Genomic DNA, 57,671 nt, shown 5'->3' on the forward strand with positions numbered 1-57,671 from the left:
CTCTGGCAGCAGGGCGCAGGCGTGGCAGGCCGCGCGATTGAGGTTGCCGAAGCCCTGGCCGGCGTGCTCGGCGCAGAGGGGGTCTGCGGAGCACCAGGCGGCTGCTTCGGTCATCCGCAGCAGGGTCTCGGCGAGGCGCGGCGGTTCACCCTGTTGCACGAGCCCGCCGAGGGTGCCTTCGGCGTCTCCCGCCGCGGTGTAGATGAGGATGCCGTACTGATCCTGTTCGGGACGTCCGTAGACACGTTCGCGCAGGCTGGCCGTCGTGTAGCCGGATTCGAAGGAGAGCTGGCGGATCAGCAGGTGGGCGAGGGTGTGCAGGAGGACGAAGCGCGGGGAGAGACATTCCCCGGTCAGTGCCTGGAGCCGGTCCTTCTGGAAGGAGCGGTCGAAGTCCGCGCGGATTCCCGCCACGCGCCGACGCACCTCTGTTCCACCTTCCCACGCGGTGAGTTCCTCCTTGTCGAGGGTGAGGAGGATGCCTTCGCCGAAGACCTCCACTGCCGGAAGCCATTTGAGGCGCCGAGCGGTGTCGGCGGGGACCAGGCCCGCGTCCGGGGAGACCCGGCTGAAACCGGACAAGGCGCGCACCTCGCGCAGCCGGTCGGCGAGGACGATTCTTCCTATGCGGCGGTGCAGGGCCGCCCAAGGTTCGGCCGTCTCTTGATCGAGCCCAAGGGTTGTCTCGCGCAGTGCGAAGTTCCGCGTGGCGAACGGTATCGGCGCGGTGAAGGCGGTCCATTCCTCACGGCTGAGGTCGGGACGGTCGGGGGCCGCGGCCGTGTCGGTCGATGCGGCGGCCAGGGGCTGCCCCGACTCCTCGGCGAGCAGGGCGTCGAGAAGCCGATCGTCCGCACCGGTGTCCTCCTGGATCATTGCGCGGAACACGTCGGCGCGCGGGGTGCCGGCGACCCGGCAGAGCGACACCCACAGGTCGTGCTCGCGTACGTGTCCGGCAAGTTCTTCGTCTCCCTGCGTCGCCGACACGTCGGACTCCGGGATGTCGAGCGCCGAGTGCACGACCGGGTAGTACAGGTTGCCCGCCGTGCGTTGCACGATCTGTACGGGCTTCACACACTCGGTGGCTTCGTTGACGCGCTGCCAGGGGTTGCGCCCCGAGCAGCGCATGCCGTGCGTGCCGAGAATGTCGAGCAGGTCGCGCGAGACCCCGCACCCCTTGGCCTTGCAGGTGATGGACAGCGCTTCGAGGCCGGAGGCGCGCTCGGACACGAGGAAACTGAGCTTCTCGCGTTCGCCGCACTGCCGCCGTTCGCCGGCTTCTCGCCGCGAGTGGGCCCAGAACCACCAGTCGACGTCGCTGAGATGCCCGGCCGCGCAGATCTGAACGAACCGCATGGGAGCCAGCGTCCGGCCGGGTGAGCAGGACGGGCAGCGAGGCGGCTGTCCCGGCCTCTCGTCGGCGATGCGCCAGCGCTTCATACGGCGGCAGGCTCCGCAGAACAACCAGGACGGAAAGCGGATGTAGGGAGCGCCGGGAGCGTCGGGGGTGTCGAATCGGTCGTTGGCCGTAGGGGGTGCGGCGTAGAACCCGGAGACGCCGAGCCGGTTGGCGAGCCGGGGTGACTCGACGCGCTGTTTGGCCTTCTGCGGCCAGTCGCCGATACCGGTGGCGACGAACGACTCACCTTGGATGTCGAAGACGGCCCCGACTCCGAAGGGCAGAACGGTCTGGGACTGGCGTACGCGGAGTGTGCGGCTCACAGGTCGGCCCCCTTCACCATCACCTGGCATTCCCGGTCGACGTTGCGCATGGAGTTCGGTGTCTCCCAAAGGCCGTAGCGTTGCTCGAAGCTCTTGATCAGGTTGGACTGGCCCTTGCCCTGGCTGCGGTAGTACAGCTCGCGGCCGTCCTTGCGGGCCTCGCGGGCGGCGTCCTCCCAGTCGGTGAGGAGTTCCGCGAGTTCCTTGCGTACGGCGTCGGCGGCGTACGGCTCACCTGCGGCGGCCCGCATCGCCAACTCCTCGACGAGACTCTCCACTTCGGACAGCCGGTCGAGGACCTGACCCGCCTGGTTCTCAGCGGCGAGGCCGAGGCGGTGCCGTACGAGGATGACGAGCGCGGCGTGCAGGGCACGCCGGCGTGACGGGACCGACCAAGGGGTGACACTGGTCGGTTCCACATGCCGGTAGAGCGAGCGGTGATACACGTCGAAGGTCTCGTAGTGCGAACGGTCCCGGGGACGGGTGGCGTTGAAGAAGGTGACGACGAGGCCGGGCACGGTGTGCCGGCCGACCCGGCTGGTGGCCTGAATGTACTCAGCCGTCGTCTTGGGCTGCCCCTGCATGAGCATCAATGCGAGCCGCTTCACGTCGATGCCGACGGACAGCATGTTGGTGCAGGGCAGGAACGACACCGACTGCGGGTCGCCCCAGGGCTTTTCGAGGCGATCGAGAAGGACGGGTTGCTCTGCTCGCGGCAGGTTGCTGGTCAGTTCCTGTACCTGATGGTCCGCCAGTTCCCTGGCCCCCGAGCCCGAGTCCAGCCCAGTGAGCTGTGCGGGGATGTCGTCAGCCGCGGCCGTGACCGTGCGGCCGAGTTCGCGAAGGCTGTGGTGATAGGCGACCAGAGTCCAGTAGGCGTCCCGGTGTTCTTCAGGCAGTTCGAAGGCGCCCTGAAGCATCGCGGCGGCGGTGGCGACGGCGGCTCGGCCGGCGGTATGTCCCTGGGCCATGACGCCGAGGTAGCGGCGGCCGGGCCGGGACGTGTCGGGTTCGGCGAAGTACGAGTGACGAGCGTCGAGTCCGGCGGGCGGGAAGAGCTGGGCGCCACTGCCGTACAGGGCGCGGATCTGTTCGCCCGAGCGGCGGATCGTCGCCGTGGACGCCACGACCTTGGGTCCGATGCCGTCGCGGGTGGTGCACAGCCCGAGTACTGCCGCCTCATACAGGCCGACCGTGGTGCCGAGCGGGCCAGTGAGCAGGTGCAGCTCGTCCTGGATAACGAGAGACGGTGGCAGGTTCTCGCTGCCCGTCCCGAACAGCCGTCCCGAGCGTGGTTCCCATGCGAGCCGGGCGAACTTGTCCACGGTGCCGAGGACGAAGGTTGGCGGCCGGTCGTACAACTGCTCGTCGACGACGGCGACGGGCAGCTCGTCGTGGAAGGCGCACTCCTCGCGCGGGCAGAAGAACGTGAACGAGTCGGTGGTGGCACGTACTCCGTAGTCCCCGATGTCGGGCGACTTGTGGACAGGCATGATGCGGGTACCGCACCAGGGACAGCGATCGAGGATGAAGACGTCGTCGGGCCGGGCGGCACCGCGCACATCATCAAAGACCGCGCGAGCCTTCTCGTACGAGTTCGGGGAGGTGGCCTCGCCCACCCACAGGCCGATGGAGAAGGGCTCGTCCCCATAGGGAGCGGGATCGGCGCGGCGCAGCGTCTCCAGGGCACAGATGGTGGTGGCGGCACGCTGGAACTGCTGGGTGGTGAGCAGGCTCAGGGTATAGCGGCTCAGCACCGCGGTTCCGCCGCCACCACTCTCTCCGCGACGGAGCACCATGACGAAGGCTGCGAGCAGCAGGTACGCCTCCGTCTTGCCGCCACCGGTCGGGAACCAGATCAGGTCGGTGGTCGTCCGGTCGCGATGCCGGGGATCGGCCACGCCGTCCAAGGCGAGCAGGAAGAACGCGAGCTGGAAGGGGCGCCAAACGGCATCCGGGCTCGGCTCGGGGTCAAGGAGCACCGCGTCGCGGCGGGCGTGGCGTTCGCCTGCCTGGTCGCCGGCCGAGTGCCGCATCTGGAGGGCCATCGCGCGGTTGGCGGTGCGGAAGGCCCGCAGCAGTTCGGGCCGCGCCGGATCGCAAAGGGTACGGACGCCGGACTCGATCCGGGTGACGGCGGCGTCGACGCGGGCCAGGACGCGGTCGGCGGCTTCGCGGCTCCAGGCGGGGAGCTCGGTGTTCAGCTGTCCCACATACCAAGCGCGATAGTCGGCGGCGAATTCCGCCAACTCCTCGTGGAGCTGGATGAGCGGCACGGCGGGGTCTGCAAGGTGCAGCACGTTCAGTACGGGAGATCCGGTGAAGCCGGCGGCCCGGACACCACTCACCTCGGCCTCCGGCATCACCGCGGCCTTCAAGGCCACCACGGTTCGGCCACCGCGCTCGTCGTGTTCCGCGTACCGTTCCTCGACCGCGCAGCCGTGACCGACAGCGTGCGTGCGAACATGCCGGTACTGGAGCCGCAGTTCCTGCTCCTCCGGGTCACGGCTGGCCAGTTGCACGCTCGGATAGGGCAGGACATCGCCGTCTGCGGGCCGCGCCTCCAGCTCGACCTGGAAGAGCATCCGGTCCCACTGCGCGGCCTTGCCCAGTATCTGTTCATGGTGAGTGGAATTGACGAGGGCTACGGTGACAAGTTGTCCGGAGCCGAAGGTGCGCCTGCGGATGCGGATCTCGGCGCGTCCGTCGAGCACCGGGACGTGGTCCAGGCCGGGTCCGAGCGCGTGGGTCTCCTCGGGCAGGGGAACGCGTTCCCAGCGGCGGCCCCGTTCACCGGTGGCGGCGAGAGTCTTGTAGCGGGCTGCGGCGCAGCGGACCTCGACGGTAATGGCGTTGGTGTAGAAACTGAGGCCGAGCGAGGACGGCAGCCAGGAGTTGGACTCGGGCACAGGGTCCGCCGCGGGAGCCGTGTCCTCGGCGCCGCCCTCCGTGCCCACACCCTCCAGCTCCTCGGCAGCGAGGTCCAGCTGCCTTTGCAGGTCGGCCTCCTGGGGATACAGCGTGCCCATGAGGTACTCGCGGTCGGGCGGCGCTTCGAGCACCTCGTGTTCCCCTGAGGCGGGGCCGACGAGCCGACGGTGCAGATAGGAGACGAGCTCCTGTCTGGGGTTCATGGTGGTGCTCCTGAATCGTTACGAGTGGTGCGGGGCGCACGGGGCGTGGAGCTGGGGTCAGGCCCGGCGCCAGCGGTCCCGGAGCGTGGAGCGGTTGGCGGCGGCTTCACGTTCGTCGGCGAGCTGTTTCTGCAGCTCGGTGGTGCGGGCCCAGGCATCGTGCTCGATCTGGGCGATCCGCGCCGCGGCCCGCTGTTCAGCCGCCTCCACCTGGGCCGCCGCCTGCCCCCTGGCCGCGTGTAGTGCGCCATCGCGTTCGGCGAGCAAGGCTTCTGCCTGCCGCAGCCGATGTTCCAGGCCCGCGATGCGCGTCTCCCCTTCCTCGCGGTAACGCCGCAGCCGCTGGGCTGTCTCCTCCGCCTTCCGCTGGGCCTCGTTCGCCCGCAGGTCCAACGCTGTTACCCGTTCTTCGGCCGTGCTCGCCCTGTGTTCCGCATCGTTCGCACGCTGCTCTGCCGAACGGGCAAGCTGTTCGGCGCCCCTCGCGCTCTGCTCCGCCCGAGCGCCGCGCTCGACGGCCGCGGCCAGGGCCGTCCGTGCCGCGCGTTCCCTTTGCAAGGCGTGTTCGGCCCGTTCGACCAGGGTCTGCTGCTCCTCACGATGCCCGCTCCTGAGACGCGCGATCCGCTCCTCGGCCTGTGCATTGAGGTGCCGCTCTCTGCGGAGCAAAGCCTTGTCCACTCGGTGCAGCAGCGTCTCCTCCAGAGCGTCGAGCCGCTGCTCGGTGTGCGCAAGGGCGGCGATGCGCCGGGCGTCTGCGGACTGCCGGGCCTCGGCGAGCTCCCGTTGAGCTTCGTCCTGTAGGCGCGTCAGTTCGACTTCGTGCTCGCGGCTTACGTCGTCGAGGTGCAGCGCAGTTACGATCCTCCCCTGGGACCGGTCGCTTTCTGGCACCGTGTTGACCTGCGTATCCGCCTGGTCCCGCTCTGCTCCATGTGACGCATCCACCTGTGCTGCCGCGAGTCGGCCGTCGTCCGGCGACTTCGGCAGCATGCTGCCTACGGCCAACTGGGCTTCATCCGGTGGGGCCGAGGTGTCATCGTCCGGTACAGCGCCCATGTATGCCTGCACACCGCCCTGCGGCTTCGGACGTGAACCCGGATACCGGCCCGCCACAACACTGCCCGGCACGCTGTCGGCGCGCGTCATTCCCTGGACCGCACGCGGCGGCACCTCTGCGACGAACTCCCGCAGAGAGTCGCGTACAGCGAGGCGCGACTCACCCAGCACCAAGGGCTTGGCAGCCAGGTAGGCAAGCGGGGTCACACCGACCAGCGCCTCAGCCGGCCTTCCGAAGAAGTCCTCCGGCCGCAGCCCGACCCCCTTCACCGTGTCGAACACGCGTCTCAGAACCTCCAAGGCTGTAATCACAGGCCGGTCGAGCGACTTTCTGTCCCGCACAGCACGCACAACGGCGTCGGCCGCGGACGGGCCGAGCAGCACGGTGAGCTGTGCATACCCCAACGCCACCAGCGCGTACTCGGCGAGCCAAGCCACTCCCTCGCCGAGACCGGTCGGCAACCGCAACGCCTTCTGCCAGTCCTCCGGGTACTGCGTGGGTGCGTCTACCAGTGCAGGCTCGGACGGCCCGCTCGCCTCAGTGACGGTCCGTGCCGCATGTGAACGCTCCGGCGCAGGCTCGCCCACCGGCTCCGTGCGCGGCTTCTGCACCTGCCCAGTCCTCGACTCGGGATCGGGCCCGGTGACCGCTGTTCCAGAACCCTGTACCACCAGCGGGCTGGGATCATCCGGGCACCCTTCGGAGCGCAGGCCCGCCTGCTCCTCCGGGTCCGGTGCAGGAGCGGTGGGAGCCGCCGACAGTACGTCCGCCGCAGGCTCCTTCAACTCCTCACCGTCTGCGGTGTACTCACCCGGCTCCGCCACCATGTCCTGGCCAAGGCGTTCACCGTCCGACGTCTCTGGCACCTCGGTCAACCGCGGACGGCCTTCCCGCGAAGCCTCCTGTGTCACAGGGCTGGGCACCACATCATGCACTCGCTTCTCCCCTGCGCCCCGCCTCCGGACCCCGGCTTTCATACGCGCACCCGCCCCACCGCCAAGCAATGCGGCGTCGGCCGATGCCTCAGCACCGGAATCCCCGCCACCCTCATACCGATACGCGCCGGTGAGACCGGCCGACCGCAGCCGGTCCCTGAATGCGACCAGGGCCTTGACCTCGATCTGCCGGATGCGTTCCCGGGTCACCCCGAACTCCCGCCCCAGCTCATCCAGGGTCGAGGGTTCGTCCCCGTCCAGGCCGAGGCGCCGGACCAGAATGCGGGCCTCACGCTCGGTGAAGGTATCGACGACCGCAAGCGCCTCTTCCAGAAGCCACCGGTCGAGTACGCCTTTGTCCACCGCCGGCAGTGGATTCGTCCACCCGATGAAGTCGCCCAGGGTGACCCCGTCACCGACGACGCGGTCAAGGGAGTCAGTGCGTCGGCTCAGCTTCCGGGCTTCTTCAACCTTGCGCATGGTCATGTCGCAGTACACAGCCACGTCGGCGACTCCGGCGGGTCGCCCCTGTACCGCGAGGGTTCGCTCCGCCAAGGCCACCTTGCGGATCTGTTCATGCATATGGACCGGGATGCGGATGACGGCGCCCTCGTCCGCGATACCCCGAGTGATCGACTGGCGGACCCACCAGGTCGCGTATGTGGAGAACTTGAACCCCTTGGTCGGGTCGAACTTCCGCGCCGCCCGCATCAGCCCCAGCGCACCGTGCTGGAACAAGTCGTCGTAGTCCAGCCCTTGCTCCAGATACCGAGGCACCATCTTGTGCACGAGCCGCTGGTTGTGGAGCACGAAGCAGTCCCGCGCGCGGACCCGGAGATCGTCGGGCGGCAAGTCACGCAGTGTCTCGTCGTCGGGTTCCTCCGCCATGTGCTCCGGTCCGCCCCGGATCAGCACGGCAAGGCCGACTTCCGCCTCGGCACTCAGCAGATACATGCCGGGCTTACGCCGAACCCGGTCGATCTTCAGGACGGCCAACGCGGCCGCCACAGCGGCGGTGAGGTCCCCGACGCCCCCTCCGATCCCCGCCTCCGGCAACGGGAACGGCTCGTCGTCGGCCATGCTCGCCGACCCGTAGTCCTCCACGTCGGCGAGGTCGGCGAGGTCGGCGCGACCCCCTCCCGTGAAATCGGCTCCGGGTGCGGCCGCTTCATTCTCGGCCGTCAGCCTTCCGGCCCGCGTAGTCGCAACCGCCCCCGCGGTCGCGGCGGACTCGGCCCGAACGCGCGCCACCGACCGCAGCGCAGCCGCGTCCGACGGACTCAGTCCGGCCAACCGGGCCACACCGTCCACCGCGCGTGCAGTCACATACCCCTCGGGGTCGACGTACCGCCCCAGCAAGGCCCGGACCACACCACCAGAGGAAAGGATGGAATCGCACACGTTTTCTTCACGATTCCGTACAACCTTTTCCACATCTGGACTGTCACCGTCTGCATGCGCAACCGCACCCCGGACGGGCAGCCCGAGTCTGGCCAGCTCCGAACGAAGCCGCTCCCGCTCGAATTCGCCGAGCCCCAGGGTGCGAGTCTGCGCCACGAACACGGACTCAGGCACAGCGCCGTCGACTGTCGCATGCCGAAGCCGGGCCAGCAGCCCCGCCAGAGCCACCTTCATTCCCGGCCCGTCATCCCGCGCGCCCCGCGAACCGTCCCCGGGCGCGCTTCTCGATTCAGGCCCGGCCGAGCCCCCCTGCACGCCACGCCCTCCGAAGGACTGGTGTCTCACACGCCCCACCCCCTACCTGATGACGTCGCAAGCGTATTTGTGCCTCGTTGACAATGTCAACAGAATGAACCGTATCTTCAGTCGGCCTCCTCGTGTACGGTGACGGACGCCGCACCCTCGCTCTGCCACGATGAGCTGTGCGGCACGAACGCAGGCGGCACATTCCGTTCCCTGAACCGCCGCGCGGAGGCGGGAACGCGACAGCAAAGGCGAGGGGAGCAGCGGTGAGCCAGGAGCTGCTGGGCGGCAGGTTCCGCATCGGGCGTGTCATCGGCAAGGGCAACATGGGAGAGGTTCATCGGGCCGAGGATCTCCAGGCCGCCGAAGGCACTCCTGAGCGCACGGTCGCCGTCAAAACCATCCTGCGCCGCCGTACAGGCACCCGCATCGACACCGCCGCTGACCCCAAGGCCACCGAACGCTTCGCGCGTGAAGTGCGGATCATGCGTCGCCTCGACGACCCCCATCTCACGCGGATCGTCGCCGGCGGAGTGGCGGAGGACCATGACGGCCTGCCCTACCTCGCGATGGAGCTGCTGAGCGGTGAGACGCTGCGCGACCTCATCGGGGAGGAGCGGCAACTCCCGATCGCCTGGGCCGCTGCCATCGGTGCCCAGATCGCTGCGGGTCTCGCCGCCGCGCATGCCGCCGGCGTCGTCCACCGCGATCTCAAGCCCGCCAACGTCATGCTCACCCAGGGCGGCATCGTCAAGGTCCTCGACTTCGGTATGGGCCGCATCGTCGACGACCCGGACGAAGCCCGGCTGACCAGCACGGGCGTCAGCGTCGGCACCGCCCGCTACATGGCTCCGGAGCAGTTCGAGGCCAAGCAGGTCACGCAGGCTGCCGATCTGTATGCGCTGGGCTGTGTGCTCTACGAGATGCTCGTGGGCGTACCCCCGTTCACGAGCGAGTCCCCTTTCGAGCTGGCCGCCAAGCACACACGCGAAGAACCGGCACCCATCACCGTCATCCGGAGCGAGATTCCCACGGAGCTCACCCGGCTTGTCGACCGACTTCTCGCCAAAGACCCGGCAGCCCGTCCCGCCGACGCCGCGGCCGTGCGTGACGCGCTGCTTCCCCTGGCCGGACAGGACGGCGACACCTCGCCGCTGCCGCACTGGAGCGCCCTGGATCCGACCCGCCCCCTCATCGGGCCTGCCGCCGAGGCCCCCGCACCACAGCCCGCCGCGCCGAGGCCGGTGCCGACCACGGCTTCCGGCGCGGGCATGGACGTCTTCGGCGTCCACCGCACGCTCATCAAGGACTACCGCTCCTTCACCGAAGGCGGCACCGTCATCCGCGACGACCGCATCGCCGCGTTCGTGGAGAACGACCTCAACAACAAGTCGCAGTGGCCCGACCCGTGGCTGTCGCTGAACCCGTTCTTCCAGAGCGGCGGCACGGTGGTCGAACTCGCCGGGCAGAAGGTCCTGCACGACGAGTGCGCCCGCATCTTCCAGGCGAAGAAGACGGAAGGCGGCACCATCCCTGACGGCCGTCCGCTGACACTCCACCGGCATCAGCGCGAGGCCATCGACGCCGCCAAGTCACGTTCCTCGTACGTGCTGACGACCGGTACCGGCTCCGGCAAGTCGCTCGCCTACATCGTGCCGATCGTGAACAAGGTGCTTCACGACCGCGACACCGAGGGCCCCAAGGCCGAGAAGCGGGTACGGGCGATCATCGTCTACCCGATGAACGCGCTCGCCAACAGCCAGCTCAAGGAGCTGGAGAAGTATCTGCGCGACGGCTACGGCGCAGGCCACGAGCCGGTCACCTTCGCCCGGTACACGGGCCAGGAGGACGACGAGAAGCGCAAGGAGATCCGCGACAACCCGCCGGACATCCTGCTCACCAACTACGTCATGCTCGAACTGATGCTGACCCGCCCCGCCGACCGTGCGAGTCTCATCAAGATGGCGCGGGGACTTGAGTTCCTCGTCTTCGACGAACTGCACACCTATCGCGGTCGCCAGGGCGCCGACGTGGCTCTGCTGATCCGCCGGGTCCGCGAGGCCTGCCAGGCGCAGGACGTTCAGTGCATCGGCACCTCAGCCACCATGTCGACGGAGGGCACGCTCGACGACCAGAAGAAGGTCGTCGCCGGAGTGGCGAGCACCCTGTTCGGTACGCCGGTGCGCCCCGAGCACGTCATCGGCGAGACCCTGATCCGCGCGACCCACGAGACACCCGACGCCGTTCCCGCCGAGCGCCTCCGCTCCCCCGCCGCCCCTCGCGCCTACGACGATCTCGTACGCGACCCGCTGGCCCGCTGGATCGAAACGCGCTTCGGCCTGGCCACCGACGAGGCCACAGGACGGCTGATCCGCCAGCGGCCCACGAAGATCGAGGTCGCGGCGAAGGAGCTGCACGAACAGTCCGGGGTCGCCGAGGACCAGTGTGTCACCGCGATCCGCGCCACCCTGGAGGCCGGCTCGCAGGCGCTCCACCCGGTGACCGAGCGGCCGCTGTTCGCGTTCCGGCTGCACCAGTTCCTCTCCAAGGGTGACACCGTGTACGTCACCTTGGAGGACAAACTCTCGCGCCACCTCACCCGCTCCTACCAGCTCGAACAGCCTGGCAGTAACGGCAAGTTGCTGATGCCGCTGGCGTTCTGCCGGGAATGCGGCCAGGAGTATCTGACCGTGTGGCGCACGGAGAAGGACGGTGACGTCCGGTATGAGGCGCGCCGAGACACATCCGCGACCGGCGGCCGGCAGGGCGACGGCTATCTGTACGTCGACCACGAGCGGGCGTGGCCGTCCAACGTCCAGTACGCCGTGGACGACCGTCGGCTGCCCGAGTCCTGTCTGGAGTTGGACGACAAGGGCCAGGAGGTGGTCAGGAAGTCGTACCGCGACCGGGTACCGCGCGCCGTCACCGTCGATCCGCTCGGCCGCGAGGGGAGCGGCGAACTCCAGGCCGCTTTCATCCCCTCGCCCTTCCTCTTCTGCCTGCACTGCGGGGTCGCGTACGAGCAGACACGCGGCCGGGACTTCGCGAAACTGGCGACGCTCGACCAGGAGGGCCGCTCCTCGGCGACCTCGCTGATTTCGGCGTCGGTGGTGCGGTCCCTGAAGTCGGTACCGGAGGAAGTCCTCGACAAGGAGGCCCGCAAGCTCCTGACGTTCGTCGACAACCGGCAGGACGCGTCCCTCCAGGCGGGCCACTTCAACGACTTCGTACAGATCACGCAGTTGCGCGGCGCCCTGTACCGGGCGGCTCTGGCGGCGGGCGAGGACGGTGTCCACCACGAGGAACTGGCCTCCACGGTGACGAGCGCGCTCGCCATGGAGCCGGCCGACTACACGGGCGAGAGCGACCTGCCGCCCTCGCTGGCCCGCAACGCCGCCAAGACGCTCCGCGACGTGGTCGCGTTCCGGCTCTATCTGGACCTGGAGCGCGGCTGGCGCATCACGATGCCGAACCTGGAGCAGACCGGCCTGCTGGAGATCGGTTACGAGGACCTGGACTGGGTGGCGTCCAAGCAGGACCGATGGGCGAACACGCACGAGGCGCTGCGTGACGCCGACCCGGCGCTGCGGGCCGAGGTCACGAAGGCTCTGCTCAACGAGATGCGCCGCTCGCTCGCCATCGACGTCTCGTACTTCCGTGACGACTTCGACTCGCTCCAGCGGGCGAGCGAGGAGCGGCTGATCGACCCGTGGGTGCTGTCCGCCGCCGACAAGCCGAAGGTCGGCACCGCGTATCCGCACCCCTCCCGCCCGGGTATGGACCGCTCGGCCCTGTTCCTGTCGGCACGCGGCAAGTTCGGCAAGTACCTGCGGCGCGCGGACACCTCGTTCAAGAAACTCGACCCGGCCGATCTTCAGCTCGTCATCGAGGAGTTGCTGAAGGTACTGGCCAAGGCCGGCCTGGTGAAGGAGGTGACGGAGGCTCCGCAGCGCGCGGGCCGCTACCGCAGGTCCTCCGCCCCGTCCGCGACCGGCTACCGCGTGGCCGCACAGTCCCTCATCTGGTGTGCGGGCAAGGGCGAAAGGGGTACGCACGACCCGCTGACGCGCACCTACCAGAGCGGTGACGGTCCGCGCGTGAACACGTTCTTCCGCGACCTGTACAAGGACGCGGCAGGCGCGCTGTCCGGCCTGTTCGCGCGCGAGCACACCGCGCAGGTCTCACCCCAGGAGCGGGAGCAGCGCGAAGAGGCTTTCCGCAAGGCGGAGTTGAAGCTGCTGTACTGCTCCCCGACGATGGAGCTGGGCGTCGACATCTCCCAGCTCAACGCGGTGATGATGCGCAACGTGCCGCCCACACCGGCGAACTACGCGCAGCGCTCGGGCCGGGCGGGCCGCAGCGGCCAGCCCGCCCTCGTCACCACGTACTGCGCCACGGGCAACAGCCACGACCAGTACTACTTCCGCCGCTCGGAGCGCATGGTGGCCGGTGCCGTCGCCCCGCCGCGTCTGGACCTCGCCAACGAGGACCTGGTCCTCTCCCACCTCCAGGGCATCTGGATCGCGGAGGCCGGCCTGAAGCTGGGCCGCGCCATCCCCGAGCTGCTCGACGTGTCGTACCCGGAGACGGGCGAGCGTCCGAGCCCCGCTCTGGAACTGCTGCCGGACATCCTCGCGGCCTCCCTCGACGAGAGCGCCCGCCGCCGCACCGTCGACGCGGCCCTGCGCGTCCTCGGCCCGCTGCTTCCCGACTTCGCCGACACCACATGGTGGCACGACGACTGGATCCAGGATCGCGTACAGACCGTCGCCAAGCGCTTCGACCGGGCCTTCGACCGCTGGCGGCAGCTGTTCCGCTCCGCGCTCGACGACCAGTACATCCAGAACAGGCGCCGCCTCGACTACAGCCTCACCGAGGGCGACCGGGTCCGTGCCAACGCGCGCCGTCGTGAGGCCGAGACGCAGCTGAACCTGCTGATGAACGAGAGCGCCGACAGCAAGTCGGTCCTCTCCGACTTCAACCCGTACCGCTACCTGGCGTCCGAGGGCTTCCTGCCCGGCTACAGCTTCCCTCGGCTCCCGCTCGCCGCGTACATCCCGACCATCGGCCGCCGCCGCGGCGACGGCGACTACCTCCAGCGGCCGCGCTTCCTCGCGATCCGCGAGTTCGGACCGGGTGCGCTGATCTACCACGAGGGCGCCCGCTACCAGGTGACCCGCATCCAGCTGCCGCCGGACTCCTCGGGCGAGCTGGCGACCAGCGAGGCCCGGCGCTGCACGCAATGCGGCTACCACCACGATCCGGAGCAGCTCGAGGACCGCTGCGCCATGTGCCACGAGCCGCTGGGCTCGGCGACGTACGGCCTGCTGCATCTGCACACCGTGTACACCACCCGCCGTGAGGGGATCTCGTCCGACGAGGAGGAGCGGCGCCGTGCGGGCTTCAAGCTGGAGACGTCGTACCGCTTCCAGGACCACGGCACCCGCAAGGGCCGCCTGAACGCGGCGATCTCCGACACCTCGGGCGCACAGCTCGCCGATGTCGCGTACGGCGACTCGGCGACCGTCCGGATCACCAACGTCGGCCGGGTGCGCGCCAAGAACGACGAGCCGGCCGGCTACTGGCTGGACCTGACGGACGGCCGCTGGATGAACGACAAGGACGCGTCCGAGGCGTCCGGGGACTCCAGCGAGCTGCCCGTGATCGACACGGACGGCAACGAGCGGCGCCGCAAGAAGCGGGTCATCCCGTACGTGGAGGACCGCCGCAACATCCTCGTCGTCACCCTCGACGAGCCCCTGCCGGAGCCCGTGGCGCTCTCCCTGATGTACGCCCTGGAGCGGGGCATCGAGGCCGCGTTCGAGCTGGAGGACGCCGAGCTGTCCAGCGAGCTGTTGCCGCCGGACGACGGCCCCCGCGACCGCATCCTGTTCACGGAGGCCGCGGAGGGCGGCGCGGGTGTGCTGCGCCGTCTCCAGGCGGAGGACGACGCCCTGGCCAAGGCAGCGATACGCGCCCTCGACATCTGCCACTTCGACGCGGACGGCAATGATCAGGGAGGACCGCACCCTGACCGCCCGTGCGCGCTCGGCTGCTACGAGTGCCTCCTGACGTACGGCAACCAGCTCAACCACGCCCTCATCAACCGGCACTCGGTGCGGGACCTGCTGGTGCGGCTCGCTACGGCGACGGCCCGGCGCGAGTCGCGCGGCGAGTCACGTTCGGAGCAGTACCGGCGACTGCTCGACCAGGTCTCCCCCGCTGCCGAGCCGACGCCGGTCGAGGCGGCGGTGGAGGCGGCATCGGCGGCCGAACTGGCCGCTGAGGGCGACTTCCTGGGCTGGGCGAAGGCACGCGGGCTACGGCTGCCGGACGAACCGGGCTCGTTCCTCACCGAGGCGATGGCGACTCCCGACTACGTGTACCGCCTGCCCGGCGTGAACGTGGCGGTCTTCGTGGACACGCCGGACAAGGAGCAGGACACCTCCCGGGACGAGGACGCCGAGGACCGCCTGTTCAACGCCCGCTGGGACGTCATCCGCTTCGCACACGGCGCCGACTGGGACGCCATCGCAGACACCAACTCCCGTTACTTCGGCTCTCCGTCCGCCAACTGAACGCCCATCCAGAGGACTTGAAGACTCACATGGCACTCACGTACTCCGCCGGTTCCCTGGTGAAGGCCCGCGGCCGCGAATGGGTGGTGCTCCCCGAGAGCAAACCCGATCTGCTGGTACTGCGTCCGCTGGGCGGCTCGGACGACGACATCGCCGCCGTGTTCCCGGCGTTCGAGACGGTCGACGAGGCGAAGTTCGCGCCGCCGGAGCCGAGCGACCTCGGTGACCAGCGGGCGGCCGGCCTGCTGCGTACGGCGCTGCGGGTCGGCTTCCGCTCCGGCGCGGGCCCTTTCCGCTCCCTGGCCGGCATCGCGGTGGAGCCGCGCGCCTACCAGCTCGTACCGCTCCTCATGGCGCTGCGCCAGAAGACGGTCCGGATGCTGATCTCCGACGACGTCGGCATCGGCAAGACGATCGAGGCGGGCCTGGTGGCGAGCGAGCTCCTCGCCCAGGGCGAGGCGACGGGCCTGGCCGTACTCTGCTCCCCCGCGCTCGCCGAGCAGTGGCAGCAGGAGCTGCGCACGAAGTTCGGCATCGACGCGGAGCTGGTCCTCTCCTCGACGGTCTCCCGCCTCGAACGGGGCCTGGACCTGGGCCAGTCCCTCTTCGACAAGTACCCGTACGTCATCGTCTCGACGGACTTCATCAAGTCCCCGCGCCACCGCGACGACTTCGTACGCCACTGCCCCGACCTGGTCATCGTCGACGAGGCACACACCTGCGTGGTCGCCGACGACACCTCGACGGCCTCGCAGAACCAGCTCCGCTACGAGCTGCTGCGCCGCGTGTCGCAGGACGAGAATCGCCACCTGCTGCTCGTCACGGCGACGCCGCACAGCGGCAAGGAATCCGCGTTCCGCAACCTCCTCGGCCTGGTCAAGCCCGAGCTGGCGCACGTGAGCCTGGATTCGGAGACCGGCAGGAAGCTCCTCGCGCAGCACTTCGTGGCACGCAAGCGGGCGGACGTACGCCAGTACCTCACCAAGGAGGACGGTCTCACCGACGACTCGCTCGCGGAGCGGACCGCGTTCCCCTCGGACCGCTACTTCAAGGACGAGACGTACAAGCTGTCGCCCGAGTACCGGGCCCTGCTCGACGACGCCATCGCCTACGCGAGTGAGCGCGTCGAGGAGGCCGGCAGCCAGGGCAAGCGCGAGGCGCGTATCGCCTGGTGGTCGGCGATCGCGCTGCTCCGCTCGCTGGTCTCGTCCCCGCGCGCCGCCGCGCAGACACTGCGCACGCGCTCGGCGGCGGCGATCGCCGCGTCCGCGGAGGAGGCCGACAAGCTCGGCGCCCCGCTCAACAGCGACGCGGCCGACAGCGACGCGATGGAGGGCATGGACGTCGCGCCGGGCGCTGAGACGGCCGAGGAACGCCGACCGTACCTCGCGGAACTCGCCGACATCGCGGGGAAGTTGGAGGGTCCGGAGAAGGACCTGAAGCTCAAGGCGCTGATCAAGCATCTCAAAGCGCTCCTCGCGGACGGCCACAACCCGATCGTGTTCTGCCGCTACATCCCGACGGCCGAGTACCTCGCCGCCCAGTTGGAGAACGACAAGGAGTCCGGCAGGCGCGGGCCCCTGGGCGCCAAGACCGTCGTGAAGGCGGTCACCGGCACGCTCTCCCCGCAGCAGCGCCTCGAACGTATCGAGAAGCTCGCCGAGGAGGCCGGCCCGGACGCCGCCGCCCGTCGCGTCCTCATCGCCACCGACTGCCTCTCCGAGGGCGTCAACCTCCAGCAGCACTTCGACGCCGTCGTCCACTACGACCTGGCCTGGAACCCGACGCGCCACGACCAGCGCGAGGGCCGCGTCGACCGCTACGGCCAGCGCAAGGACCAGGTCCGTGTCATCACCCTGTACGGCGACGACAACGGCATCGACGGCAAGGTCCTCGAAGTCCTCATCAAGAAGCACCGCCAGATCAAGAAGGATCTCGGCATCTCCGTCTCCGTGCCCGACGAGTTGTCGACGGGCGTGACGGACGCGATCGTCGAGTGGCTGCTGATGCGCGGCCGCGGCGACCAGGACGCGCTGTTCAGCGCGGACGCGTTCAAGGTGAGCACGGAGAAGCTGGACAGCGACTGGAACTCGGCGGCCGAGCGCGAGAAGGCCTCGCGTTCGCGGTTCGCCCAGCGTTCCGTGCGTCCGCAGGAGGTGGCCCGCGAGGTCGCCTCGATCCGCGAGGCACTGGGCGGCGCGGGCGAGATCGACACCTTCGTACGGGAGTCGCTGGGCGCCCTCAACGCCGTGATCCGCGGCGACGGCGAGGACTTCACCGCCCAGGTGGGCGGCACGCCCGTCGGCCTCCGCGACGCCCTCGCGCCGACCGTCGGCGCCGAGGTGATCGAGAAGGACCGCCCGATCCCGTTCCGCGCGAACCCGGCGGTGGCGAGGGGTGAGGCGGCGCTGGTACGCACCGACCCCGTCGTCGGGGCCCTCGCGTCCCACGTCCTGAACGCCGCCCTGGACACCCAGGCCGACGGGGCACGCCCGGCCCGCCGCTGCGGTGTGGTCACCACGGAGGCGGTCAGCACTCTCACGACCCTGCTCCTCGTCCGCTACCGCTTCCACCTCACGCTGCCGTCCCGCAGCGGCGAGAAGCAGGTGGTGGCGGAGGACGCCCGGCTGATCGCTTTCGAGGGCTCCCCGAAGAAGGCGGAGTGGCTGTCGCCGGAGCAGGCGCGTGACCTCCTCGACGCCACCGCCGCCGAGAGCACCGACCGGCACTACGCCGAGCGCACGATGAGCCGTCTCCTCACCCAACTCCCCGATGTCACCGGCCATCTGGAGACATACGGCGAGGAACTGGCCACGGAGCTGGACGCCTCGCACCGTCGGGTGCGCCAGGCGTCAGGCGAGATCGTCCGCGGCCTGTCCGTCACCGCGCAGAAGCCCGCCGACATCCTCGGCGTCTACGTCTACCTGCCCGTCGTTCCTGCCGCCACCCCGGCCGCTGCTTCTGGAGTGTCCGCCTGATGTCCGCCACCACCCGCCACCAGGTGTTCACCGCCGTCCACACGGTCGGAGGCCTGCTGCCTGCCGACATGCTGGTTCGGATCTCCGAGGGCAAGGTCACCAAGGACCTCCGGGGCCTCGCCCCCGCCGACTACCGCATTCCCGGCTCTCGTTCGGTGCGCGACGAAGCAGAGCGCCAGTGGGACAACCTCAAGTCGCTGTGGCGCGAGCTGCGCGAGAAGCTGCCGGCCGAGCCCGAGGCGTCCGTCCGGCCGGACAGCACCGGCTACGCCCGCGTCAACTGGGTGGAGCCCCTGTTCGAAGCTCTCGGCTTCGGGCGCCTGTCCCCGGTTGGCTCCGGGGGCATCATCTCCGACGATGGTACGAAGACGTTCCCGATCAGCCACCGCCGGGACAAGACGCTGGTCCACGTGACCACCTGGAACGTCAAGCTCGACAAGCATCAGGGCGCCGGCTCTCCGGCTCCCCAGTCGCTCCTCCAGGAAGCCCTGAACCGCACCGAACCCCACCTGTGGGCACTGCTCACCAACGGCCGCCAGCTCCGGTTGCTGCGCGACTCGAACGCGCTGGCCACAGCCGCGTACGTCGAGTTCGACCTCGAAGCGATCTTCGACGGCGAGTTGTTCAGCGAGTTCGTCGTCCTGTACCGGCTCCTGCACGCCTCCCGCTTCGAGAGCCCTGAAGGCGGCACCCAGTGGACCTGCTGGCTGGAGGTCTGGCGGGACGCCGCGATCCGGCTCGGCGCCCGTTTCCTGGACGACATCAGCGTGGGCGTACGGCTCGCGATCAAGGAACTGGGTACGGGCTTCCTCAAGCACCCGGCCAACGGCACCCTGCGCGAGAACTTCGACCGCCACACCTATCACGCGGCCCTGTTGCGCTTGGTCTACCGTCTGCTGTTCGTCTTCGTCGCCGAGGACCGCGACGCCCTGCACCCGCCCAGGACGTCGGAGGACGTCCGCAAGCGGTACGCGGACTACTTCTCCACCGCCAGGCTGCGCGAGCAGTCCCGCCGCCGTCGGGGCACCTCGCACTCCGACCGGTACGAGGCACTCCGCCTGGTTCTCGGCGCCCTCGGCGAAGAGGAGGGCCTGCCCGAGCTGGGCCTGCCGGGTCTGGGCGGCCTCTTCGACGCCACGCCGGCCGACGCCCCGCTGCGGGAGCTGTCCCTCGCGAACGTCCACCTGCTGGCTGCGGTACGCCACCTCGCCATCGTCCGCGACACGGAAGCGAAGCGCTGGCGGACCGTCGACTACCGCACTCTGGACGCCGAGGAACTGGGCGCGATCTACGAGTCCCTCCTCGACCTCGTGCCCGAGCCCGGGGCGGACCGTACGTTCGAGCTGGTGCCCCGAGCGGGCAACGAGCGCAAGAAGACCGGCTCGTACTACACGCCGAGTTCGCTGGTCGACGTCCTGCTCGACTCCACCCTCGACCCAGTGATAGACGCAGCTCAGGAGCGCGGCGAGAAGAGGGCCGTCGAGGCGAAGCAGACGGACGAGGCCGCGCGGGAGACGGTGGCCTCCGAGCTGCTGACCTTGACCGTCTGCGACCCTGCCTGTGGGTCGGGGCACTTCCTCGTCGCCGCCGCGCGCCGCATCGCCAAGCGGGTGGCGGCAGTACGGGAGCAGACCCCTGAGCCCACCCCGAACAGTGTCCGTCACGCCCTGCACGACGTCATCGCGCGATGCGTGTACGGGGTGGACCTGAACCCGATGGCGGTCGAGCTGGCCAAGGTGTCGCTGTGGATGGAGGCCCTGGAGCCCGGCAAGGCGCTCGGTTTCCTCGACGCGCACGTAAAGCTCGGGAACGGGCTGATCGGTGCAACGCCAGCGCTGCTGCGGGGCGGCGTTCCGGAGGCGGCGTTCAAGGTTGTCGAGGGTGACGATGCGTCGGTGGCGCGGGAGTGGCTCAAGCGCAACAAGGACGAGTACAAGGGCATCGTCACGCTGGACGCCGCCGTCGACGAGTCGGTGAGCATCACGAACACGGCGTTCGCGTCCGAGCTGCGCAGCCTCCTGGACGACGCCCCCACGGACAAACTCGGCCAGGTCCGCAAACTGGCCGACCGTTATCACGAGTGGGCCGAATCCCCGGCCTATCTCAACGCCTTGCACATCGCCGACGCGTGGTGCGCCTCGTTCATGTGGGAGCAGACGGAGGCCGCACCGTCGCCTGTGACTCAGCGCGTCTTCCTGTCGCTCAAGTCCTCCGAGGGCAAGGGCGCACTGGCTGAGACCCACGAGGAGATCGTGCGGCTGAGCCAGGAATACCGGTTCTTCCACTGGTACTTGGAGTTTCCCGAGATCTTCAGCGTGCCTGACAGCCTGTCGGCGCCGGGGGTTGACCCGGTGACGGGGTGGGCGGGCGGCTTCGACTGCGTGTTGGGGAATCCGCCGTGGGACCGGGTCGATTTCAAAGACCAGGAGTACTTCAGTGTGGTCGAGCCGTCTATCGCAGAGATCTCCGGTGCTGGACGGCGTACCGCCATCGTCACGTGGGCTGCCGAGCATCCGGAGGAAGGTGCCCGTTACTACGCAGACCGGCGCAAGGTGAAGTCGTCGTTCCTGTTCCTAGGGGCTTCAGGAGCGTATCCGCAACTGCGGAAGGGTCTGGCGGTTAAGGGCGTCAACTCTCTCCAGACAGATCAGCTCTTCACCGAACGCTTTGTATCCATTGTCGCGCCCCAGGGCCGCTGCGGAATTATTGTCCCTACCCAGATTGCTACTGGCGCGGGCGCACAGTTCCTCTTTCAGGATCTGACACAACGAGGTTCGGTATCACACCTGTACGACTTTGAAAACGGCAGGCGGGAGAGAATTTTTCCGGCGGTGCACTCCAGCTACCAGTTCGCACTGATCTCCCTCACTGGTCGCGGCCTGACTGAACTTTCCGCGCGGTTCGCTTTCTTCCTCGGTCACCCGGACGAACTCGCAGAAGGCAATTCCGTCTTCTCGCTTTCCCCAGAGGAGATCACCCTGATCAACCCGAACACGGGGACCTTGCCAGTATTTCGGACGCGCAGGAATGCGGACCTCACCACTGCCATTCAGTCCCGCTTTCCAGTTCTTGTCACAGAGGGCCACAAGGACGGCAATCCTTGGCACATCACCTTCAAACACCTCTTCAACTTGACGGATGACTCCGACCTATTCCGCGACCGGTCCGGGCTAGAAGCAGAGGGATGGGAACTTCAGGGCAATGCGTTCGTGCGAGAGGAGGAACGAATGCTGCCACTGTACGACGCGAAGATGGCGCACCTCTTTGACCATCGCTGGAACCGCTATTACGACCTCGGCAATGACGACTACGAACATGTCCCCCTGGGGGATAAGGAGAATGCATACGGTGTGACACAGCCCCGGCAGTGGATCAAAGAAGGCGGACGAATCCCAACTGTACGCAAGGGAAAGGAAATCACCGTCGCTGGCGTGGACCTGCGCTTGGCCGAGTTGGAGTGGGAACAGGAATGGCTGCTGGGTTGGCGCGATGTTGCCCGCGCAACTGATGAGCGAACGGCAATTCCAGCGTTCCTGCCAAAGGTGGCAGTGGGTAACAGCTTCCCCTTGATGCTTCCCGGCACCCCGGTCGAACTAACAGCCGCCTTGGCTGCTACTCAAAGTTCTTTGGTCTTCGATTTTGTAGCCCGCCAAAAGGTCGGCGGCATCCACTTGGGACTGATGACCTGGAAGCAACTCCCCGTCCCCCACCCCAACGACTTGGCTGCCCACACTCCCTTCCTCACTCCCCGCACCCTTGAACTCGTCTACAACGCCTGGGACATGCAACCCTTGGCCAAGGACCTCGGCGACACCGAGGCCCCCTTCACCTGGAACGAAGACCGCCGAGCCCAACTCCGCGCCGAGCTAGATGCCTACTTCCTCCACCTCTACGGAATCTCCGCCGAGGACGCCGACTACATCCTGGAGTCCTTCCAGACCGAGAACGGCGGCCTCAAGAACAACGAGATTGCCAAGTACGGCGAGTACCGCACCAAGCGCCTCGTCCTCACCGAGTACGACCGCATGGCGAAAGCCGGCCTGAGTCTGGAGAACACCCTCGTGGATGGCCAGACTTACACGTCCACCCTCACCCCGCCCCCGGGCCACGGCCCCCGCCACCCCGCCTGACAGCTCACCCCGAGACAGGAGCACCACGAACCATGAGCAACCCGAAGTACCCGGAGCAGCTCAGTCCGCTTCCCTCGGAGTACGAGCTCGCGGCATGGCAGGCCGTGCAGCAGTTCAAGGGCCGCCCACTGTCACGAGCGATGAGGAACGCCGGCGAGCAAGTCGCCAACGGCGTCTCGGAACTCGGCAAGCGTGCCGCGAAGCAACTGGAGAATCACCCACGGGCGAAGTCGGCACTTTCGCGGGGACAGGAAGCTGTCGCCAAGGGCGCTCAAAAGGTCGGCGCGGGGGCGCGCGGAGCCGCCGACGCTCTCCCGGACTGGAGTGGCACTGCCGCTCAGTCCATACGGAAGACGGTCGGGCGGGCCTCGCGAGCGGGCCTCTCCCCCACGCGCGTGGTGGCGCTCCACAAGAAGCGCGGACACGACGTCGAATCGCTGCTCGACCTGCGCCGCCTCGACCTTGAGCAGATCGACGCGGTCCGTGGACGGGCGGCGAGCCTGTACTACCCCGCCGCCGCAGCGCTCTCCGGAGCGGGTGCTGGACTGGTGATCTCCGGAGGACAGTTCGTCATCGCCGCCTCCGCCGGCGCCGCGGCAGCCCCTTCGGGAGGTGCGATCGCGGGCGCTTTCGTCGCCGATACCGCAGTCGTCCTCGGACTCGCGTCCCGTGCCGTCGGCCAGGTCTCGCTTTTCTACGGATACGATCCCGAAGAGCCCGTCGAGAAGCTGTTCGTGATGTCTGTCGTCAACGTCGGGACGGCAAGCTCGGCCACCGCCAAGAACGCCGCGATGGCCGACATCTCGCGGCTCACCCAGGCACTTTTCCGCGGCAAGACGTGGGAGGTCCTGAACGACGCGGTTGTCACCAAGGTCTCCCAGCAGTTCGCGAAGGCGTTCGGCTTCCGCCTCACGAAGAAGGGGCTCGGCAAGGCCGTACCCGCATTCGGGATCGTCGTTGGAGGCGCCCTCAACTGGACCACTCTGGAGGGGATCGTCGACGCCGCCGAGATGGCGTACCGGCGGCGGTTCCTCTTGGAGAAGTACCCGCATCTCGCTGACGAGGAGGCTCCCGGATCGTTTCCCGACACCGGTCCGGACGGCCCGGACGACGCCGACGAGGAGATCAGCTTGCTCGACGAGATAGCCGAGGCGGGCGGACCGGACCTCCGCTGACCCGTGTCCCGGCGGTGAACGTCATCACGCAACTGCCGGGACAAACGCGGCTCAGGCCCCCGCCACGAACCCCACGAACCGCGTCCACCCCTCACGCCCGACGGCGAAGTGCGGGCACGTCACGTCCTTGGAGTCCCTTACGCACACGGCCTGTTCGGTGAGGGCGACCTCAACACAGCTGTCCCCCTGGCTACCGCTATAGCTGGACTTGAACCACGCCAGTTCCGTCGTGTTCACAGTTCTCCTCGGAGTCGCTCCAACAGACCCCGCGAATCCTTGGCGTTGAGAGCCTGCGAGCGCAGTGTGTCATAGCGCTGCTGGAGGAGACTCACCTCTTTCGGATCGGAGATCAGACGCCCGTTCTGCTGCCCTTCGGAGTAACCGAGTCGCTGCCCCTTCGGAGTCTCCAAAAGCTGCACGGGACCATCCAGGCAAGCATGCAACCCGGCTTCCAACGGCACGATCTGCAGCGTCACATTGCGCGGCGCGCTCAGCGCCAAGGCATGGTCGAGCATGCCTCGCACCTGCTGCGCGTCCCCGAACCTGCGCCGGAAAACATGCTCCTCGACGATGAAGCTGAACGGCGTCGTAGGCCGCTCGAACAGGAGCCGCTGTCGCTCCATCCGCTTGGCCATGAAGCTCTCCAACTGCTCGTCCGGCGCCACCGGGACTGTCCCCTCGAATACCGCTCGCGCGTAGGCCTCCGACTGCAACAACCCCGGCACCAGCCTGCACTCATACGTACACAGACTCACTGCCTCCCGCTCCAGTCGAGCCCACCGCCGGAACCAGACCGCCAGCCCCACGTCACCGCGCCCCCGCGTCACGTACTGGGCGCCCCTCCGCAGTGCGCCGGTGTTCCCCAATACCTCCTCCGCCCGTTCCACGAACGCCACGTCGGGCATCCGTCGCCCCAACTCCACCGACTCCACCGTGTGTTTGGAGAACCGGACCTGTGCTCCGAACTCCACCCGGCTGAGCCCGGCGTGCTCGCGCAGGGCCTGGACGACGGCTCCGAAGGTCCGCAGACTGTCGGAGGGGTCGGGCTCGCGTTCCCCGTCGCAAGCCGTCACGTCGCTGCTGTCCGTCATACGCGGCCACCTCCAGGTGCGTACGTACTCTGCGGCATCCCGCGATCGACGCACCCACAGTGACGGCAAGATCCCCGTACTGTCCACACAACGTGCCCGTACGCTGACGCAGCGTACGGGTCGCGCTACTGGAACATGCCCCCGCACGCCCGCCACGGTTTACCCATGAACGCCTCCACTCCCCAACTCTGCTCTACTGTCAGCACCTTCGCGCAGCAGCTTTCCTCAACGCGTCGCGGCGCCCGCCTGGCCCGTCTCCTGACCATGGAGCGCCTGACAGCCTGGGAGCTGTCACCCGGAGTCATGGAGCGGGCCGAACACGTCGTCGCGGAGCTGGCGGCGAACGCGGCACTGCACGGCCGCCTCCAGGGCCGCGACTTCCTGCTGGCACTGACGCTGGACAACGTGGCCGGCACCCTGCGCATCGCGGTGAGCGACACCCGGGGCGAGTGTCGCCCCGCGATTCCCCCGGAGCGCGGCCCGGACGACGAGTCGGGCCGCGGCCTGCTCCTCGTCGACGCACTGGCCGACCGCTGGGGCACGGAGCCGCGCCCGCCCTCCGGAAAGACGGTGTGGGCGCTGCTGGTGCAGTCCCCGCCAGGCGATCGGCCGTTTCGGGAAGTGACCGGAACCGTCGACTGACAGGGACGGGCCGTCGTGGCGTCAGGAAGCCCAGTCCGGCAGGCGCGGATTGCGGATTTCTCCGGGGATGTCGCACCAGGGGCGCAGTTCCTTGTAGGCCTTCGCCTCGTCGTACCCGGGGTAGGCGCCATACCCGGCGTAGGCCTGGACGAGGGCGACGCACGCGGCCTCGGTCTTGGTGTGCACCGTCCCCGGATCGAGTTGTTCGGCGCCGTTCACCGCGGCGTCGTAACAGTTGGTGAGGGCGCCGTGGTCGTCCGCCTGTTCACCGCTGGCGGCGGCCTTGTCCAGGCCCACGACAGCGTCGGCGCAGTCACGCGGCATCTTCGTGGCTTTGAAGCCGATCCCCTCGATCAGCTCATCCACCGCGGCCTCGGCGACCTTGTCGTGCTTCCCGTAGGTATAGAGGAGGTACTTGCTGTACGGCAGCCACCACACGCGGTGGCTGCTCTTGCGGGAGCCGTCGTAGTCGGGGAGCACATCCGTGCCGAACGTCCAGCTCATGGCCTTCTTGCCGCCGACGTCGGTCAGCGGCCCCTCCTTCAGGGAGATCACCGACTCGTCCGTGACGGTGTCAGTGTCCTCGCTTTCGACAGACCACATGGAGCCGGAGTCCTTCTGGCCCACCTTGATCTGATCCAGGGTCAGGTCCGGGGCGTACAGAAGGTGCACGCCGGTGTCGGAGTCCCCGGACAGAGTGAAGTCGGCGTTGGTCGCGGCGGTCGTATCCGAAGTCTCCGAGGCATCCGAGGTGGCCCAGGAAGATCCATCTGCCGAGTCTCCGTCGCCCGAGCCGGAGAACTCCAGCTTCGAGTCGGCGGGGAACGTGACACGCAGGCCCCCGAAGAGGGCCACCGGTTCCGGCTCCTGGACGGCGGTCTCCTCGGCGCTCGGGGATTCGGACGGGGAGGGATCCATGGCAACGGGGGTCTGACTCGGCGCCGTCCGCTTCGGCTCGGGCGTCGGGTCGGCGACGGGGGGCCGCGCGGCGGCTCCGGTCCCGCTGTTGCCCGCCGCCACGGCGCCGCCCACGACGCCCAGCACCGCGGCGGCGGCGGCCACCGTGTAGAGGACGCCCCGACGCCGTCGCGTACGGCGCCCGGCGAGTGCGACCGCCGAGGCAGCGGGAAGCGAGGCCGGGACGTACGAAGGAAGGGGGACCAGGGGAACGTCCCGGCGTGCGTTCTGTGCGCTCGGCGAGGACGTCGTCTCTCCGGACGCCTGCGGGAGATGAGGCTTTGAGGGCACCGGCGGAGCGGCTGCCTCCTCGTCGCCCACGGTTCCCTCGCCCGCAGGTTCCTCGCCCGCGGGTTCCTCGTCGGAGGAGGGCTCGGCGGGCAGCGGGACATTCCAGCGCATGCGGTCCAGGGGCACGGTGACAGCGGCCTCTGCCCGTTCGAAGGACCGCGTGTAGGCCATGGTCGGGAAGACGACGGTCCCGGTCGGCCCGTACACGGCGGCCGCCCGCTCGGCGATCTCCGCGGCGCTCGGCCTCTGCCCGGGATCCTTGTGCAGGGCGTCACGGACGAGGGGCAACAGGGCGTCGGGCACGCCCTGGAGCGAGGGCGCGGCACTGATGATGCGGTGGTTGATCCCGGTGGGGGCCCCGAAGGGGTGGGCCGCTGCCGCGGCATAGGAGACGAGCAGCCCCCAGCAGAAGATGTCGCAGGCCGGAAGGGTGATGCCGTCGGTGAGCTGCTCCGGTGCCATCCAGCCGGGAGTGCCGGTCGTCACCGATGTCGCGGTGATGGCGGTGGCGTCCAGGTGGTGGGCGATGCCGAAGTCCACGACGTGGGGCCCGTCGGCCGCGAGGAGGACGTTCGTCGGCTTCAGGTCGCGGTGGGCGACCCCCGCGCCGTGGATACAGGCCAGCGCGTGGGCGACGGCCGCCGCGAAAGTCAGCAGGTTGTCCGCCCTCAGGGGCCCGGTGTCCCGAACGTGCTCGTGCAGGGTGTTGCCCTGCACGTAGGCGGTCGCCAGCCAGGGCAGCGGGGCGTCGGGGTCGGCGTCGACCAGCGGTACGAGGTACGGACCGGTGACCTTGCGGAGCGTGGTGGTCTCCCGGCGGAAGCGGGCCCGGTGCGCGGGGTCGTCGGCGAAGCCCTGGTGGAGGGCCTTGACGGCGAGGGGACGCCCGCTGTCGGGATCGGTCGCGTAGTAGACCGTGCCCATGCCGCCGGTTCCGAGGCGCCGGATCGGTCGGTAGGGGCCGATACGTTCAGGCAGGTTCACCGGCACGGGACACTCCCCCGTACCGGGCACGGCCGCACGGCCGACGCCGTCCGCCCGCAGAGACCACACCGCGGATCGCGCTGACGAGTCATGTACCCCCCTGGTGTTCTGCGCCTTCACGTATCGATCGGACGGCGCGACGCGGCCGACTTCGGGCGTCGGCAAGCCTGCGGCTGACCGGCGAGCCGCCCTTCCGGGCAGGCAGCGGTCGTGCGATGAAGCCCCCCTCATCTGCGGAGACACTCTAATGCCGGGCTCCTGACCGATGGCAGAGGGGATGGCGGCACCACCCGCGTGCAGTCCCAGGGTCCAGTCCGCATCACGGCTCGCTCAGCGGCTCGCCCTCCCGACCTCCACCCGGCCGATCACACACAGAAGCGCATGAGTCCAGCGATGGAATCCGTTGACGCCGTCAACGTAGTAAATCCTGCCCCCGTCAACACCGTCGCCTGCCAACGGTGTTCCGGTCATCCACGCGGCCTGGCCCCGCCACCACCAAAGCCGCGCGGGCACCCGGATCCGGCAACGACAGCAGTGGCGGCTCCACGTGTTCCATTGTCTCCGGATTCCTGCCGATGCGGCGCTGCCCCCTGCCACATGTCGGGGGTGAGCAGTGAAGGCCGGCAACCTCTCCCGAGCGGGGCAGGTCCCGCACAGCCATCAGCACTTACCGCCCCAGGCGGTCACAGACCGGCCCGCTCCAGCAGGATCTTCAACGCGCCCGGCTTGACCTTCTGAATGGACCGAACCTGGCCCAGCTCCAACTCGTCCCGGCTCACCGGGTTGCCGTACAAGGCGTCGGTGGGTCCGGGTAGCAGGGTCGCCTCGACCCGGTAACCGAAGTCCGGGTCGTCAGGGGCTTCTTGCGGCTCGCTGTCGACCTCGGCCACCGCAGCGACCGCCGACTCCTGTTGGCCGAAGTAGAACCACAGACGGTCACCCGGGTTCATGTGGTTGCGTCGGCTGAGCCAGAAGTCGCTCTTGGGGTCATCGTGGGAGAGCCGACGCATGGTCTCCTTGTCGGCCGGCTCCCCATCAAGGGTGTCCTTGTTCGGATTGAGGATGTAGATCCAGTCCTGCACGATCTCTCCCGTCGCCGTGGCGCACATCGCCCGGGAAAACGACCTCGCCGCGCTGAGCCATGCTGCCAGCCGCCTGCCTCGCCCGCAGGAAGTTGGCCGACCTTGCCACGCACGGGGAACCGCCACCTCGCGCTCGGGCATCATGGCCTCCATGACAGACGGGGCGGATGTACGCACGGCAGCAGCCGAGTTCGACCGGACGGCCGTAGCCGACGTCGAGTCGGTTGCCGAGGACGAGCGCAGGCAGGTGCTGTCCCAGTTTCCGCTGAAGCAGTGGGCGGAACTCCCTTTGGAGCGTTACGCCCTCGGGCAGACCGCGTCCCCCGGATCGGGGCCGACGTACTGCCGGCTGCTGGAGTTCCTCACGCCGAACTTGGGCAGCATCAAGGGCGGCAGCGCCGCGAAGCACATCATGTACCACCACGTCTCCGGCGAATGGCGCCTGGCCGCTCCCTTGCGCGGCATGGAGCCGCAGGAGGCCTGGGCCCACCTGCGCGGTCAGTTCGTCCAGGCCTTCGAAGCTGTCACTGCGGGTGACTTCGACGCCCTGGACGATCTCGAAGTGCTGCGATACGGGCCGACGTTGGTGACAAAGACGCTGGCGACCTACTTCCCCGAGCACTTTCTGCCCATCTACGCGGGGGAGCATCTGCGCCGGTTCGTCGCCCTGCTGCTGGGCGACTCGGCGCAGGGCGACGCCCCGGCCTGGCGCAGCAACCGGCGTCTGCTGAAACTCGTACGGGACCACGCGGAGTTCGAGGGCTGGACGAGGTACGAAGTAATGCACTTCCTGTACCAGCACTCCGACCCGCGGTCCCGACAGCGCACCATCTGGAAGATCGCTCCCGGTGAGCGCGGCCGTCTGTGGGAGGAGTGCCGGACGGACGGAGTCATACGTGTGGGATGGGAGCAGGTCGGAGACCTCGGTCTGTACCAGAGCGACACGGATCTGAAGCAGGCTCTGGACGTGCACTGGCCCCGCAAGAGCGGGGGCAGCCTGACGCTCGCCCGTCGGCTGCTGGCCTTCCGTGACCTGGAGGAGGGCGACCGGATCGTGGCCAATCGAGGGGTGGACGAGGTACTGGCCACGGGCACGGTCAGTGGGAACTACCGCTTCGAAGCGGACCGCCAGGAGTTCCAGCACACCGTCCCGGTGGAGTGGGATCTGTCGCACGCGCAGCGGCTGCCGGAACCCAGGCAATGGCGGTCCACCTTCGCCAGGATCGACCCGGCGTTCTTCGCCAAGCTCACCGCGTACCGGGCCGACTCCGACACGGGCACGGGCACGGAACCCCAGACCACGCCGGTCGCACTGCCCGAGGACGTGCAAACCGTCCTGGACGCTCTGAAACGCAAGGGGCAGGTGATCCTGCACGGGCCGCCCGGTACAGGCAAGACCCGGCTCGCGCTCGGCGCGGCCCTTGCCATGGACGGTCGCGCGGAGGCCCTCGATGCCAACGCCGACCAGCGCGCCAAGGCACAGACAGAAATGCTGCACGGCGACCGCGTCCACATGGTCACCTTCCATCCCTCCTATGGCTACGAGGACTTCGTCGAGGGCTTCAAACCGGACCTGAGTGCCACGGGTCCCGGGCTCACCCTCGCGCTCACGGACGGCCTGTTCCACACTCTGTGCAGCCGGGCCACCGCCCACCCCGAACAGGATTTCCTGCTGGTCATCGACGAGATCAACCGCGGTGACCTGCCGCGGATCTTCGGCGAGTTGATCACCCTTCTCGAACTGGACAAGCGGAACCTGCCGGTCGCCCTCCCTGTCAGCAAGCGGCGCTTCTCCGTCCCGCCGAACGTACGCATCATCGGCACGATGAACACGGCCGACCGAAGCATCAGCCACCTGGACGCCGCGGTCCGGCGCCGCTTCGCCTTCCTGTCGGTGGGTCCGGACCCGGACGCGGTCTCCGGGACGGTGGGCCCCCTGGACCTGGCTGCGTTCTTCGAGGCTCTCAACACCCGTATCACGCGCCACCTCGACGCCGACCACCAGATAGGGCATGCCTATCTGCTCCGAGACGGTGCGCCGATCGACACAGAGGAGGATCTGGCCGCGGCCTTCCACCACGAGGTGATCCCGCTCCTGGAGGACTACTGTCTCGGCCGGGCCGAACTGCTGCACCTCATCCTCGGCGGCCTGGTCGACGCCGACACCGGGCGCCCGCTGCTTATGTCCCCGCAGGACCTGGCGGACGCGCTGGCGACCGAATTCACCAGCGGCGTGTCCGGCCCGGATGCCTGACCGCACCACGCTCCGGCTCGGCGAGTACGAGTCCACCGCACTGGAGCCCGATCAGCTCACTCCCCGGGACATCGACCGCCTGCAAGCCCTCCAGGCACGGGGCTGCCTCACCCTGGTCCCGGGCCGCGTCGGATGGCGGCTCAAAGCCGACGCGACCGTCGGAGTCCTGGTCCTGGACCGTATCCGCGTCGTCATCGCGCCCAAGTTCGCCATCCCTGGAGACCAGCTCATGAGCTGGCTCGCCTACGCCCTCGGCACACCGGTCCCGGCGACGGCCAGGCGATGGGCCACCGGACCCGACGGCTACGCCGACCTGGTCGCCGCCGCCCTGCTCGAACAGTGCGAGCGGCTCCTACGGGAGGGACTGCGCCGGGACTACGTACGCCGCCGGAGTGTCGAACCCGTACTCCGAGGACGGCTGGACGTCGTCGCCCAGGCCACCCACCGCTACGGGCAACTGGATCAACTGCACGTCCGAACCTTCGACCGGGAGGCGGACATCTGGGACAACCGTGTTCTGGGGAGCGCGCTCAAGGCCGCGCTCGGTCTGACCTCCAGTCCCGACATGGCGCGCGCCCTGCACGGTGTCGCCGGCGCCTTTCCACAGGCCCCCACCCCTGCCGCGGCGCTCCGTGCGCTGGACCGCACCCACTACACACGCCTGAATGCCCGCTACCGCCCTGCCCACACCTGGGCCCGCCTCCTGCTGCGCGGTGGAGGCGTGACCGACCTGCTCAGCGACCACGGCATCGCGGCGGACGGCCTTCTGCTGGCCATGCCCGCGCTCTGGGAAGCCGTCGTCCGCCGTCTCGGCACCGAGGCCTTTGGCCCGTACGGCGGCCACGCCGTACCCGGCGGCAGCGGTACCGGCATCACCGTCCGTGGAGACCTGGGCAACGTCTCGGCCTTCCGCCCCGACCTCGTGCTCAGCCTTCCCGGACAGGTCGCGGCACATCCCACGCTGCTGCCCGTCGACGCCAAGTACAAGCGTTACGATCGCCACGGCGTGAGCGCGGCCGACGTCCACCAACTCCTCACCTACGGCAGTGGCTACGGCCCCGGGGACGCCCCGAGCGCAGTGATCATCCATCCCCGGCCCGGCGGGCACGCCCACCGCAGCCTTCACGTCAGCGGCCCTCAAGGCGAACTCGGCGTCATCCACGTCCTCGGCGTCGACACCCATGCGCTGCCTCAAGAGGCGACCACATGGATCGGCTCGGTGCTGGGCTGAGCCCCCGTGTCAGGGGTCGTGCGCCCGGCAGATGCGCGTACGTGCGATGTCCCCACGACCGCTTGAACTCGCCCCTGACCGAACCCCGATGCCGCCGCGACCGTCAAGCCATGAGCTCGTCCGGCTGCTCCCTCTCGTACTCCACCGTGAGGCCACCGATGTCGGCCTGCTGCCCGTCGGCGTGCCCCTGCCGGTAGCCACTGCCCGTGAAGCGCGTGCGGCGCACCTTCCCGACCTTGGGGTAGTGGGCTGCGACCTTGGCCTGCACCGCGGTGGTCCGGTCGGCGAGGACGAGCGCCACGCTGCGCCCCTGCACACCGCCGTCCGGCGCGGCGGCCTCGGCACGGTCACGCTCGGTGTCCGCGCGTGCCGCGCGTTCGGCCTCACCGATGCGCAGGGCGACGGCGCGGATGAAGCCGAGCATCCAGGAGCGCTTGTAGGCACGCGGGAGTTCGCCGGGCAGACGGTGCCCGGAATCCGCTCTTTCGGCCCCCTGGAGCATCTGCAGGCGCAGGCTCGCGTACAGGACTTCGACGGAGTGCAGATCCGAGGCATAGCCGAACAGGTGGACCCGGTGCTTGTCGGCCTTGCCTCCCGGATAGATGGGGTGACAGCGCATCGCATAGGCGATGGAGGACAGGAGCCGCTTGCACTCGCCCACCCAAGGAGGGGCGATGTCCATCACGCGGTCCGCGGGCTGTTCGGAGGTGGGGTCGTCGCCGCGCAGCATGGCCTGTTCAATGCCGTACTTGGCCATCAGGGCCGTAGCCTTCTGCAGAAAGGCCTCCGACTCGGCCTGCGTGGCGGCCGGATCCTCGGCCATGCGCAGAATGGCCTTCACCTTGGCCAGCAGGTCGGCGGGCAGCCGCGCGGGGCGCGGCGGTGCCGGGGCTGGTGCCGGCGTCTCCGGGGTGTCCGAGTCGACCCTCGTGAAGGTTTCGTCCAGCCCCAGCCAGTCTTCGTCGTCGCGGTCCAGGTCCAGCAGGTCCACAGGCTGCGCTTCGGCCGCGACGGCGTCCGCCAGGTCGTCGACGTCCGGTACCAGCTGCCGCAGGCCGTGCAGCGCGCCCCGGCGCCAGTCCACGGCGTCGTCGTGCCGGATTTCCGCCCGCAGCGACCGCAGCAGTACGAATCCGCCGCCCGCGGCCCGGATCACGAACTCCAGCCGGGCGTGGCCAAGTTCGGCGAGGGCGAGCAGTTCGCACAGGTCGGTGGCGCTGTCCCGGGCGTACTGCAGTCGGACACCGGGCTGGGGGTACCAGTCGTCCGGCTCGTCGACCGCGCCTTCCCCTTCCAACTCCTCGAACAGCACTCCCTGGCGTGCCACGACCACGTCGGCGTCGACCCGGATCACGGACGACGAGGCCCGGCCGGAGAAGGCCAGCGCGGCCGCGCGCTCCTGCGGGGAGGTGACGATGTGGTACCAGACCGGCAGAGATCCGCGCATGGCGTGCCAGGTGAGTTCCCCGCGTGCCTCACGCTCGTCGGCTTCCTCCACCACTCCGGGGTCCAGCACCCCGTCCCGCCAGGCGTTCGCCGAAGGAGTTTCCAGGCAGTCGAGAAACGCGGACAGGTACTCGTGGCGGTCGTGCCGGTCGGGAAGCGTGGCGGTGTGGAACAGCGTCCGCTCACAGGCGGAGAGCGAGTGGATCACCGGATCGAGGACATCTGCGGTGTAGGTGTCGGCGGAATCACTCAACTCCGCCAGGAAGTCCTCAGTCGCCGCGGACCCGCCGATCGCCTGCTTCTCGCACCACGCCACCAACTCCCTTCCGCGCACACACTGCTCCGCGAGAAATGCCAGGTGCCCGGCGTTCTGCAGGCTCTCCTCGTACACGGCCAGTGAACTCTCGATCGTGTCGGCGACCCGCGGCTGCGACAGGACCGCCCGCGCGAGCATGCTGTGGGATTCTTCGGCCTCGTCGTCCAGATGCTCGGTCAGGGACGTGAGCGACTCGCCGTCCTCGTGCGGCACGTGCGCGGGGTGGGCGACAGCCGCCATGTCGGCTGTGCGTACGCCCCAGCGGGAGACCAGTTCGTCGTCGGCCCTGCCCTGTCCAACAGTCCCAGCCCTCTCGCGCTTCCAGAGCCCGAGGACGAGTTCCTCCCACGCCTGCGCCTGCCAAGACCAGAGCGCAGGTTCCTCGACCGCGGTGAGGCTCGAGCGGAGCGTGCTCACGATGTCGGCCAGGTCGTGGCGATGGCCGTACGGGATCAACAGCTCCAGCCAGGCGACGGTCTCCGCCACAGGCTGGACACGCGCCTCGTCGGCCGCGACGCAGCACAGCGTCAGGGCGCTCACCAGCCGCCGGTCCCCCAGATCCCCGGGGATCAGCTCGTGCAGCCACGGTCCGAAATCACGCAGTGCCTCACTCAGCTCGGTGACGCGCGCCCACAGCCAGGTCTTCCGCGCCGAGCCGAAGACCGAAGCAGGTGCATGGGTTGTGCTCTGTTCCGTCATGACGTCGATGCCCTCCCCGTGGGCCCACCGCACCCGGTGGCCACCCGCACCCCGTGATCGAAAACGCTTTCCCATCCTAGGGGGCTCCCCGGTGGACGGTTCGCCGTTCTTGTCAGTGGCCCCGAGTACGCTGCGGGCAAGATCGGAGCGGAACGCAGGGGGAGAGCCATGGCTGACGACTACCGGGAGTTCCGGCTCCGGCTGCCCAACGGGGACGGCATCGACCGGGCCCGCGGAGTGCTCCTGGGCGAGACGGGCACGAACGGGAGCCGGAAGTTCCTGGTGCGGGCCGGCTCGCCCGCCCGGGTGCATGTGATGCCGTCGCTGGGCAAGCACTTCAAGGCGCCGGTCAAGCGACGCGAGGAACTGACGTCCGGCGGCGTGCTGGTGCCGTCGACACGCTGGCCCGGCTGGCTGGAGCTGACCGAGGACGTGGTGTTCGGCTCGCCGTCCTTTGCCGCGGTGCTGCTGGTGGGTGCCCCGCGCAACGGATGGGAGGAGTGGCGGACCGAGGACGACAGGCCGCTGTCCGACTACATGCCGGGCGTATGGGCGGGCCCGAACCGTCCCTGGCTCGTCCGCGGCTCGAATGTGACAGGGCTCGATCTCGTCCAGCGCCTGTGGCTGCCGGACGGCCGTGTCACCCTCCCCGCGTCCCGGCTCCGGCAGGGTGTCGAACAGGGCATCAGTAAGGACGAGCTCCGCACTCTCGTCCAGGAGGACTACGAGTCGACCGCCACCTACAGCCAGAAGCAGCAGCTGGTCGACGAGCTGCATGCCTTTCTCTCCCGCATGAAGCCCGGTGACACTGTGTGCACCATCTCGGGCGGGCATCTCCACATCGGCGAGATCACCGGCGAGGCGGAGCAGACCGAGTCCGAGGACCGGCGGTCCAACCTGCGGCGCCCGGTGGAGTGGCAGCCCTCCGGTTATGCGTACGACGACCTGCCGGAGGAGCTCCAGCAGCGGCTGTCCATCCAGCACGATGTCGTCGACCTCTCCACGGTCCAGGCGCTTGTCGAGGGACTGGGCCGCAGCGACGAGGAGCTGGCGGAGGAGGCCGAGGCCATAGAGCGCGACCCCAGCGGCGAAATCCCGGCGCTCGTGGCCCGTCGGGAGCCCGAGCTGCCCGACCCCACCGACACCCTCGCCGACGAGCTGCTGGTGCACGAGACAGGCTGGCTACGCGAAGTGCGCGACCTGCTGGCGGACGAACGGCAGCTCGTGCTGTACGGGCCGCCGGGCACCGGGAAGACCTACCTGGCGCTGAAGCTCGCCGAGTTCCTGGGCGGCGGGCCCGAGCAGGTGAAGCTCGTCCAGTTCCATCCCTCGTACGCGTACGAGGACTTCGTCGAGGGTTTCCGGCCCAAGGAGGACCCGAAGACCAAGGAGGTCGCCTTCCGGATCAATGCGGGCCCCCTGCGCGAGCTGGCCGATCTCGCAGGCCGTGAGGGCAACCGGCACATCCCTCACTTCCTCATCATTGACGAGATCAACCGTGCCAACCTGGCCAAGGTCTTCGGCGAGCTGTACTTCCTCCTCGAATACCGCAACAAGTCCGTTCAACTGCCCTACTCCGGCGACGACTTCGCTCTCCCTCCGAACCTCTACGTGATCGGCACCATGAACACGGCGGACCGGTCGATCGCTCTCGTCGACGCGGCCATGCGACGCCGTTTCGCCTTCGTGGAACTCTCGCCGCGCATCGAGCCGACGAGCGGTCTTCTGCGTCGGTGGCTGGCCCGGGAGGGCAGGGATCCCGAGCCGGCCGATCTGCTTGACGCGCTCAATTCCCGTATCGACGAAGCCGACTTCCGTATCGGGCCCTCGTACCTGATGAAACAGGGTGTCTACCGTGAAGGCGGTCTGGAGCGGACCTGGCGGACCAAGATCCTCCCGCTGATGGAGGAACACCATTACGGGGAGGGTGTGGACATCGAGAAGCGGTACGGCCTGGCAGCGCTGAGAGAGTCCCTCGGATGACATCCGCCGTCGAACTGGTCGAGCACGCGCCGGCCATGAGCATCACGCTGCCGGAGGCCCTCGGCCGGGTGCTGGCAGCCGGAGACATCGTGGACGCGGCACCGGACCCCTACACTCCGGGCCGCTGGTCGCTGCGGGCGGGCAGCAAGGTGGGGGCCGTGTCCGTCACCGTGCCCGGAAGCGGCGAACCGTTCACCGTGCGGATCACCGCCAAGGTTCCCATCGCCCGCCTCTTCTTCCTGATCGGCTACAGCCTCGCCCCGGAAAAGGGCCGGCGGGACGGTGTGGTCGACGTGGCGGAGCACCAAGAGGTGCTTCCGGCACTCGCCCACTCCGTGGAACGGCAGATCGACCGGGCACTGCGGCAGGGGCTGTTGCAGGGGTACCGGACGACTGAGGAATCCGCCCTCGTTGTCCGTGGCCGGCTCAGGGAGGCCGAACAGATAAGGCGGCGCTTCGGGGCGATGCTGCCGATCGAGGTGGCGTACGACGAGTTCTCCACCGACATCGCGGAGAACCGCATCCTGCGCGCCGCGGTCGAGCGCCTCCTGCGACTGCCCGGCGTCCCGCGCGACGTCCGTCGCAGGCTCCTGCACCAGCGCGCCCGCCTCGCCGACGTCACCGCGATCGTGCGTGGGCAGTCGATCCCGGACTGGCGCCCCACCCGCCTCAACACCCGCTACCACCATGCCCTGCGCCTCGCCCGGGTGGTCCTGGACGGGTCCTCCGCCGAACACACCCCGGGCGGACTGCGCATCGACGGATTCCTCTTCGACATGAACAAGCTTTTCGAGGACTTCGTGACCGTGGCCCTGCGGGACGCCTTCCGGGGCACGGGGCACACGGCCCGGCTCCAGGACCCGCACCATCTCGACCAGGCCGCCGCGATCCGCATGAAGCCCGACTTCGTGCTGTACGGCGCGGACGGGACGCCGTGTGCCGTGGTGGACGCCAAGTACAAAGCGGAGAAGCGGAACGGCTTTCCGGACGCCGACCTGTACCAGATGCTCGCGTACTGCACCGCCCTCGGCCTGCCAGAAGGACACCTGGTGTACGCGAAGGGCAACGCCTCGCACGCCGCCCACCGGGTGCGCCACGCCGGCATCGTCATCCATCAGCACGCCCTCGACCTCGATCAGGACCCGGCCGGGCTGCTCGCGGACATCGATGAGGTCGCCGAACGGCTGGTCAACGCCCCGCGCGTATGATCGGCTGCGGAGTGTCCGTCCAGGGTGGGGAGTGCACCTCGTGCCGCAGCTCGCGTTCGCCAACAGCTTCTGGGAGAGCTTCGACGTGCTGGAGAAGCCCGTCAAGGCCGGCGTGCGCAAGGCGATGCAGAAGTTCCAGCAACTCACCGTGTCCGGACTCCACGCGGACAAGGGGCTGCACCTGGAGTCCGTGGAGAAGGCGCGCGACTCCCGCATGCGGACCATCCGCATCAACGACTTCTGGCGGGGCGTTGTCCTCGCACCGGACGACGGCAGTGATGTGTTCCTGCTGGTCAACGTGGTCCGACATGACGACGCCTACACCTGGGCGGCCAAGCGGCTGTACACGACGAACTCCGCGACGCGGGGGCTCGAAGTCCGCAATGTCGTCGCCATCGAGCAGCTGACTCCGGCCCTGGAGAAAGCCGCCGCGGCCGCCGACTCGCTACTCTTCGCCAACTACTCCGACACAGTGCTGCACCATCTCGGGATCGACGACCAGGTCCTCAAGGCTGTACGCACGATCGTCGACAAGGCGCAGTTGCAGGCCTTCGAGACGCTTCTGCCGGAGGACCAGTGCGAGGTGCTGCAGTACCTTGCCGAGAAGTTCAGCCCGGACGACGTGTACCGGGACGTGGTCGCTGTGCGCCGCCCGGTCGATGCGGGACCCGATCCCGACGAGAGCCTGGCCGTCGTCATCGCCAACACCAAGAGCCGTATCACCCTGGTCACCGGGCCGGAGGAACTCGCCGACATCCTGGAGAAGCCGTTCGCGGCCTGGCGGGTGTTCCTGCATCCTTCGCAGCGCCGGGTCGCCTACCGGGTGTCGTACGGTGGTCCCGTCCAGGTCACCGGCGGCCCGGGCACCGGCAAGACGGTCGCCGCACTGCATCGCGTGAAGCATCTCCTCACCCGCTCGCCCGACACCCGCGTCCTGCTCACCACCTACACGAACGCACTCGCCGCCTCGCTGCGTGAGAACCTGGCGTTTCTCCTGGACAACGACCCCGCCCTGCTCGGCCGCGTCGACGTCACCACGGTCAACTCCTATGCCCATGGCGTCGTAAGCCGTCTCGACAGCAAGTCCCTCTCCCCCATCGGGGACCGGGACGAGCGTGTCCTGTGGCAGCGTGTGGTCAAGAAGCTCGGACTGCCATGGACCGAGCAGTTCCTGGCCCAGGAGTACCGCCACGTCGTCCTCGCGCAGGACCTGCGTAGCCTGGATGCCTACCGCACCGCCGTGCGGCGTGGCCGCGGCAGCGCCCTGTCCTCCGTGCGGCGCGAGCAGCTGTGGCCGGCTGTCGAACTGTTCGACACGATGCTGCGCGACCAGAAGAACACCACTCACCTGAAGATGTGCGCTCGCGCGGCAGAGCTCCTGGCGGCTTCGAACCCCACGCATGACCATGTCGTCGTCGACGAGGCGCAGGACCTGCACCCGGCCCAGTGGCGCGTGCTGCGCGGCGCCGTGGCCCCTGGCAGCGACGACCTCTTCATTACGGGCGACCCTCACCAACGGATCTACGACGCGAAGGTCTCGCTCGGTTCGCTCGGCATCCCGGTGGCCGGACGCACCCACCGCCTACGCATCAACTACCGCAGCACGGAGGAAATCCTCACCTGGTCCACGGGCATCCTCAGCCCGGTGTCCGTCGACGACCTGGGCGGCGAGGGGAATGACACCCTGGCCGGCTACCGCTCGCTGCTGCACGGCCGTCGGCCGCACACGGACGGCTACGGCACCGAGCAGGCGGAGGTCACGGCGCTCGTCGAGCGCGTCGAAGGCTGGATCGCCCAAGGCATACGGCCGTCCGAGATCGGTGTGTGCGCACGCTTCAACGTGCTGCTGGACAAGGCGTACGACAAGCTGGCCGCTGCCAGGATTCCGGTGGTCCGGATCAAGGACAACCCAAGTCCAGACGTGGACGGGGTGCGCCTCGCCACCATGCACGCCATGAAGGGGCTGGAGTTCCGCTGCGTCGCCGTGCTGGGAGTGACGGCGAGCGCGCTGCCGTTCTCCCGCGAGGTGACACCGGCCTCTGTTGACGCGTTGCAGCACGACTCGGACCTGCTGCGGGAGCGGTGTCTGCTGTTCGTGGCGTGCACGCGAGCGCGCGAGGCGCTGTCGGTCACCTGGAGCGGAGCGGCCAGCTCGTTCGTTCCGCAGCCCAATCCCCAACCCACTGCGATATGACGCTCGGTCATCTTCCAAGACTAAGAGCCCCGTTGCTGAGACCGTCCCTTGCCAGTGCCGCAGCGTCCCGACCCAGCTCCGCCACGCGACGCGCCCGCTCCTCGAACTCCTGGAGCGCACGGAAGGCCGCCCCGTACCGCCGTTGCTCGGTGATGTCCATCTGTGGAATGCGGGCGCCCTTGCCGTCGAGGCGGAAAGTACCGCTTGAGCTCGTGGAACGCCGGGTGTTGGCCGCGCTGCGCAGGAAGCCTTGCAGATAGTCGGTGTCGAGCTGGTCGCTGACCGAGACCGGCCCCGGATCGCCGAAAGCCACGAGCCCCGCACGTACAAGGTCAGCGACGCTGACGGTGGGCCCGTCCAAGGAACTCGGACCATCGCCTTCGATCAGCTTAGGCAGCAACTCCGCCAACAATCGCACCTGTTCAGTCAGTTCCGCTCTCAAGTTCCGATACTCGACCGCATAGTCACGATGCGAATCCTCGACGTGACGACCGGGTGTGAGGTCCACTACATCGTCCAGCAGTTCGATCAGGGGCACTTCTGTCACTTGCTCGGGACGGGGTTCCAGCGATCCGTCCGGATCACTCGCTGTCAGATCGACCATGCGGACGCTGGTCACAGCATCGCCCAGAGCGTCCGGGCGGCGCAGGTGCCAGATGTGGACCGGTAGCGCGTGCGAGGCCGCCGTGCCGGATGGAAGGGCCGTGACCTGAGTGAGAGTGCCCCGTCGTACGAGCTCGGCCCTGATACGACGGCCGGCCTTGCGGTAGGCGACAGAGGCCGGGAGGACCATGAGGACGCGACCGCCGGGCACTGTATGCGCGTAAGCGTGCTGCAGCCAAGCAAGTTCACCTTCGGCACGAGACGGGATGCCGAACTCCCACCGCGTGTCGAGCAACAGATCCTCGCGCCCCCAGTCGGATTCACCGACAGGGGGATCACAGACCACCAGGTCGGCCTTGAGGTCCGGCCAACGGTCGTCGCGCAAGGAATCCCCCGTGACGATGTCGGCATCAGTGCGCCCAGCGAGATCGGCCCGAAGTTGCGAGAACAGGGCACTGCGGGCTTCGGACTCCTGCCCACAACACCTCGGTCTCTGCTCTGCGCCGACCGCGAGCAGCAGAGTCCCGATGCCGCACGCCGGATCGAAGAGGGTCGCGTCGGACGCAATGGAACCGGCGAGGTGGCGCACGGCACGGACGATGCGCGTTGAGGTGACCCGGTCGGATCCGGCCCGTCGTACAGAATCGGTGAAACGCTCGGCGAGCGTGCTCACCACCTCTGCCGCGCTACCGCTCCCGGCCAGATCCCGCGCGAACCCGACGACGTCGGCGGGAAGCCCCTCTGGTACCTCCCCCTCAGTAAGGAGGCGGGCGACAGCCACGAGCCCGCCGACCATGTCGTCACCGTAGACTCGCCGTAGCGCCTGCCACAACTGCACCTCTACCGATGCTTCTTGCCCCTTACGCTGCCCGTCCAGCCAGTTCTGCACCTCGGTCAGATCGAACAGTGGACTATTGACACCGCCACCGGACGGCGTCGGGAAATCGGCGTACCGGCGCCGCCAGTTCGAGACGGCGGCACGGGTGACACCCGCCAGCCTTGCGATCTCGGATCCGGTAACCAGCGGGCCAGCCGGTAGAGCAGGATTGTCGGTCATACAGGCCACCGTACACAGAGTCAATCCCTCCATCAACGCAAGGCATCGTTGACGGCGTTAACAACAGCAATTTTTGCTCTCTGTGTACAGACTCTCTCGATGCGCTACCCCGCACGGGCGGCCAGACGTCCCACAGCTCCATCTGCAGCCGCTTCGCTTGCCGCTAGCCTCGGGCTTTCACGAGCGGTGGCGTCTACCGCAGTGCGTCAGAGACGCGAGTAGTGCTCCTGACCTGCAATGCCGGTGATTTAGCGCATCAGTGCAGGTAGAGCGCTCGGCGATGGTTGTTTTGGGTGAGTTGGCCCCTGGGACGCAGGTGATCTGCCACGTTGTGATGATGCGCCAGATGATCTCAAGACAGGGCAACGGGGCTCCCGGTAGGACAGAAGATCGACCAAGATCCGACTGTCTGCGAGGGAGCCCCGTTGGGCGCTCAGTCTGTCATCGCTGCTGCCTCAACCGTGACCACGGCGGTCCGGCCGGTGTCCCCTCGAAGCCCGCGAAGGGGGCCGGAGCCGCAGTTCGGGGACCGGATCCGGCTCGGCGTACTCACAGAGGAGATCACCCCCGAAGTGGTCGACGAGGTACTGGAGTTGACCGGAACGGTTGAGCGCCGTCGACGGCTTCTGCCGGCCCGCGCGGTGGTCTACTTCGTCCTGGCCCTGTGCCTGTTCAGCAGCTCCGACAGTGCCGGGCCGCCGGGATACCGGGCAGCCCTGCGGACCCTGACCGAGAAACTGCGTCACCTGCCGGGCGGCCTCGTCCAGCGCCTGCCCACCAGTTCGGCCCTCACCAGAGCCCGCCAGCGCCTGGGCGACAAGCCGTTCCAGGCGCTGTTCGAACGCCGGTGCGGCGCCCAGGCGGCACCCACGACCCCGGGAGCGTTCGCCTTCGGCCTGCGACGGGTCGCCTGGGACGGCACCGCGCTGGACGTGCCGGACACCCCCGAGAACGCCGCCGCGTTCGGATTCACCGGCCGCGAGGGCACCAACAAGAGCGGAAACCCACAGGTCAGACTGATGGCCCTGATCGAGTGTGGCACCCACGCCCTCATCGACGCGGCCTTCGACTCGATTGCCCAATTCAGCGAACACAAGCTCGCCCGCCGCCTGCTCGCCTCCCTGCGGCCCGGCATACTGCTGCTGGCCGACCGCAACTTCGCCGGCCATGAACTATGGGGGCTGGTCGAAGCGACCGGCAGCCACCTCGCCTGGCGGATCAAGAAAAACCTCGTCCTGCCACCACTGTGGATTCTGCCCGACGGCTCGTACGTGTCCGTCATGCCCACCCCGGCCGAAGGCCAGCGCCTGGGCAACGCCCGCTTCCACGGCCGCACCCCGACAGGGCTGCCCCAAGGACACCTCGTGCGCATCATCGACTACACCGTCACCGTCCGGCCCCAGCACGGACCGCCCCAGGTGGAAAAGTTCCGCCTGGCGACCAGCCTGCTCGACCACCGGCAAGCGCCCGCACGGCAGTTGACCCAGCTCTACCACCAGCGCTGGGAGATCGAGAACGGCTTCGCCGAACTCAAAAACCGCCTGCGAGGCGCCGGCTTCATCCTGCGGTCCAAGACCCCCGAGCTCATCTGCCAGGAGATCTACGCGCTCCTCACCGTCTACCAGGCACTGTGCGCACTCAAAGTCCACGCAGCCGAACAGGGCGAGATCGATCCCGACCGGATCTCCTTCACCACGACCCTCCAGCTCGCACGGCTCAAAACCGCCGGACAGACCGCAGCGAACCCGCAAGCCCTCTGCGCGGCCCGACTCGAAGTCGTCCACGAACTCCTCAACGACCTCCTGCCCCCTCGCCGCGACCGCCGCTGCCAACGACTCAAGAAGCCACCAAGGAACACCTTCGAAGCCAAACGCCGGGACGAGCCCCGCCCTCCCAGCCACGTCAGCTACTCACTCAAAGTCACGCGGAACCCGAGACACGCGTCCTCACCTGCAGAAACACCCTAAATCACCGGCATTGCTGGTCAAGGGCACTTTTGAGTCTACAATGGCGGGCCTTGGACTCGTAGTTCGCGGAGAACATCGCCTCACGCTCGTGAGCACGCTCCCTGCCTGCGCTTCCGCGTGAACTCCGCGCACAGGTATCCCCGTGACCTGCTGGATGTCCGCGGCGTGATCAACCTCGACTTCGACGAAGAGGGCCGCCGTACCTGCCTCGAGGTGTTGGCGGCCGGCTCAAGACTGCCCAAGTACCCGCTCCAGTCGGCGCAGCGGCCGGACACCGAAGGCGCGTGAGGCGGTGGCGGACGGCAGTCGGTGTTCGCGCTGTCGGGAACCGTTGCTCATGGGATGACTCCCGCCTACGCCGATGTTCTCGAAGCTTCACGGCGCCGTGTTGCGTGACCGCCCCGGCATCATTCACGCTCGCGGGAAGGTCGTTGCGCAACAGCACGGGGAGAACCAGTGATCACATGTATGAGCTCGCCGACCACGAGGCCAAATCCGGGGTTCCCACGGCCTGCTGTCAGGTTGTCGACAAGTGCCCTGACAGCGTGAACCGAGTACGACGGGTCAGTCGCTGGCGTGGGACGAAACAGGTCTGTCCGGTCTGCAGGCTCGGCTCGCGCACGAGATGCTCAGCCGTGTCTCGGCGTTTGCGATCGGGCGGGAAGACCGGTTCGTGCGTGGTGTGATGAATACCCCGGATCGACGCGGCGTCGGTCGCGTCGTCCTGTGGGACGGACAGCTGTTCGGCACGTCGGTGGCCTTCGACATGCCACTCACGGACGCACACGGCACGGACATCCCCACAGGCGAATCTTGCGGCCGCGCTCAGATGGGCGCTGGCCGACTGCTCCGCGTGTGAAGCCGAGGGGGCACCGCGCGACGCCTCTACCTGGATGCCCCCACATCACGGGATGGTCCGCCGTTCGGTGTCGACCTTCCCCTCCGAGACGAAGAAGGCTCTGTGGTCGTCGGCGTGACAGGAGCGCATGCCGTACTTCCGGTCCTCTGGAAAACCGGGGAGTTGGAGCGAATGCGGAAGAACACCTACGACCCCTACTGCCATGCGGTCTACGACTTGGCGGACTGGCTTACGGGTCACTGACCGCGCCTCGGCAGGGGTCGGGTCCCGGCTTGACGGCTTGTGCGGGACCGCCCGTGACTTCGCGGGTCGTGACGCCGCAGCGCGGACGAGACGTAGGCCCCCCGGCCGACGGGAGGCTGCTGTCACGCATCGGGCGGCTCCATGCCGGTGTCGTCACCGATCGGACCGGTGGTGACGTGCCGGCGCTGCGCCAGGCCGGCCGACGAACCGCCTTCCGACGGACGGACCGGTACAGGTGCGGGCTGTGGGAGCCGCGTCACGCACGACGTCCCGCCAAGGACACCGCACCGTACATGGCTCGCCCGCTCGATCGCGTACGACCTCCCGGGGCACGACCGCCAAGGGGGCTTCACCGCGATCCTGCCCGGAGCAGGACCAGTCGTGTCGCGGTCGGACCACCGCCCGAAGCGGCGCCGGAGCATCTCCACAGCCGTATCGGGTCACCAAGCGGCGAAAGCCCTTGGGGGCACTGGACGTTCGGTGGGGTTACCCGCTCAGGAGGCGTTGTCTACCGGGGGCCGGGCTCGCCTGTGCGGGCGTTCGCGGCGTGGGAGACCGCTTCGGACACCGGTACGGGCCCTTCGGCGAGCTCGAGGACGAGTCCCGCGGTGGCGGGAGTGTCGAGGAGAGCGGCCAGGACCTGTGCGACGTCGTCGCGGGTGACGTCCCCGACGCTTCGCTCCGCGGTGAGGCGCACCCCGCCCGTGCCGGGTCCGTCGGTGAGGGCCGCGGGACGCAGGACGGTCCAGTCGAGGTCCTGGGCCATGAGGTACTCGTCGGCGACGGTCTTGGCGTGGACGTAGGCGGCCCAGACCTCGTCGGCATCGGCCGGGGGCGGGCTGCCGGCGCCCCGGGTGGAGACCATCACGTACCGTCGCACCCCGGCGCGCAGGGCCGCTTCGGCGAGGAGGACGGCGGCCTGGTGGTCGACGGTGTGCTTACGCGCCGCGCCGCTGCCCGGCCCGGCGCCGGCGGCGAAGACCACAGCGTCCGCCCCCGACACGACCTGGACGACCTCGTCGCACGACGCCGTCTCAAGGTCGCGGACGACGGGCTCGATGCCGTCCGCCAGCAGGTCACCGCTGTGGGCCGGGTTGCGGATGATCCCGGCGACGCTGTCTCCCCGGGCGGCGAGCAGCCGGCCCAGACGCCGGGCGATCCGGCCGTGGCCACCGGCGATCACGATCTTCATGAAGCTCTCCTCGGTACGAACTCGGTACGAACTCGGCATAAAAGGGGTGCTAACCAGGCCGTGGACCGGCGTCTGCGTCGACATCGACATCGACATCGGTGAATGTGTCGCGGCGGCTCGTTCACGGGCCGGCGGACAACACTCTCGTACCGGCCCGTGGGGACGGCCTCAGAACGCGATGCGGACCTTCAGGGCCGAGCGGTCGTCCATCGCCCGGTAGCCGTCCGGTACGCCGTCCAGGCCGACGGTGCGGTCGAAGACGAGGCCGGGGTCGATGGCGCCGCTGAGCACGTCCGGGAGCAGCTCGGGGATGTAGGCGCGGGCGGGGGCGACACCGCCGGCGAGAGTGATGTTGCGGTCGAACATCTGGCCGATGTCGATGCCGGCGGAGCCGCCGTGCGGGACTCCCACGTAACCGACAGCGCCGCCGTCGCGGGCGATGGAGATCGCGGTACGCATCGATTCCTCGGTGCCGACGGCCTCCAGGACCGCCTGCGCGCCCAGACCGCCGGTCAGCTCCTTGACCGCCTCGACAGCGGCCTCACCGCGGTCCGCGACGACGTCGGTGGCGCCGAACTCGCGGGCGATGTCGGTGCGGGCCTGGTGGCGGCCGAGCGCGATGATCCGGCCGGCGCCGAGCCGGTGCGCGGCGAGGACACCGCACAGTCCGACCGCGCCGTCGCCGACCACGGCCACCGTGCTGCCCGGACGGACCCGGGCGGAGAGGGCGGCGTGGTGCCCGGTGCTCATCACGTCGGAGAGCGCCAGCAGGCCCGGCAGCAGCTTCTCGTCGCCGGCGGCCTCCTTCGGCAACTGGACGAGCGTGCCGTCGGCGTAGGGTACGCGGACCGCCTCGCCCTGACCGCCGTCGGAGCCGACCTCGCCCCAGAACCCGCCGTGCGGGCAGGAGGTCTGCAGGCCTTCGCGGCAGAAGCCGCACGTCCCGTCGGACCAGACGAACGGCGCCACCACGAAGTCGCCGGGCCGCACGCCGGAGACCTCGGAGCCGACCTCCTCGACGATGCCGAGGAACTCGTGCCCGATCCGCTGCCCGGCGACGCGGGAGGCCACACCGCGGTAGGCCCAGAGGTCGCTGCCGCAGATGCAGGCGTTGACCACGCGGACGACAGCGTCGGCGGGGTGCTCGATCCGGGGATCGGGGACCTCATCGATGCGGATGTCGTTCGGGCCGTGGATCACGGTGGCGCGCACGGTCGGGCTCCTGACGTGGGGACAAGTCACGGATGGACTGAGGTGTCGCCAGCGTCGCCTCAGGAGCCTGCCCGCGTCCAGCTACATCGCCTTCAGAAGGCACTTAAGATGAACTGATGCTCGATGTTCGACGACTCGTTCTCCTGCGCGACCTGGCTGCGCACGGCACCGTGACCGCGGTGGCCGAATTGCACGGTGTCACGCCCTCGGCCGTCTCCCAGCAGCTTCGCCTCCTGGAGGAGGAGACCCGCACCCGGCTGCTGGAGCGCACCGGCCGCTCCATCCATCTCACGGCGGCCGGGCACCGCCTGGCCGAGGACACCGAGGGCGTGCTGGCCGCTCTCGAACAAGCCCGAAGCCGGCTGCACGACACCGAGGATCCGGCCGGGCCCGTCCATCTCGCCTGCTTCCCCAGCGCTCTGGTGCCGCTGGCGGCCCCGTTCGGCGACGCCGTGGAGAAAGCCCACCCCGTCCTGAGCGTGCACATCACGGAGGCCGAGCCCGAAGTCGCCGTACGACTGCTCCTGCAGCGCCGCGTCGATCTCGCTCTGGTCTACCGCTACACCAACCTCGCCACCCCCGCGTACCCCGGCGTCGAGACCCGCCATCTGCGGACCGACCCGCTGGTCGCCGTCCTGCGAAGCGATCACCCGGCGGTGCGTCCGGAGGGAGATCCGATCGGCCTGCGGGAGCTCGCGGACAGGCCCTGGATCACCGCGCCCGCGCGAACGGCGTGCGGGGACGCCGTCCTCCAGGCGTGCCGGTCGGCCGGGTTCACGCCCGATGTGCGGCACACCTGCACCGACTTCTCCGCGATGATCGCCCTCGCCGCGAGCGGGGGCCACCCGGTCCTCATCCCCCGCATGGCCACCGCCCGTCTCCCGTCGACGCTGACCGTCCGGCCCGTGACGGACGAGACGCTGGCGCGCACGATCGAGGTCGCCGTCCGCCACGCCACGGCGCAGGAACCCGCGATCGCCGTCTGCCTCGACATGCTGCGCGCCCTCGGCTCCGACAGCGCGCCGGACGACACGGGGGCGTCCTGATCCGGCGGCGTTTCAGCTGCCTACCGGCGGCGCCCCGTCGAGGAGCACAGGGACACGCCTTCGTCCGTGAAGAGGAACACACCCTCGCCCATGAAGCCTGAAGGCCCCTGACACCCGCCGTCACCGCGACCCTCGCCCGTTCGGCCCTCCCGGCGCTCCACACCTGGACTCTCAGGGACCCCGTTGGACGCCGCTCCGCCCACGGCGTTCACTGTAGACATATGCCATAAACTGTCGCATATGTCCGGAGAGTGCCATGTTTGTCATCGTTGGCCTCATCATCCTCGTTGTCGCAGTGGTCGTGGGCCTGGCCGGTGTGCTCGGCAACGCAGGCGGCGGGCACACCCTCGTCTCCGACGACTTCACCGTTCTCGGCTACCACGTCACCGGTTCCACGGGCACGCTCTTCCTGTCCGGCATCGTCGTCGGGGCCGCCGCCATGATCGGGCTGAGCCTGCTGCTGACCGGATACCGCCGCACCGCGCGGCGCGCCCGTACCGCCCGGCGCGGACTCGACGAGTCCCGGCGCAGGACGGCAGCCATCAGCAAGGACCGCGACGACCTGATCGCCCAGCGGGACACCGACGGGGCCCCGAGCGGCCGGCCCCGCGGCGACGCCGGTCAAGCCGGTCAAGGCGACGGGCACCACCACCGATGGCACCCGTTCGGGCACCGCCCGGTCCACCGATGACGCATCCGCTTGGCGAACCAACGCCCACCGCCGCGGAGCGGTACGGGTTCACGTCAGGGGCGACAGGGAGAGCGCGACCAGGTCGTCCTGCCCGCCCCGTTCACCGAGCACCAAGCGCCATTTCGCCGTGCCGTGCCACATCCAGGCGGCGCCCGGAAGGCGGGCCTCGGCTCCGTGCGGCCTCGGCTCCGCGCGGCCTCAGCTCCGTGCGGCGCGTGCCACGACGAAGAGGAACAGCCCGCAGGCCGTCACGAGCAGCCACCCCGGATGCGACGCGGCGGCGAGGCCGGCGGGTCCGGCCCCCGCGGCCATGCCCCCGGCGACGGCGATCCCGATCGCCGCGCCGACCTGGCGCGCGGTGGAGGTGATCGCCCCCGCCACACCCGCCCGGGACCGCGGCAGACCGCTGACCGCGGTGTTGGTGAGGGGAGCGTTGGCGAAGCCGAACCCGACGCCGATCAGCAGATGGGCGAGGAGGATCAGCGGCACGCTCGTGTCCTGCCGAAGGTTTGTCAGGCACAGTCCGCCGGCCGCGATGAATCCGCCCGCGAGGAGCAGCGGACGCCGGGGTCCGAAACGTCCGACCAGGGTGCCGGACCACGGTGCGCACAGCGTGGCCCCGAGTGCCATGGGCAGGGTCGAGGCGCCGCTCGCGAGTGGCGTCCAGCCACGGGCGTGCTGGAGGTAGAGGGTGTTGAGCAGCAGGCTCACGTTCAGCGCGACGAACACCGCCGCGGCGCCGAGCACCGCCGACGCGAACGGCGGTCGCCGGAAGAGGCCGAGGTCCACCAGGGGTTCGCCGTGGCGCAGTTCGACGCGGACGAACCCGGCCGCCGCCGCCATGGTCAGGACGTAGCAGACGAGGGCCGCGGCCGACGTCCAGCCGATGCGAGGGCCTTCGATGAGGACACCGACGAGGAGGCCGAGGACCGCGGTGAGGAGCACCTGGCCGGGCAGGTCCAGGCGCCGGGCGTGCTCCGCGCGGGACTCCGGCACGAACACCGCGACCAGGACGAGCGCGGCGACGACGACCGGGGCGTTGATCCAGAAGACCGAACGCCAGCCGAAGGCGGCGATGAGCACCCCGCCGGTGACCGGGCCCACCGCCATGCTGAGCCCGAAGACCGAGGCCCACACACCGATCGCGCGGGCCCGTTCCCGCGGGTCGGGCATCGCGTTCACCACGATCGCCAGGGCCACCGGACTCAGCATCGAGGCGCCGACACCCTGGGCGGCCCGCGCGGCGACGAGCACGCCGAGCGACGGGGCGAGAGCGCACACGAGGGAGGCCAGAGCGAAGACGGTCAGTCCGCACTGGAAGATCCGGCGGCGTCCGAAGCGGTCCGCGAGCGCGCCGGAGACGATGAGGAGGCCGGCCAGGACCACGGTGTAGGCGTCGACGGCCCATTCCAGACCGCGGGTGCCCGTGTCGAGGCCCCGCCCGATCTCGGGCAGGGACACGTTGACGATGGTGGTGTCCACCCCCACCAGGAACATGCTGAGCGCGCAGACGGCCAGCACCGTCCAGCGGCGGCGCGCACTCAGCGGGGAGGGTGGGGCGGCCAGGGATGTCGTGAGCACGGGAGGTCCCCCTTCGGTACGGGATCGGTTCCCGCTCAGGCTCGCGTCGGGGGAGGTGCCGGAACCAGGTTCTTTGCGGAGACCGCAAAATGGCCCCATGGACGCCGAACTCGCGGAACTCCTCGCCGCCGTCGGGCCCCGGTTGCGCGCCCTGCGGCGCGACCGGGGCCTCACCCTCGAAGCACTCGCGGAGGACACCGGGATCTCCGTCAGCACGCTGTCGCGCCTGGAGTCGGGTCTGCGCCGCCCGACGCTCGACCTTCTCATCCCGCTCGCCCGGGCCCATCGGGTCGCGCTGGACCAGTTGGTGGCGGCACCGGCCACCGGTGACCCGCGGGTCCATCTCCAGCCGCGGAGCCGGAAGCCGGGCAGTGTCCTCGTCCCGCTGACGCAGTACCCCGGCCGGGTCCAGGTCTTCAAGCAGGTGCTCGCGTACCGCGAACCGAGACTGGTGACCCACTCCGGCTACGAGTGGCTCTACGTGCTCGCCGGCGAGCTCCGTCTCGTCCTCGGGGAGCGCGAGGTCACGCTCCGGCCGGGCGAGGTGGCCGAGTTCGGCACCGACGAACCGCACTGGTTCGGGCCCGCCGGTGCCGAGCCGGTGGAGATCCTGCACCTGTTCGGGCCGCACGGCGACCAGGCCGTCGTACGCGCCGGCCCGGCGGCCGACAGCCCGGGACCGGCGCCCACGACGGGACCGGCGCGCACAACGGCCGTGCGGGTGGGGACCTCAGAGCGGAGACGATCTTGAGCGGAGGACTGGCGAGGAGTGCGGGGGTGCCCTTGAGCGGAGGCCCGCGGAACGTACCAGGTGGGCACCGGTCCGTACCGGTGCCCGCGCGGAATCACCTGTTCGGCCTATATGGTGGGAAAGATTTATGAAGTAGCGCATATCAGTCGAACCAACTCACCGGATCCGGCCCCAGGAGGGGCTCGAGTCGTTCGCGACCCGTCCGGAGGAGGACGCGATGACGGACGTGGCGAGCAGGCGGGACGTGGACGAACGCCCCGCGATCATCGAACGGGTCGTGACACTCGACGTGAACGGCCGTCCCTACACGCTTCGCCTGGACACCCGGGTCACCCTGTTGGACGCCCTGCGCGACCGGCTGGGCCTGGTGGGCACGAAGAAGGGCTGCGACCAGGGAGCCTGTGGCGCGTGCACGGTCCACGTGGACGGCCGGAGGGTGCTGGCCTGCCTGACCCTCGCGGCGCAGGCCGAGGGCCGCGCCATCACCACCGTCGAGGGGATCTCCGGGCCCGACGGACCGCACCCGGTGCAGCAGGCGTTCATGAAGCACGACGGCCTCCAGTGCGGCTTCTGCACACCCGGGCAGATCATGTCCGCGGTGGCGCTCCTGGCCGAGGGCCGGGCCGGCTCCGACGAGGAGATCCGGGAGTTCATGAGCGGCAACCTGTGCCGTTGCGGCGCCTATCCGAACATCGTGGCCGCCATACGCGAGGCGGCGTCCCGGGGAGGCCGCGATGCGGACCTTTGACTACGTGCGGGCCGTCGACACCCAGGAGGCGGTGCGGTTGCTGGCCGACGACCCGGCCGCGGCCTGCCTGGCGGGCGGCACCACCCAGGTGGACCTGATGAAGGACGGGGTGCTGGAGCCTCCGCGGCTGATCGACATCACCCGCCTCCCCCTCCACGGCATCGAACGCCGTGGCGAGTCCCTCCATGTGGGCGCGCTGGTGACCATGGAGGAGCTGGCCGCCGATGCCACGGTGGCCGAGCGGCTGCCCGTGGTGCGCGAGGCGCTGCTGCTGGGCGCCTCGGTGCAGCTGCGGAACATGGCCACCATCGGGGGCAACCTGCTCCAGCGCACGCGCTGCCGCTACTTCCGCGACCCGACCGTCCAGGCGTGCAACAAGCGCGCCCCTGACTCCGGTTGCGCCGCGGTCGAGGGCGTGGCGCGCATGCACGCCGTGCTCGGCGCGAGCGAGCGGTGCATCGCGGTGCACGCCTCCGATCTCGCCGTCGCGCTGGTGGCGCTGGACGCGCTCGTGCACGTCCAGGGGGTGTCGGAGCGCCGCACCGTGCCACTGACGGAGTTCTACCTGACGGCGGACGAGAGCCCGCGGCGCGAGAACGTCCTGGAGCACGCCGAACTGATCACCGAGGTCGAGATCCCGCTGCCCCCGGCGGCCGCGAGGTCGGGCTACCTCAAGGTCCGCGACCGGGCCTCGTACGAGTTCGCCCTCACCTCCGCCGCCGTCCTGCTCCTCACGGACGGTGGCACGATCCGGCGCGCCCGGGTCGGCCTCGGCGGGGTGGGGACGAAGCCCTGGCGGGCCTACGAGGCCGAGCACGTGCTGACAGGCGCGCCGGCCACGACCGCCACGTTCACGGACGCCGCCGAGGCGACGATGCGCGATGCCTTCACCGTCCCCGGCACGGCGTTCAAGGTGCCGCTGGCCCGCCGCACGCTGGTGCGCGAGCTGCAGACAGTCTCAGGAGTGACGGCATGAGCACCGTCGAGAGCAGGCCGCTGGTCGGCGCGGGCGTCAGCAGGGTCGACGGCCCGCGGAAGGTCACCGGAACCGCCCCGTACCCGATGGACTTCAGCATCCCCGGACAGGCCTACGGCGCCGTGGTGCAGTCCACCGTCGCCGCGGGCCGCATCGCGCGCATGCGCACCGAGGCCGCCGAGAGCGCTCCCGGCGTACTGGCCGTGATCACCCACGAGAACGCGCCGTCGGTCGGCACGGGCCCGATCACGGTGCTCGGAGCGTCGCCGCCACCACCGCTGCGGAACGACCGGGTCCTGCACCACGGGCAGCACATCGCCTTCGTGGTGGCCGAGACCCCGGAGCAGGCCACGGCCGCGGCACGGCTGGTGCGGGCCGACTACGAGGTCGAGGAACCACTGCTGGACCTTCGGGACCCACGGGCCGAACAGGTCCTCGATCCCTGGCAGATGGACACCTCGCGCGGCGACCCCGGCGCGGCGCTGGAGTCCGCCGAGGTGACCGTCCGGGCCACGTACACGACGGCCGACAACACCAACAACCCCCTCGGGCTGTTCGCGACGGTCGCCGTGTGGGAGGGCGACACCCTCACCGTCCACGACACCACTCAGTGGCCGTCCATGGTGCGCACCACCCTGGCCATGGTCTTCGGCATCCCCGAGAGCTCGGTACGGGTCCTGGTGCCCTACGTGGGCGGGGGCTTCGGCGCCGGACTGCGCGCGTGGCCGCACGTGATCCTCACCGCCCTCGCCGCCCGGACGCTCAAACGACCGGTCAAACTGGTCCTGACCCGGCCGCAGATGTTCACCTCCGTGGGACACCGCCCCAGCGGGGTGCAGCGGCTGAGCATCGGTGCCACGCGCGCGGGCGACCTGGTCGCCATCGACCACCGCAGCCTCATCTCCCTGAGCATCGAGGACAACGACTTCGAGCCGTTCTCGTCGGGAACCGCCTTCGCCTACCGGTGTCCCAACGTGATCACACGGGACCGTCAGGCGCGGATCAACATCGCCGTGCCGACGTCCATGCGTGCCCCGGCCGAGGCACAGGGCAACTTCGCCGTGGAGTCGGCGCTCGACGAACTGGCGTACACCCTGGGCATGGACCCCTTGGACCTACGGGTGCGCAACCACACCGACGTCGATCCACGCAACGGGCTGCCCTGGACCGGCAAGGCGATCCTGGAGTGCTACGAGGCCGGCGCGCGGCGCTTCGGCTGGTACGACCGGAACCCCGAGCCGCGCTCGATGCGCGACGGGAACTGGCTCGTCGGGTACGGGATGGCGAGCGCGATGTTCCCCTACTTCGCGCAGCCCTGCTCGGCGCAGGCCACCGTCAACAGCGACGGCAGCGCGCTGGTGCGCAGCGCGGCGACGGACATCGGCACCGGCACGTACACCGTCATGGCCCAACTGGCCGCCGAGGAACTGGGTCTGCCCCTGGACCTCGTCCGGTTCGACCTGGGCGACTCCGACATGCCCAACTCGATGATGGCGGGCGGCTCCGGCCTGACCGGCGCGCTGGGCAACGCCGTGCACGACGCCTGCCGGCGACTGGTGCGCTCCTTCGCCGAACTCGCACGCGGTGACACGGACTCGCCGCTGCGGGGAGTGTCCCCAGATGACGTGGAGTGCGGCGGGGGCAGGGTCCACCTGGCCGGCCGTCCGGACCGCGGGGAGTCGTACGTCGACATCCTGGCCCGGCACGGGATGTCCGAGCTCACGGCGTACGGGAACAGCACGCCGCCGGTCGCCACCGAGATGGGCATGTCCTCGGCCGGTGCGTACGGCGCGAAATTCGTGGAGGTCCGGGTGGACGCGGACCTCGGACTCATCCGCGTCGCGCGCGTGGTCTCCGCGATCGACGGCGGCCGCATCCTCAACGCGAAGACGGCCCGGAGCCAGATCATCGGCGGGACGGTCGGCGGCATCGGCATGGCCCTGTACGAGGACACCGTCACCGACCCGCACACCGGCCGCATCGCCAACGGCACCTTCGGCGACTACCTCATCGCGGTGAACGCCGACGTCCCCGAGCTGGACGTGATCTTCGTCGGCGAGCCGGATCGCGGCAGCGCCACGGGTACCAAGGGGGTCGGAGAGGTCGGCCTGGTCGGTATCGCGCCCGCGATCTCCAACGCCGTCCACCACGCCACGGGGAAGCGTCTGCGCGATCTGCCGATCACGCTCGACGCCCTGCTGTGAAGGCACCCTCGACGCACTCAGGCCGAGCCGCTCCCGTGAACCCGCTCCCGACGCACTCCCTGATGGTCGGTCACACCTTCTTCCCCCGCCACCTCTCCCCGGCCCCCGCGCTCGCCTCGGCCCTGCGCGGCGGGCGCGGTCCCGCCGAGGACACCCCTCCGCGGGATCGAGGACCCGCCGCGGCCGGACCGTCGCCGACGGGACAGCGCCGGCACCACACGCCCTCGTAGGCGCGGCGGGCCGCCCGGGATTCACCCGGAAGGCGTCCACGACGGGCCCGCGAAACACCCGGAACACGTGCGCGCGGGCCCCGGACAGGAAGAGGAACCGCCTGCGGGGAGTTACCAGGGGTGCACCATGGAACCGAGCGGGGCCGGGGCGGCGCCTCGCCGTGGCTTCGCCGGGTGCGGGTCGACGCGCGGGGCGAGAATCACGGAGTGACTGTGCCACCTGAGCCACCTGAGAGCTCCCTCCTGTCGGGGCAGACCGTGTGCGGCAAGAGCGCCCACGGTCCGCTGCGGGACTTTCTGCGGACCGAGACCGGCAGCGCCGCCGTGCTGCTCACCGCGGCGCTCCTGGCCCTCGCCTGGGCCAATATCGGGCCCGGCTCGTACGCGTCCTTCTGGCACACCGAGCTGTCGGTCCGCATCGGATCGGGCGGGGTGTCCCTGGGCCTGCGCGAGTGGGTGAACAGCGGCCTGATGACGCTGTTCTTCTTCGTCGTGGGCCTGGAGGCGCGCCGCGAGTTCGACATGGGCGAACTACGGGAGCGCCGGCGGGTCACCTTGCCGGTGCTCGCGGGACTCAGCGGTATGGCCGTGCCCGTCGCGGTCTATCTGGCCGTCAACGCGGGCCACACCTCCGCGCAGGGGTGGGGCACCGCCATGTCGACGGACACGGCCTTCGCGCTGGGCATGCTCGCCATCTTCGGTACACGGCTGCCCGGCAGCCTGCGGGTCTTCATCCTCAGCGTCTCCGTCGTGGACGACTTCGTGGCCCTGGCCGTCATCGCCTTCGCCTACAGCAAAGCCGTCTCGGTCCCGGCGCTGCTGACGGCGCTCGGCCTGTTCGCGGTGCTGCTGCTGGTACGCCGCACCCTGCGCATACGGATCCCCGCCCTGTACGCGGTGCTGGGCGTGGCGACCTGGGTGGCGCTCCTGAAGTCGGGGGTGGACCCGGTCGTGACGGGGCTCGCGATGGGTCTGCTGACCTACGCCCGACCGGCCGAACGCAGCGACCTGGAACACGCGAGCACGCTGTTCAGGCGCTTTCGCGAGCAGCCGACGCCGGAACTGGAGCGCACGGTGCGCCGGGGGCTGGCCTCGACGCTCTCCCCCAACGAGCGGCTCCAGCAGTTGTTCCATCCCTGGACGAGCTATGTGATCGTGCCGCTGTTCGCCCTCGCCAACGCCGGCATCACCGTCAGCAGCGGCCAGCTGGCGCACGCCTTCACCTCGCCGATCACACTCGGCATCCTCTTCGGCTACGTCCTCGGCAAACCGCTCGGCATCATCGGCGCCGCCCTCCTCACCACACGGGTCAGCCGCGGACGTCTCCGGCCGCCGGCCGGCTGGGGCGCCATCACCGCGGGCGGCACCCTGGCCGGGGTCGGGTTCACCGTCTCCCTGCTGATCGCGACCCTCGCCTTCGACGGCGACGAACTGGCGCAGGCGAAGATCGGGATCCTGGCCGCCGTCGCCGGGTCGTTCCTCCTCACCTGGCTGGTCACCCGGGTGATCGACGCCCTGCCGAAGCGTTCCCGCTCCCGGGCCCTCCTCGGTACGAGCCAGGGCATCGTGGATCTCAGCGACTCCGTCGACGTGCGACGCGACCACGTACGCGGCCCCCTGGACGCGCCCGTGACGCTGGTCGAGTACGGGGACTTCGAGTGCCCGTACTGCGGACTGGCCGAGCCGGTGGTGCGCGAGCTGCTCGCCGACTTCGGGGACGTGCGCTACGTATGGCGGCATCTGCCGCTGCACGACGTGCACCCCGACGCCCAGCTCGCCGCCGAGGCCGCCGAGGCCGCGGCTCTCCAGGACGCCTACTGGGAGATGCACGATCTGCTGCTGGAGCACCAGGGGGACCTGCTGCCCAAGGACCTGTTCCACTACGCCGAGGAGATCGGCCTCGACACCGTTCGCTTCCGCGCCGACCTGCGGGCGGGCGCGGGCTCGGCCCATATCGCCGCCGACCTGGAGTCCGCCGATCTCAGCGGCGTCTCGGGCACCCCGACCTTCTTCGTCAACGGCCGCCGTCACCACGGCGCCTACGACATCGCCTCGCTGTCCGCGGCCGTGCGCGCCGCGCGGGAGAGGGCGGCGCTCACCGGGGCCGGCCGGCCGGCCTGACACCGGCTCGCCCCCACCGGTACGGGTACGGGTACGGGTGCGGAGTCCGGGCGCGTCACTGCTCCGCGATATCGGCGTGGAGCGCGAAATCGACGTGCTCGTCGGGATGGAGGTGGCCCGCTTCCAGGCTTCCCCTGATCCCGAGCTTCCTGCGGGCCCGCTGGTAGAACGTGGTGCCGCCGAGGCGCACCACGTGAGCCACCCCGGGGCAGGCCGTCACGGTGATCCGATCACCCGCGTCGAGGTACTCGACCACTTCGCCGTCGACCTCGACCGCCAACCGGCCCGTCGTGGGGAGCAGTTCGAGCACCACCTCCTCGTCCGCCGGAAGGACGAGCGCCCTGTCGAACGACGAGTGCGCGCTGGCCGGGACGACGAGGATGGCCTCCACCCTGG

At 69.3% G+C, this 57,671-nt stretch carries 33 protein-coding genes (2 of these 33 running past the window's edge); 20 read left to right on the top strand and 13 right to left on the bottom strand.

Annotated features, from left to right (window positions below; translation table 11 throughout):
* The 3 genes in view from ABZV34_RS15270 to ABZV34_RS15280 are tightly spaced (at most 57 nt apart) and all read right to left on the bottom strand, a layout consistent with a single transcriptional unit that may run on beyond the window.
* On the bottom strand, positions 1–1,722 hold the 5' portion of the coding sequence (locus ABZV34_RS15270; RefSeq protein ID WP_356275512.1) for a DUF1998 domain-containing protein. It extends 132 nt beyond the left edge of the window; only the first 1,722 of its 1,854 coding nucleotides appear in the window; the start codon lies at positions 1,720–1,722; its stop codon lies off the left edge, out of view.
* On the bottom strand, positions 1,719–4,856 hold the full coding sequence (locus ABZV34_RS15275; RefSeq protein ID WP_356275515.1) for a helicase-related protein: 3,138 nt from the start codon (positions 4,854–4,856) through the stop codon (positions 1,719–1,721). Before ABZV34_RS15275 ends, ABZV34_RS15270 begins: the two co-directional genes overlap by 4 nt.
* 57 nt (positions 4,857–4,913) lie before the next feature.
* Positions 4,914–8,486 (bottom strand): sigma-70 family RNA polymerase sigma factor, encoded by a 3,573-nt coding sequence (locus ABZV34_RS15280; RefSeq protein ID WP_356275518.1) that lies wholly within the window; start codon positions 8,484–8,486, stop codon positions 4,914–4,916.
* A gap of 335 nt (positions 8,487–8,821) precedes the next feature.
* Here ABZV34_RS15280 and ABZV34_RS15285 point away from each other — a divergent pair, with 335 nt between their 5' ends.
* Genes ABZV34_RS15285 through ABZV34_RS15300 form a run of 4 tightly spaced genes read left to right on the top strand, consistent with a single transcriptional unit; the run spans position 8,822 to position 23,416 of the window.
* Complete coding sequence (locus ABZV34_RS15285) at positions 8,822–15,133, top strand: protein kinase (RefSeq protein WP_356275521.1); 6,312 nt, start codon at positions 8,822–8,824, stop codon at positions 15,131–15,133.
* 29 nt (positions 15,134–15,162) lie between these two features.
* Entirely contained in the window at positions 15,163–18,111 is a 2,949-nt protein-coding gene (locus tag ABZV34_RS15290) for a helicase-related protein (protein ID WP_356275524.1), read from the top strand.
* Positions 18,111–22,241 carry a DNA methyltransferase gene (locus tag ABZV34_RS15295; protein WP_356275527.1) on the top strand — a complete coding sequence of 1,377 codons (4,131 nt, stop codon included), beginning with the start codon at positions 18,111–18,113 and terminating at the stop codon, positions 22,239–22,241. The genes ABZV34_RS15290 and ABZV34_RS15295 overlap by 1 nt, the downstream gene beginning before the upstream one ends.
* 32 nt (positions 22,242–22,273) lie before the next feature.
* A complete protein-coding gene (locus ABZV34_RS15300) occupies positions 22,274–23,416 on the top strand; it encodes an EcsC family protein (RefSeq protein ID WP_356275530.1) in 1,143 nt (380 codons plus the stop codon).
* A 51-nt stretch (positions 23,417–23,467) separates the two neighbouring features.
* On the opposite strand, the gene ABZV34_RS15305 is transcribed toward ABZV34_RS15300, so the two are convergent.
* Both ABZV34_RS15305 and ABZV34_RS15310 read right to left on the bottom strand, forming a co-directional pair.
* The gene (locus ABZV34_RS15305; RefSeq protein WP_356275533.1) at positions 23,468–23,653 is read right to left on the bottom strand and encodes a DUF397 domain-containing protein; all 186 of its coding nucleotides are present in this window, start codon (positions 23,651–23,653) and stop codon (positions 23,468–23,470) included.
* Entirely contained in the window at positions 23,650–24,507 is an 858-nt protein-coding gene (locus tag ABZV34_RS15310; RefSeq protein ID WP_356275536.1) for a helix-turn-helix transcriptional regulator, read from the bottom strand. The genes ABZV34_RS15305 and ABZV34_RS15310 overlap by 4 nt, the downstream gene beginning before the upstream one ends.
* Positions 24,508–24,672: 165 nt before the next feature.
* On the opposite strand from ABZV34_RS15310, the gene ABZV34_RS15315 reads away from it, so the two are divergent.
* Entirely contained in the window at positions 24,673–25,149 is a 477-nt protein-coding gene (locus ABZV34_RS15315) for an ATP-binding protein (protein ID WP_356275539.1), read from the top strand.
* 21 nt (positions 25,150–25,170) lie between these two features.
* Here ABZV34_RS15315 and ABZV34_RS15320 read toward each other — a convergent pair whose 3' ends face one another.
* Together ABZV34_RS15320 and ABZV34_RS15325 are read right to left on the bottom strand one after the other, a co-directional pair.
* A complete protein-coding gene (locus ABZV34_RS15320; protein ID WP_356275542.1) occupies positions 25,171–27,387 on the bottom strand; it encodes a protein kinase in 2,217 nt (738 codons plus the stop codon).
* A 677-nt stretch (positions 27,388–28,064) separates the two neighbouring features.
* The gene (locus tag ABZV34_RS15325) at positions 28,065–28,463 is read right to left on the bottom strand and encodes a hypothetical protein (RefSeq protein WP_356275545.1); all 399 of its coding nucleotides are present in this window, start codon (positions 28,461–28,463) and stop codon (positions 28,065–28,067) included.
* Between the two features lie 151 nt (positions 28,464–28,614).
* Here ABZV34_RS15325 and ABZV34_RS15330 point away from each other — a divergent pair, with 151 nt between their 5' ends.
* Both ABZV34_RS15330 and ABZV34_RS15335 read left to right on the top strand, forming a co-directional pair.
* Entirely contained in the window at positions 28,615–30,717 is a 2,103-nt protein-coding gene (locus ABZV34_RS15330) for an AAA family ATPase (RefSeq protein ID WP_356275548.1), read from the top strand.
* Entirely contained in the window at positions 30,710–31,948 is a 1,239-nt protein-coding gene (locus ABZV34_RS15335) for a PE-PGRS family protein (RefSeq protein ID WP_356275551.1), read from the top strand. Before ABZV34_RS15330 ends, ABZV34_RS15335 begins: the two co-directional genes overlap by 8 nt.
* A gap of 103 nt (positions 31,949–32,051) precedes the next feature.
* Here ABZV34_RS15335 and ABZV34_RS15340 read toward each other — a convergent pair whose 3' ends face one another.
* A complete protein-coding gene (locus tag ABZV34_RS15340) occupies positions 32,052–34,409 on the bottom strand; it encodes a DUF2786 domain-containing protein (protein ID WP_356275553.1) in 2,358 nt (785 codons plus the stop codon).
* A 168-nt stretch (positions 34,410–34,577) separates the two neighbouring features.
* On the opposite strand from ABZV34_RS15340, the gene ABZV34_RS15345 reads away from it, so the two are divergent.
* Genes ABZV34_RS15345 through ABZV34_RS15355 form a run of 3 tightly spaced genes read left to right on the top strand, consistent with a single transcriptional unit; the run spans position 34,578 to position 39,794 of the window.
* Complete coding sequence (locus ABZV34_RS15345) at positions 34,578–36,392, top strand: DUF4357 domain-containing protein (RefSeq protein ID WP_356275555.1); 1,815 nt, start codon at positions 34,578–34,580, stop codon at positions 36,390–36,392.
* Complete coding sequence (locus tag ABZV34_RS15350; RefSeq protein ID WP_356275557.1) at positions 36,389–37,600, top strand: restriction endonuclease; 1,212 nt, start codon at positions 36,389–36,391, stop codon at positions 37,598–37,600. Before ABZV34_RS15345 ends, ABZV34_RS15350 begins: the two co-directional genes overlap by 4 nt.
* Positions 37,601–37,640: 40 nt before the next feature.
* Positions 37,641–39,794, top strand: coding sequence for a UvrD-helicase domain-containing protein (locus ABZV34_RS15355; RefSeq protein WP_356275560.1), 2,154 nt, complete (start codon positions 37,641–37,643; stop codon positions 39,792–39,794).
* Positions 39,795–39,801: 7 nt separating this feature from the next.
* Here ABZV34_RS15355 and ABZV34_RS15360 read toward each other — a convergent pair whose 3' ends face one another.
* Positions 39,802–41,454 carry an N-6 DNA methylase gene (locus ABZV34_RS15360; RefSeq protein WP_356275562.1) on the bottom strand — a complete coding sequence of 551 codons (1,653 nt, stop codon included), beginning with the start codon at positions 41,452–41,454 and terminating at the stop codon, positions 39,802–39,804.
* Between the two features lie 482 nt (positions 41,455–41,936).
* On the opposite strand from ABZV34_RS15360, the gene ABZV34_RS15365 reads away from it, so the two are divergent.
* Both ABZV34_RS15365 and ABZV34_RS15370 read left to right on the top strand, forming a co-directional pair.
* A complete protein-coding gene (locus ABZV34_RS15365; RefSeq protein ID WP_356275564.1) occupies positions 41,937–43,421 on the top strand; it encodes an IS4 family transposase in 1,485 nt (494 codons plus the stop codon).
* 117 nt (positions 43,422–43,538) lie between these two features.
* Positions 43,539–43,709 carry a hypothetical protein gene (locus ABZV34_RS15370; protein WP_356275566.1) on the top strand — a complete coding sequence of 57 codons (171 nt, stop codon included), beginning with the start codon at positions 43,539–43,541 and terminating at the stop codon, positions 43,707–43,709.
* A 1,322-nt stretch (positions 43,710–45,031) separates the two neighbouring features.
* On the opposite strand, the gene ABZV34_RS15375 is transcribed toward ABZV34_RS15370, so the two are convergent.
* A complete protein-coding gene (locus ABZV34_RS15375; RefSeq protein WP_356275568.1) occupies positions 45,032–45,715 on the bottom strand; it encodes an NAD(P)H-binding protein in 684 nt (227 codons plus the stop codon).
* A 168-nt stretch (positions 45,716–45,883) separates the two neighbouring features.
* Positions 45,884–46,927, bottom strand: a complete 1,044-nt coding sequence (locus tag ABZV34_RS15380; RefSeq protein WP_356275571.1) for a zinc-dependent alcohol dehydrogenase family protein — start codon at positions 46,925–46,927, stop codon at positions 45,884–45,886.
* 116 nt (positions 46,928–47,043) lie between these two features.
* On the opposite strand from ABZV34_RS15380, the gene ABZV34_RS15385 reads away from it, so the two are divergent.
* Complete coding sequence (locus ABZV34_RS15385) at positions 47,044–47,973, top strand: LysR family transcriptional regulator (protein WP_356275574.1); 930 nt, start codon at positions 47,044–47,046, stop codon at positions 47,971–47,973.
* 256 nt (positions 47,974–48,229) lie between these two features.
* The gene (locus ABZV34_RS15390; protein WP_356275577.1) at positions 48,230–48,664 is read left to right on the top strand and encodes a hypothetical protein; all 435 of its coding nucleotides are present in this window, start codon (positions 48,230–48,232) and stop codon (positions 48,662–48,664) included.
* Positions 48,665–48,862: 198 nt separating this feature from the next.
* Here the strand turns inward: ABZV34_RS15390 and ABZV34_RS15395 are convergent, their stop codons facing one another.
* Complete coding sequence (locus tag ABZV34_RS15395) at positions 48,863–50,245, bottom strand: MFS transporter (protein ID WP_356275579.1); 1,383 nt, start codon at positions 50,243–50,245, stop codon at positions 48,863–48,865.
* A gap of 97 nt (positions 50,246–50,342) precedes the next feature.
* Here ABZV34_RS15395 and ABZV34_RS15400 point away from each other — a divergent pair, with 97 nt between their 5' ends.
* The 6 genes from ABZV34_RS15400 (at position 50,343) to nhaA (ending at position 57,275) form a co-directional block, all read left to right on the top strand.
* Positions 50,343–50,996 carry a helix-turn-helix transcriptional regulator gene (locus ABZV34_RS15400; protein WP_356275582.1) on the top strand — a complete coding sequence of 218 codons (654 nt, stop codon included), beginning with the start codon at positions 50,343–50,345 and terminating at the stop codon, positions 50,994–50,996.
* A 217-nt stretch (positions 50,997–51,213) separates the two neighbouring features.
* Positions 51,214–51,744 (top strand): (2Fe-2S)-binding protein, encoded by a 531-nt coding sequence (locus ABZV34_RS15405; RefSeq protein ID WP_356275585.1) that lies wholly within the window; start codon positions 51,214–51,216, stop codon positions 51,742–51,744.
* Complete coding sequence (locus ABZV34_RS15410) at positions 51,731–52,720, top strand: xanthine dehydrogenase family protein subunit M (protein ID WP_356275588.1); 990 nt, start codon at positions 51,731–51,733, stop codon at positions 52,718–52,720. The genes ABZV34_RS15405 and ABZV34_RS15410 overlap by 14 nt, the downstream gene beginning before the upstream one ends.
* Positions 52,717–54,924, top strand: a complete 2,208-nt coding sequence (locus ABZV34_RS15415; protein WP_356275591.1) for a xanthine dehydrogenase family protein molybdopterin-binding subunit — start codon at positions 52,717–52,719, stop codon at positions 54,922–54,924. Before ABZV34_RS15410 ends, ABZV34_RS15415 begins: the two co-directional genes overlap by 4 nt.
* Before the next feature lie 62 nt (positions 54,925–54,986).
* Complete coding sequence (locus ABZV34_RS15420; protein WP_356275594.1) at positions 54,987–55,154, top strand: hypothetical protein; 168 nt, start codon at positions 54,987–54,989, stop codon at positions 55,152–55,154.
* 207 nt (positions 55,155–55,361) lie between these two features.
* Complete coding sequence (gene nhaA / locus ABZV34_RS15425) at positions 55,362–57,275, top strand: Na+/H+ antiporter NhaA (RefSeq protein WP_356275597.1); 1,914 nt, start codon at positions 55,362–55,364, stop codon at positions 57,273–57,275.
* 55 nt (positions 57,276–57,330) lie between these two features.
* On the opposite strand, the gene ABZV34_RS15430 is transcribed toward nhaA, so the two are convergent.
* On the bottom strand, positions 57,331–57,671 hold the final stretch of the coding sequence (locus ABZV34_RS15430) for an NAD(+)/NADH kinase (RefSeq protein WP_356275599.1). It continues 580 nt past the right edge of the window; only the last 341 of its 921 coding nucleotides appear in the window; its start codon lies beyond the right edge, outside the window; the stop codon is at positions 57,331–57,333.

The sequence above is a fragment of the Streptomyces sp. NPDC005195 genome, assembly GCF_040608315.1.
In the GTDB taxonomy this organism is placed as follows: domain Bacteria; phylum Actinomycetota; class Actinomycetes; order Streptomycetales; family Streptomycetaceae; genus Streptomyces; species Streptomyces kaempferi.

What these genes read in the sequence shown, in the direction of transcription:
- ABZV34_RS15340 (WP_356275553.1), bottom strand. Translation starts at nt 34,409, where the DNA reads ATGACGGAACAGAGCACAACCCATGCACCTGCTTCGGTCTTCGGCTCG.
- ABZV34_RS15300 (WP_356275530.1), top strand. Translation starts at nt 22,274, where the DNA reads ATGAGCAACCCGAAGTACCCGGAGCAGCTCAGTCCGCTTCCCTCGGAG.
- ABZV34_RS15290 (WP_356275524.1), top strand. Translation starts at nt 15,163, where the DNA reads ATGGCACTCACGTACTCCGCCGGTTCCCTGGTGAAGGCCCGCGGCCGC.
- ABZV34_RS15360 (WP_356275562.1), bottom strand. Translation starts at nt 41,454, where the DNA reads ATGACCGACAATCCTGCTCTACCGGCTGGCCCGCTGGTTACCGGATCC.
- ABZV34_RS15350 (WP_356275557.1), top strand. Translation starts at nt 36,389, where the DNA reads ATGACATCCGCCGTCGAACTGGTCGAGCACGCGCCGGCCATGAGCATC.
- ABZV34_RS15400 (WP_356275582.1), top strand. Translation starts at nt 50,343, where the DNA reads ATGGACGCCGAACTCGCGGAACTCCTCGCCGCCGTCGGGCCCCGGTTG.
- ABZV34_RS15410 (WP_356275588.1), top strand. Translation starts at nt 51,731, where the DNA reads ATGCGGACCTTTGACTACGTGCGGGCCGTCGACACCCAGGAGGCGGTG.
- ABZV34_RS15280 (WP_356275518.1), bottom strand. Translation starts at nt 8,486, where the DNA reads ATGAAGGTGGCTCTGGCGGGGCTGCTGGCCCGGCTTCGGCATGCGACA.
- ABZV34_RS15345 (WP_356275555.1), top strand. Translation starts at nt 34,578, where the DNA reads ATGGCTGACGACTACCGGGAGTTCCGGCTCCGGCTGCCCAACGGGGAC.
- ABZV34_RS15315 (WP_356275539.1), top strand. Translation starts at nt 24,673, where the DNA reads ATGAACGCCTCCACTCCCCAACTCTGCTCTACTGTCAGCACCTTCGCG.
- ABZV34_RS15275 (WP_356275515.1), bottom strand. Translation starts at nt 4,856, where the DNA reads ATGAACCCCAGACAGGAGCTCGTCTCCTATCTGCACCGTCGGCTCGTC.
- ABZV34_RS15310 (WP_356275536.1), bottom strand. Translation starts at nt 24,507, where the DNA reads ATGACGGACAGCAGCGACGTGACGGCTTGCGACGGGGAACGCGAGCCC.
- ABZV34_RS15375 (WP_356275568.1), bottom strand. Translation starts at nt 45,715, where the DNA reads ATGAAGATCGTGATCGCCGGTGGCCACGGCCGGATCGCCCGGCGTCTG.
- ABZV34_RS15295 (WP_356275527.1), top strand. Translation starts at nt 18,111, where the DNA reads ATGTCCGCCACCACCCGCCACCAGGTGTTCACCGCCGTCCACACGGTC.
- ABZV34_RS15335 (WP_356275551.1), top strand. Translation starts at nt 30,710, where the DNA reads ATGCCTGACCGCACCACGCTCCGGCTCGGCGAGTACGAGTCCACCGCA.
- ABZV34_RS15420 (WP_356275594.1), top strand. Translation starts at nt 54,987, where the DNA reads ATGGTCGGTCACACCTTCTTCCCCCGCCACCTCTCCCCGGCCCCCGCG.
- ABZV34_RS15390 (WP_356275577.1), top strand. Translation starts at nt 48,230, where the DNA reads ATGTTTGTCATCGTTGGCCTCATCATCCTCGTTGTCGCAGTGGTCGTG.
- ABZV34_RS15405 (WP_356275585.1), top strand. Translation starts at nt 51,214, where the DNA reads ATGACGGACGTGGCGAGCAGGCGGGACGTGGACGAACGCCCCGCGATC.
- ABZV34_RS15415 (WP_356275591.1), top strand. Translation starts at nt 52,717, where the DNA reads ATGAGCACCGTCGAGAGCAGGCCGCTGGTCGGCGCGGGCGTCAGCAGG.
- ABZV34_RS15385 (WP_356275574.1), top strand. Translation starts at nt 47,044, where the DNA reads ATGCTCGATGTTCGACGACTCGTTCTCCTGCGCGACCTGGCTGCGCAC.
- ABZV34_RS15330 (WP_356275548.1), top strand. Translation starts at nt 28,615, where the DNA reads ATGACAGACGGGGCGGATGTACGCACGGCAGCAGCCGAGTTCGACCGG.